Here is a 57671-nt window from a genome sequence, read left to right as displayed (position 1 = left end):
CATTGGAAAGCCCCTCGTCCATGGTGAAGCGCTCGCGCTCCCAGTCCACGGAGTTACCGAGGCGGCGCATCTGACGGGTAATGGTGCCGCCGGATTCCGCTTTCCACTGCCAGATTTTGTCGATGAAGGCATCGCGGCCGTAGTCGTGACGGGTTTTCCCTTCTTCCGCGGCAATCTTACGCTCAACCACCATCTGGGTGGCGATACCCGCGTGGTCGGTACCGGCCTGCCACAGGGTGTTTTTGCCCTGCATGCGCTGGTAGCGAATCATGGTATCCATGATGGTTTGCTGGAAGGCATGACCCATATGCAAACTGCCGGTGACGTTCGGCGGCGGGATCATGATGCAGAAGCTCTCCTGGCTTTCATCACCATTCGGTTTGAAATAGCCCTGCTTTTCCCAGTGCTCGTAAAGCGGCTGTTCGATATCTTGTGGGTTGTATGTCTTTTCCATTATTTCCAGGTTGCCGTGTTCAGGTTGAAACCAGCCATGCGGTACGCCTTATAGCGTTCGCGCGCCAGTTGTTTCAGATTTTCTTCGTAAGGGACAAAGTCTATCACTTCTGTGAAAGCGGTGGCAAAATCTGCAAAGTTAAGCCGCAGACTGATCAGAATGTCCCGCGGGCTGCTGTTGCGTTTCTGCGGCCAGGCAATCTCCACCGGTGCGCCGCCTCTCGGGCCTTCGCCCGCCAGATTATGCGGCACAAAGCTCTCCGGCGGCCGCGACCACAGCGCCTCGTCGAGGCGAATAGCCTGCTGCTCATCTTCACAGGCGATCAGGACGCGCTTGCCGTTGCGCCAACGTTCTGCGGCAATGTCACACACCAGCTGCTCGACGGCGCTCAGGCCTTCGACGGTGTTTTCGTTGTCCAGAAGGTAGAACGTTGCATTCTTCATATATGGGGCTTCTTGTCGTGGATTTAAATGCAAAGCCGGGTGGCGCTACGCTTACCCGGCCTACAAACGGCATCTTTCCGTAGGCCCGGTAAGCGTAGCGCCACCGGGCATCAGACGGCAATCACTCTTCGCCGTTAAAACCCGCACGATTGAGCAGGAACTGCGACAGCAGGGCGACCGGACGACCCGTGGCGCCTTTGGCCTTGCCGGAACGCCAGGCGGTACCGGCGATGTCGAGGTGCGCCCAGTTGTACTTACGGGTAAAGCGCGACAGGAAGCAGCCAGCGGTAATGGCGCCGCCAGGACGGCCGCCGATGTTCGCCATATCGGCAAAGTTGGATTCCAGCTGATCCTGGAACTCGTCGGCCAGCGGCAGACGCCAGGCGCGGTCGCCCGCCAGTTCGGAGGCGCCGATCAGTTCATGAGCCAGCGGGTTATGGTTCGACATCAGGCCGGTGATGTGATGGCCGAGGGCAATCACGCAGGCGCCAGTCAGCGTTGCGACGTCGATAACCGCTTCCGGCTCGAAGCGCTCGACGTAGGTCAGCACGTCGCACAGCACCAGGCGGCCTTCGGCGTCGGTGTTCAGTACTTCCACCGTCTGGCCGGACATGGTGGTCAGAACGTCGCCCGGACGATAGGCGCGACCGCCAGGCATGTTTTCACAGCCCGCCAGCACGCCGATGACGTTCAGCGGCAGCTGCAGCTCGGCAACCATCCGCATCACGCCGTACACCGCCGCGGCGCCGCACATGTCGTACTTCATCTCGTCCATGCCTTCGGCAGGCTTGATGGAGATACCGCCGGAGTCGAAGGTCAGGCCTTTACCAACCAGCACGATAGGGCGCGCGTCCTCAGACGGGTTGCCTTTATACTCGATGACCGACATCAGTGACTCGTTCTGCGAACCATTGCCGACGGCGAGATAGGAGTTCATCCCCAGCTCGCGCATCTGCTGTTCGCCGATCACGCGGGTGATGACGTTCTTGCTGTAGGTGTCAGCCAGCTGACGCGCCTGGGAAGCCAGATAGGCGGCGTTACAGATGTTCGGCGGCATGTTGCCAAGATCTTTCGCCGCTTTGATGCCGGCGGCGATCGCCAGGCCATGCTGAATGGCGCGCTCGCCGCTGGTGAGCTCGCGACGGGTCGGCACGTTAAAGACCATTTTACGCAGCGGGCGACGCGGCTCGCTTTTGTTGGTCTTCAGCTGATCGAAGCTGTACAGCGTCTCTTTGGCAGTTTCAACGGCCTGGCGAACTTTCCAGTAGTTGTTGCGGCCCTTGACGTGCAGCTCGGTCAGGAAGCAGACCGCTTCCATTGAGCCGGTATCATTCAGGGTGTTGATGGTTTTCTGGATGACCTGCTTATACTGACGCTCATCCAGCTCGCGCTCTTTACCGCAGCCAATCAGCAGAATGCGCTCAGACAGAATGTTTGGCACATGGTGCAGCAATAACGTCTGGCCAGGTTTGCCTTCCAGCTCGCCGCGACGTAGCAGGGCGCTGATGTAGCCGTCGCTGATTTTATCGAGTTGTTCGGCGATGGGGGAGAGGCGACGTGGTTCAAAGACGCCGACCACGATACAGGCGCTCCGTTGCTTCTCCGGGCTACCGCTTTTTACACTGAACTCCATGCACTATGCTCCTGAATCTTAAAGACAACAGTGGTGGCTACGGCTATACTCGTCGCCTTTCAAGTTGCAGATGCGCCGGCTGCGCCTGCTTACCTGATGCGGGCATAACGCGCGCGCCAGGGGTCACAGCCCTGCTGCCTTCTTACAACTCGAAATCCATTGAGTATATAATTGCAAGCTTTCGTAACTCATGTCCGCTGTTGCGGTGACTTCGTGTTAATCTTAACGTTATTAAGGCCTGGGTTCGTCAGAAAAGATCCTGACATGCAGAACCGATGAGTCATTTAATCTTAGCGATGTTTTCAACGACCAAAGAGAATAAATGACGTTTAAGCCATGAAACAAGCAATTTTCCTGCAATAAAACGGGTTTTTACGGGCGTATTTATAGTGATAATCATAAGATATCTGGTTCGTGAGACGCTGAAAAGCCAGTTGGCGATCCTATTCATCCTGTTACTGATTTTCTTTTGCCAGAAATTAGTCAGGATCCTCGGCGCTGCGGTGGATGGCGATATCCCAACCAATCTGGTGCTCTCGCTGTTGGGGCTCGGCATCCCGGAGATGGCGCAGCTTATCCTGCCGTTAAGTTTGTTCCTTGGCCTGCTAATGACCTTGGGCAAACTCTATACCGAAAGTGAAATTACGGTGATGCACGCCTGCGGCCTGAGCAAAGCCGTGCTGATCAAGGCGGCGATGATCCTCGCGCTGTTCACCGGCGCGGTGGCGGCGGTCAACGTCATGTGGGCGGGGCCGTGGTCGTCGCGCCATCAGGACGAAGTGCTGGCGGAAGCCAAAGCCAACCCCGGCATGGCGGCGCTGGCCCAGGGCCAGTTCCAGCAGGCCAGCGATGGTAACGCGGTGATGTTTATCGAGAGCGTCAACGGCAGTCGCTTCCATGACGTCTTCCTTGCCCAGCTGCGTCCGAAAGGCAATGCGCGCCCCTCCGTGGTGGTCGCGGATTCTGGCGAACTGTCGCAGCAGAAAGACGGTTCGCAGGTGGTGACCCTCAACAAGGGCACCCGCTTTGAAGGCACGGCGATGCTGCGAGATTTCCGCATCACCGACTTCAATAACTATCAGGCTATCATCGGCCACCAGGCGGTGACCTCCGATCCGGACAATACCGAACAGATGGATATGCGCACCCTGTGGCAAACCCACACCGACCGCGCGCGCGCCGAGCTGCACTGGCGCTTCACGCTGGTGGCGACCGTCTTCATTATGGCGCTGATGGTCGTGCCGCTCAGCGTGGTGAACCCGCGTCAGGGCCGCGTGCTGTCGATGCTGCCGGCGATGCTGCTCTATCTGGTGTTTTTCCTGCTGCAAACGTCGATTAAGTCGAACGGCGGCAAAGGCAAAATGGACCCGGCTATCTGGATGTGGGCGATTAACCTGCTCTATTTTGCGCTGGCGGTGCTGTTAAACCTGTGGGATACGGTGCCGATGCGCCGCTTCCGTGCCCGTTTTAATAAAGGAGCGGCCTGATGCAGGCGTTTGGCGTACTTGACCGTTATATCGGTAAGACGATTTTCAACACCATCATGATGACCCTGTTCATGCTGGTGTCGCTCTCCGGCATTATCAAGTTTGTCGATCAGCTGAAAAAGTCCGGGCAGGGCAGTTACGATGCGCTGGGCGCTGGTCTCTACACCATCCTCAGCGTGCCGAAGGATATCCAGATCTTCTTCCCGATGGCGGCGCTGCTTGGCGCGTTGCTGGGGCTGGGGATGCTGGCCCAGCGCAGCGAGCTGGTGGTGATGCAGGCATCCGGTTTCACCCGGCTGCAGGTGGCGCTGGCGGTAATGAAGACCGCGATCCCGCTGGTGCTGCTGACCATGGCGATCGGTGAGTGGGTGGCGCCCCAGGGTGAACAGATGGCGCGCAACTACCGCGCCCAGCAGATGTACGGCGGTTCGCTGCTGTCGACTCAGCAAGGGCTGTGGGCGAAAGATGGCCACAACTTTGTCTATATCGAACGTGTGAAAGGCAACGATGAGCTGGGGGGCGTTAGTATTTATGCCTTCAACCCGGAGCGTCGTTTAGAGTCGGTACGCTATGCCGCCTCGGCAAAGTTCGATAGTGAAAATAAAGTGTGGCGCCTGTCGCAGGTGGATGAATCCAACCTGACCGATCCAAAGCAGGTGACCGGGTCGCAGATGGTGAGCGGCACCTGGAAAACGAACCTGACGCCGGATAAGCTCGGCGTGGTTGCCCTGGATCCGGATGCGCTGTCGATCAGCGGTCTGCACAACTATGTGAAATACCTGAAGTCCAGCGGCCAGGATCCGGGACGCTATCAGCTCAATATGTGGAGCAAAATCTTCCAGCCGCTGTCGGTGGCGGTGATGATGCTGATGGCGCTGTCGTTTATCTTTGGCCCGCTGCGTAGCGTGCCGATGGGCGTGCGGGTGGTGACGGGGATTAGCTTCGGCTTTATCTTCTACGTGCTGGACCAGATTTTCGGCCCGCTGACCCTGGTATATGGCATACCGCCGATCATCGGCGCGCTGTTGCCGAGCGCCAGCTTCTTCCTGATAAGCCTCTGGCTGATGATGCGCAAGGCCTAGCGGGTTAAGCCCGGAACGTATAAGCCCCCTCAACGATGAGGGGGCTTTTTTTTAGCGCTTGCGTCCGCCCAGCAGGCTGCCCAGCATGCCGCGGACGATCTGATTGGTGACCTGGCGAACCGCGCTTTTCGCTGCCGTCTGCACGATACCGTCGCGTTTACCGCCGCGCGGACCGGTGCTGCCGAACAGAATATCTTTCAGGCCGCCGAGCAGTCCATCGTCATCACCGCTTTGCTGACCCTTCGCCGGCGGGGCCGACTGCTGCCCGGTGGCGACCTGCACCCCTCGCTGCAGCATCTCAAAGGCCGACTCGCGGTCCACCTCCTCCTCATACTTGCCGTACAGCGGCGAGTGATTCAGCAGGCCATTGCGCTCGTCATCGCTGACCGGCCCCATCCGCGAGCAGGGGGCGATAACCATCGCCCGCTCGACCACCGGCGGGCTGCCTTTTTCATCGAGGAAGGAGATCAGCGCCTCGCCGGTACCCAGCTCCTGGATCGCCTGTTCGGTACTGAAGGCCGGATTGGCGCGCATGGTCTGGGCGGCGGTTTTCACCGCCTTCTGGTCCTTTGGCGTAAAGGCGCGCAGGGCATGCTGCACGCGGTTGCCCAGCTGGCCGAGCACGGCGTCGGGAATATCCGCCGGGTTCTGCGAGACGAAATAGACGCCGATACCCTTGGAGCGGATAAGGCGGATCACCTGTTCGATTTTATCCAGCAGTACCTGCGGCGCGTCGTTGAACAGCAGATGCGCTTCATCGAAGAAGAACACCAGTTTGGGTTTTTCGAGATCGCCCGCCTCCGGCAGACGCTCGTAGAGCTCGGAAAGCATCCACAGCAGGCTGGCGGCGTACAGCTTCGGCATCTGGTAGAGCTTTTCGGCGCTGAGGATATTGATCACCCCTTTACCGCTGGCATCGACGCGCATCCAGTCGGCAATATCCAGCATCGGTTCGCCGAAGAAGTGTTCGGCACCCTGCTGCTCCAGGGTCAACAGCCCGCGCTGGATGGCGCCGACCGAGGCGCTGCTGATATTGCCTTACTGGTTCTGGAACGATTTGGCGTTGTCGCCAATAAACTGGGTGATCGCGCGGAGGTCTTTGAAGTCGAGCAGCAGCAGGCCGCGGTCGTCCGCGATGCGGAAAATAATGTTCAGCACACCGCTCTGCACCTCGTTGAGATTGAGCAGGCGCGCCAGCAGCAGGGGGCCAAGATCGGAGACCGTCGCCCGAACCGGGTGGCCCTTCTCGCCAAAGATATCCCAGAGTACCACCGGGTTGGCATGCGGCTCCCAGTCGCTGACGCCGATCTTCTCCAGCCGCGCCTGCAGTTTCTCTGAGCTCTGCCCCGCGGCGGCAATGCCGGTCAGGTCGCCCTTGACGTCCGCCATAAATACCGGCACGCCAATCTCCGAGAACGACTCAGCCAGCTTTTGCAGGGTGACGGTTTTACCGGTGCCGGTCGCACCGGTGATAAGCCCATGGCGGTTGGCCATCGCGGGCAGCAAATACAGCGCGTTATCCAGCGTGCGCGCAATCAACAAGGGTGAGCTCATGATCGATTCCTCCATTTATCCTGCGACGATTATAGGCAACCTCGTCGTCCGGCGTTGGGGAAATTGTCACGTGCCGCGCACGCTGTGCAGAGCAGTCTTCAGGCGCAGTGGCGCTGGATAAGCGCGATGCTCTGCTCAATTTCGCGCTCGATATCCGTTTCGCTCCACTGCGCCAGTTCGGGCGCGAAGGGCTCAAAAGCGTATACCCCTTGATAGCCGCGGGCTTCCAGCGCTTTAACCTGCTCGCAGGTGCCGAGACGATCCTGCGGGGTTAGCATGATGCGCTCGGCATCGGTGAGCTGCTCGCGCGGACGGGTATCGTCCACCCCGGAAAGGTGCACCAGACCGATGTCCGCCACCTCCACCTGGCTGAACTCGTCCGCCGCCTGCGGGTAGAGATGGTGATGGAAGGTGTCGATCAGCAGCTTAAACGGCACGCGGGCGTCATGGATCAGCGTCTGCGCCTGGTGCGCAGAGCGCAGCGAGCTTTGCGGGAAGCCCAGCGGCTCCACCAGGCCATGGATGCCATAGAACGCAAATAGCGGCGACAGATCGCGCAGGGCGCTCAGGGTTTCGCTGGCCGGCACTTCGCTGCCGTCGTTAAGCGGACAGAGCACCAGCGATTTGGCGCCGATGGCCTGGGCCTCTTTCAGCAGCGATTCGGTCAGCTGCCGCACCTCTTCGCTACGACGGTTAAAGGGGTAGACCGCGTTAATCGTCAGGATCTCGATGTGGTAGCGCGCCGCCAGCTCGCGCACCTGCTGATGGCTCAGATCGTCGGTCACTTTTCCGCTGGGTAAATCGTTGCGTAGCTCAACCTTGTTCAGGCCCAGACGGTTCACCAGACGGAAAAACGCTTCAATGCTGAGCGCTGGCGCGATTTTGCGGTTGATACAAAAACGTTGCATTGCGATGGCCATAGGACACTCCTGACGGAAGAGGGGGAGGTTCGTTCAATTGGCTAACAGTCAAAACGTTTATTCCAAAATTAGCAAGAATGGAAATGATGAATGTTTGAGCTGTCTCGCAAAATATCACTGGCCCCGACTACGGGGGCGACAGCGGCGGGAAGCCTGGCGTCGAGAGGCAACGAGGCGTGATGCGGGAAGCGCACAGGCAATCCGTCGGCGCAAAATGCGACTGTTATCACCAAAATGAAATTTCATTTCACGACAATGTTGAAATATAAATTTCATTTTACTACGGTTATAGCACAGCAGAATCAGCGACGGGCCGGTGTGCGCTGGCCCTCTTCACTATGAGGCGAGAACATGACGATCACAGGAAACTTTATTGGCGGGAAAACCGTTATCAGCAGCAGCAACGAAACGATGCCGGTGTACGATCCGGCGACGGGCAAAGCGGTGCGCGAAGTCACGGTGTCGACCGCGCAGGAAGTCTCTGAGGCGATTCAGGTTGCTCGCGATGCGTTTGACAGCTGGTCCCGTACTACGCCGCTGCGCCGCGCCCGGGTGCTGTTCAACTTCAAAATGTTGCTGGAGCAGCACGTGGAAGAGCTGGCCGGGATCATCGTCAGTGAGCACGGCAAGGTGTGGTCGGATGCGCTGGGCGAGCTGACCCGCGGCATGGAAGTGGTCGAATTCGCCTGCGGGATCCCGCACCTGATTAAAGGCGAATACTCCTCTGACGTCGGCACCGGCGTCGACAGCTACTCGCTGATGCAGCCGCTGGGCGTGGTGGCCGGGATCACCCCGTTCAACTTCCCGGCGATGGTGCCGATGTGGATGTTCCCGCTGGCGCTGGCCTGCGGCAACAGCTTCATCCTCAAGCCGCCCGCGCTGGCGCCTACGGCCGCCGTGCGTCTGGCAGAGCTGCTGAAAGAAGCCGGTCTGCCGGACGGCGTGTTTAACGTCGTACACTGCAGCAATGAAGATGCCGAGCAGCTGTACACTGACCCGCGTATTGCGGCGGTGAGCTTCGTCGGCTCCTCCGGTGTGGCGGAGTATATCTATAAGACCGCCAGCGCCCACGGCAAGCGCGTGCAGGCGTTCGGCGCCGCCAAAAACCACGCGATTGTGATGCCGGATGCCGATCTCGACGCCACCGTTAACGCCATTATGGGCGGCGCTTTTGGCTCCGCAGGCGAGCGCTGCATGGCGCTGCCGGTGGTGGTGGCGGTGGGAGATGAAACCGCCGACAAACTGATCGCCCGCCTGAAGCCGCTGGTGGAAGCGCTGAAAGTGGGCCCGGGCTGCATGCGCGGCCAGGAAGAGAACGAGATGGGACCGGTGGTGTCTGATACCCACCAGAAAAAAGTGCTCGGCTATATTGATAAGGGCGAAAGCGAAGGGGCAAAACTGGTGGTCGATGGCCGCAAACTGCGCGTGCCGGGTTATGACGCAGGCTATTATGTCGGCGGCACCCTGTTCGATCACGTCACCCCGGAGATGACCATCTGGCGCGAAGAGATCTTTGGCCCGGTGCTGGGAATTGTACGCGCGGCGGACTATGACAGCGCCCTTGAGCTGGTCAACAGCCATGAGTTTGGCAACGGCAGCGCCGTCTTCACCAGCAACGGCCACACCGCGCGTGAATTCGTCCATGACGTGCAGGCGGGGATGGTTGGGGTGAACGTGCCGGTCCCGGTGCCGATGGCGTTCCACAGCTTCGGCGGATGGAAGCGCTCGGTGTTTGGCGCGTTGAACGTCCACGGGCCGGACGGCGTGCGCTTCTACACGCGCATGAAGACCGCCACCGTACGCTGGCCGGCAGGGCAGCAGACCGTATCTGAATTCAGCATGCCGACATTAGGTTAATCGGCGAAGGAGAGCGCCATGTCGTTACTGGCTAAATCGCGAAAAGAGGGACAGATCCAGCATATTACGCCGCAAAGCGCCGGTTGGCGCTATATCGGCTTTGATGTCTGGATGTTGAAAAAAGGGCAGACCGTGACGCTGGAGAGCGGCGATCGCGAGCTGTGCCTGGTGCTGGTCGCCGGGCTGGCGTCGGTGAAAACGCAGCATGCCGATTTCCCGAATCTCGGTAAACGGATGTCGCCGTTTGAACGCACCCCGCCGTGGTCGGTCTACGTGCCGCCGCAGGATAAAGTCGAGGTAACCGCTGATTCCGATCTGGAGCTGGCGGTATGCAGCGCGCCGGGCAAAGGCAGCTTCCCGGCACGCCTCATTCGGCCGGAAGACGTCGGTGTAGAGCATCGCGGGAAAGGGCGCAACCAGCGCCGGGTGCATAATATTCTACCGGACAGCGCCGAGGCGGACTGCCTGCTGGTGGTGGAGGTGTACACCGACGAGGGGGCCACCAGTTCGTGGCCGTCGCATAAGCATGATACCGCCCAGCCGGGCAAAGAGACGCAGCTGGAAGAGACCTACTACCACCGCTTCGATCCGCCGCAGGGCTTTGCCTTCCAGCGGGTCTACACCGACGACCGCAGCCTGGACGCCTGCATGGCACCCTACAACCACGATGTGGTGATGGTGCCGCGCGGTTACCATCCGGTGGCGGCGATTGCCGGTTATGACAGCTACTATCTGAACGTGATGGCCGGGCCGGATCGGAAATGGTTGTTCACCTGGGAAGATGACCACGCCTGGATCAACACGCCGGAGTACCCGCGCCACGACTGACGCGCTTTGCAGAAGCGGATAAAAAAGGCCGGTTAGCGATGCTAACCGGCCTTCTTGTTTGAAGGCGGCGGGTGTTTTTTAGCGAAACGCTCCGCGAAATCCCACTCCCCGACCCGGCAAGCGCATCGCCGCCGGGCAGGACACTTCGGGCGCCATACCCGCCTTTGTGCCGGATGGCGCTACGCTTATCCGGCCTACGGGATCCTCCCTAAGCCCCTATACCGTAGGCCCGGCAAGCGCAGCGCCGCCGGGCAGGAACCTCCGGCACCATACCCGCCTTTGTGCCGGATGGCGCTACGCTTATCCGGCCTACGGGATCCTCCCGTAAGCTCCTATACCGTAGGCCCGGCAAGCGCAGCGCCGCCGGGCGATGAGCGCAGGCACGGAGCTGCTTTTATGCCGGGCGGCGGCTCACGCCTTGCCCGGCCTACGGTTCGTGCGACCTGCCGTTGATTGACCCACTTGTGCGACTGAAACTGCCGGTGTTGCGGCCTCAAAATCGCTGAGACGTTCCCGGAAGGCCGGGGCAGCCCGCATGGATGCGGGCTGAGGGCCGTGTTTTGCAGGGACGCTGCCTCGGCCCGACCCGAAGCCTGCAGGGATAAGTCGAAGGCACCACGAAGTGGCGATTTTGCTGGCCGGAGCCCGGGGGTACAGGGGGCGGCGGCGAATGGCCGCCCCCTGTGCGCTCCCTGCGCCATGAGTGACATAACGCAGACGATTAACCGGGAGCGCAAATTTCGCTGAAGTTACACGTGATAAACGCTTTTGCCTGGCTGAGAAAGTTGCAAACCGATAACAGTCTCTACGGCATCCCGCAGGCGCATATATCCCAGGCCCGGCAAGCGCAGCGCCGCCGGGCGATGACCGCAGGCACGGAGCTGCTTTTATGCCGGGCGGCGGCTCACGCCTTGCCCGGCCTACGAGATCCTCCCGCAGGCTTATACAACTCCGCCGGGCAACTAACGCCAGGCGGCTTATCTCACGCCTTCTGCTTGGCCTCGGACTCCTGACTGCTGTTCAGCGCCAGCGAAACCGCCAGCGTCTGGGCCAGACACAGGGAAGCAACCTGCGAGCGGAAACCATCTACCTGCGCTTCACGCACCACAAAGCAGACATCGCTGAAGGCCGCCAGCGGGCTGACCTGACTGTCGGTAATCGCGATCTGCCGCGCTTTGCGCTGTGCGCCCAGCTCCACCAGCTCTACCACTTCCCGCGCGTACGGCGAGAAGCTCACCGCCACCACCACGTCTTTCGGGCCGACCAGACTCAGCTGCTCGGTGAACATGCCGCCGAGGCCGTCGATCAGAAAGGCTTTGCGATCGAGGTGGCGCAGCGCATAGGTCAGATAGGAGGCGACGCTGAACGACCGGCGCAGGCCAATGACGTAAATATTTTCCGCTTCGCCCAGCAGGGCCACCGCGCGCTCCAGATCATCGCTGGAGGTCTGCATCGCCAGCTGCTGCAGGGCCTGGTTGTTCACCATCGTGAACATATTGAGGATTTCCGTCGGCGTTTCCGGCGGGCTGGACTCATCGCTGGTGGTCTGGCGGAACAGACGGGCGCGCTCGGTATAGTTGGCGGTCTCTTCCATCAAATGTTGCTTGAACATCTGTTTCATTTCGTTAAAGCCGCTAAAGCCGAAGGCGTTGGCAAAACGAATCAACGTGGAAGGGGGAACATCCGCCTGTTGCGCAATGGAGGCCACGGTATCGAAAGCCACGCTATTGCTGTTATCAAGGATATAGCGGGCGACCTGTTTCAGGCGTTTGCTTAATGTATCGTAGCGACGCCTGATTTCATCCTGCAGGATGGTCAGCTGTGTTGGGTTATTGGCCATAGAGTGCGCTCTGAGAAAATGGAAGGAATATGGCTTCCAGTGTACCAAATGAAGCGAATTTTTCATTTATTGCGACGAAATACGCGATTCATTTCACGAAGAAACAGAAAAACGCCCGCTCCGCAAGGTGACGGAGACGGGCGTCGGGGGATCAGCGGCGGGCTTCGCGCCAGTAACCAATGAGCGTCAGGTAGTTGCGTTTCACTTCCTCTATCAGGGCCTCATCGCTGAGCTCACCCTGCATCCAGCGCCGCGACGGCAGGCCAAAGATGGTGCGCCCGACGGCGAAACCTTTGATCATCGGGTGTGCGGCCGCCTCGGCGAAACCGGCGCGCAGTTTGTCGGAAGGCGCGTCGAGGCCGAGGATCAGGATCCCGCGGCTCCACGGATCTTCGCGCTCGATAAGCGCGGTGATCTGCTGCCAGCTGGCGCTGGAGAGCGGCGGCAGCTTCCACCAGTCCGGCTTGATCCCCAGCTGATAGAAGTGTTCCAGCATGGTGTGGTAATGGCGCTCGTCTTTGTCCGGGCCATTTTCCGGCAGGATCACCTCCAGCAGCAGCTCATGGCCTGACTTGTTACAGGCCTGCCACACCTCGAGCAGCAGGGCGTCCTGCTCTTCACGCAGCGCCGCCGGGTCGGCAGGATGATAGAAGACCAGGCATTTGACGACATGCTCCAGCGGCCAGTCGATCAGCTGCGAGCCGATGTTGCCATGCTCCAGACGCAGCGGTCGCGAGCTGGGCAGCTCGATGGGGCGTCCGATCCACCAGCCCTTGCCGGTAATGGCGTTGAGCGCACGCTGGCCATAGGTGCCGTCGGCCAGAATGCCGCTGCGCTGATCGAGACCCGCCTCCTGCGCCGCCGCTTCGGCCGCGGCTAACAACAACAGCTTGAGCTGCGGAATGCAGGCTTCATCGCGCCCGGTCTCCCGTGCCAGGTCGGCCAGCTGTTTGCGATGGTCGAAGGCGAAAATGCACAGCTCCGGCCACTGCTGACGGCGGCTGGTGACCCGGTGCAGGTGGTTGAGGCGCTCGTCGACGTCCGGGCGCGGCACCGATTCGGCACGCAGCAGGTAGTCATCGAGTTCGACTTTGGTCGGCATCGCCGGCGCGCAGCCGTGGCGGGAGACCACCAGCGCCCCGCAGGCGTTGGCGTAACGGCAAGCCTGCTCCCAGCCTTCGTCGTTGAGCCAGCCGCGCAGCAGGCCAGACATAAAGGCATCCCCGGCGCCCAGCACGTTGAGAACCTCCACGCGCACGCCCTGCTGCAGCGGCACCTGGTCCCAGCTGTCCGGGATGTCGCCTTCCAGCACCACGCAGCCCATTGGCCCGCGCTTGCAGACGAGGGTGGCTTTGGTGGCATTGCGCACATTTTTCAGCGCGGTCAGGGTATCGGTGCTGCCCCCGGCAATATGAAACTCTTCTTCGGTTCCCACCACCAAATCGAACAGATGCAGCACTTCCTGCAGCTGGCTGGTGACCGGCCCGGACTCAATGAAACGGGTTTCGCCATCGCCGAGCGAGGTGAGCCCCCACAGCACCGGACGGTAATCGATATCCAGTGCGGTACGCAGGCCGTGACGGCGAGCGTATTCCAGCGCCTTCAGCACCGCGGCGCGGGTGTTGGCGTGGGACAGGTGGGTGCCGGTCACCGCCAGCGCCCGAGAGGAGGCAATATACTCCTCGCTAATGTCGTCAGGCGTTAAGGCCATATCGGCGCAGTTATCGCGGTAGAAAATCAGAGGGAAGGTCTCCTGATCCTTAATCCCCAGCATCACCAGCGCGGTCAGGCGGGATTTGTCGGTAATCAGATACTCGGTATCCACCCCGGCGCGGTTGAGCGTTTCACGCAGGAAACGGCCGTTGTGTTCATCGCCAACGCGCGCCAGCATGGCCGATTTCAGCCCCTGAATGGCGGTGCCATAGGCCACGTTGCCGGAGGAGCCGCCCAGATATTTCGCGAAACTGGCAACGTCTTCTAGCCGCGAACCGATCTGCTGGGCATAGAGGTCGACGGCCACCCGACCTATACAGATGACGTCGAGCCGCTTTACTGCTGCATTCATAGCTAGGATTTCCTTTTTGGTGTCTGCTGCCTGGAAGGGTCGGGATCCCGACGTCGACTCCGTGAACAGCCTGAGGGTTATTGGTTACCCTTAGTTTGAGAAATAAATATTTCATTTGCAAACTCGTTCGAAATTAAAAAACCAAAAGTGTGAGGGATCTACCACTCTGCCGCACTGAGCCTCGCGTGAGCGCGGATCGGCCCCTCTGTCGACCTGGGGGAAAATGAAACGCCGGAAGCGGTTTCTTTACCTATGATTTTTAAGGGGATATAGCCGTCTGGCGCGGCAAAACAGCGCCTGAAAACCTGTCAGGAATGTCAATGAAACGTATGAAATGGGTAGAGAGTTTGATCCCTCTCGCAAAATGAAATATTTCTTCTGTATTTGTATTTAATGAAAAAAATGTTTGCCTATAATCCACAGGTATTCCAGTGACGTGAACGACGGCCCCGGCGGCATCGGCGCGACGCCACACACAAATACTGAACAATAAGGATTGTGCATCATGGGCAAACTGAGACTGACGACGGCGCAGGCGCTGGTGAAGTTCCTCGATAACCAGTACCTGGAAGTGGATGGCGAAGAGCTGAAATTTGTGAAAGGCATTTTCGCGATTTTCGGCCATGGCAACGTCCTGGGGCTGGGGCAGGCGCTGGAGCAGGACAGCGGCGATATGCGCGTCTATCAGGGGCGTAACGAGCAGGGGATGGCCCACGCGGCCACCGGTTTTGCCCGCCAGGCACTGCGCCGGCAGATTATCGCCTGCACCTCCTCCATCGGTCCGGGGGCGGCCAACATGATCACCGCCGCCGGCACCGCCAGCGCCAACCGCATTCCGCTGCTGCTGCTGCCGGGCGATGTCTTCGCCACCCGCCAGCCGGACCCGGTGCTCCAGCAGATTGAACAGAGCTACGATCTCAGCATCAGCACCAATGACGCTTTCCGCGCAGTCAGCAAATACTGGGACCGCATTACCCGCCCGGAACAGCTGATGAGCGCCTGCATCAACGCCATGCGCGTCCTGACCGACCCGGCGGAAACCGGCGCGGTGACGCTGTGCCTGCCGCAGGATGTACAGGGCGAAGCCTGGGACTACCCGGAATCCTTCTTTGCGCGCCGCGTGCACCGACTCGACCGCCGCCCGGCCAGCGCCGCGCAGCTGGCGGACGCCGTGGCGGCCATCAAAGCCAGCCGTAAACCGCTGATCGTCTGCGGCGGCGGAGTGAAATACTCCGGCGCGGGCGAAGCGCTGTCCCGTTTCGCCGAGCGCTACGGGGTGCCCTTCGCCGAAACCCAGGCCGGGAAGGGGACGGTGGTCTCTTCTCACCCCCTGAACGTCGGCGGCGTCGGCGAGACGGGCTGTCTGGCGGCGAACCTGCTGGCGAAAGAGGCCGACCTGGTGATCGGCGTCGGCACCCGCTTCAGCGATTTTACCACCGCCTCGAAATGGATTTTCCAGCACCCGGAGGTGCGTTTCCTGAATATTAACGTCAGCAACTTCGACGCCTGGAAGCTGGACGGCATTGCCATGCTGGCGGACGCCCGGGAAGCGATGACCGCCCTCGACGCGGCGCTGGCGGACAGCGGCTGGCAGGCCGGCTGGGGCGCGCAGATCGAGAGCGTGCAGAGCCGTCAGTTAAAAGAGACCCAGCGCGTCTACCAGGCGGTGTGGCAGGAAAAATCCTTTGTGCCGGAGATCGACGATCATCTCGATCGCGAATCGGTGTATCGCGAGTTCCGCCAGATCACCGACTCCACCCTGACCCAGAGCAGCGTCCTTGGGGTACTGAATGAAACGCTGCCGGCCGAGGCGGTGATCGTCGCGGCGGCGGGCAGCCTGCCGGGCGATCTGCAGCGCGTCTGGCGCAACCGCGCGGAAAACACCTACCACGTGGAGTACGGCTACTCCTGCATGGGATACGAAGTCAACGCCGCGCTGGGCGTGAAGCTGGCGCAGCCGCAGAGCGAAGTCTACTCCCTGGTCGGCGATGGCTCGTTCATGATGCTGCACTCTGAGCTGGTCACCTCCCTGCAGGAGCGGGCGAAGATCAACGTCGTGCTGTTCGACAACATGGCCAACGGCTGCATCAACAACCTGCAGATGGAGCACGGGATGGACAGCTTCGGCACCGAGTTCCGCTACCGCCAGCCGGAAACCGGCCAGCTGCAGGGCGGCCTGGTGCCGGTGGACTTCGCCACCATCGCCGCCGGCTACGGCTGCAAAACCTGGCGCGTCACCACCCTGGACGAACTGCGCCACGCGCTGGACGCCGCCCGCCGCGAAACGGTCAGCACCCTGATTGATATTAAAGTGCTGCCGAAGACCATGGTGCACAAATACGGCAGCTGGTGGAACGTCGGGGTCGCCCAGACGGCGCTCTCTGAGCGGATCCGCAAGGTGGCGCAAATGATTAATGAAAAGCGCGCCCAGGCGCGTGATTACTAAAACGAACCTCTACCCTGAATCCTACAGACTTACGGAGAAAACCATTATGTCGCTCAAATTAGGTGTCATCGGCGCTGGCGCTATCGGTAAAGAACACATCCGTCGCTGCACCCAGGTTCTGCAGGGCGCCACCGTTGTGGCGGTGTCTGATATCAATGCCGACAACGCCCGTGCGGCGGTCGCGCTGCCGGGCGTGCAGGCGGAAGTCTACGCCGACGGCCACGACGTGATTAACGCCAGCGATGTCGATGCCATTCTGGTCACCTCCTGGGACCCGACCCACGAAGAGTACACCCTGGCCGCCATTGCCGCCGGTAAGCCGGTGTTCTGCGAAAAACCGCTGGCGATGTCTGCGGAAGGCTGCCGCCGCATCGTCGATGCTGAAATGAAGGCCGGCCGTCGTCTGGTGCAGGTTGGCTTTATGCGCCCCTACGACGAAGGCTATCTGGCGCTGAAAAAAGTGATCGACGATGGCGATATCGGCGCACCGCTGATGCTGCGCTGCGCCCACCGCAACCAGTCGGTCGGCGAGAACTACACCACCGATATGGCGATCACCAACACCCTGATCCACGAGCTGGACGTACTGCGCTGGCTGCTGAACGATGACTACCGTTCCGTACAGGTGCGCTTCCCGCGCTCCACCTCGCACACCCATGCGCGCCTGAAAGATCCGCAGATCGTCTCCTTTGAAACCAAAAAAGGCACCCTGATCGACGTCGAAGTGTTCGTGAACTGCCAGTACGGATATGACATCCAGTGCGAAGTGGTCGGCGAAACCGGGATTGCCCGTCTGCCGGAGCCGTCTGCCGTCCAGATGCGCAAGTCCGCCAGCCTGTCGACCGCCATTCTCACCGACTGGAAAGACCGCTTTATCAAAGCCTACGACGTTGAGCTGCAGGCCTTTATCAACGACGTCAAAGCCGGCCAGCTGCACGGCCCGTCGGCCTGGGACGGCTACGCGGCGTCGGTGGCGGCGGACGCCTGCATTAAAGCGCAGGGAACCAGCGAGCCGGTTGAGGTGACGCTGCCTGAGTGCCCGGCATTCTACAAACGTTAAGCGCGTTTTGCTGACGGAACTTCTTTGCACAGGTAACGACGATGAAAATTGCCTTTGATGTGGATGTCATTAAGGACCTCGGGATCACCCGCATGGTCCATCAGGTAGCGGAGTGGGGCTACAAGTACATTGAACAGTCGCCGCACCCGCAGATTAACCCGTTCTACAAGCACCCGCGCGCCAGCCGGGAGATCATGGCGGAGTACAAGCAGGCGCTGCGCGATACCGGCCTTGAGCTGTCGTCGTTTATCTGCGTCTACCGCTGGTCCGGCCCGGACGAACTGCGCCGTCAGGCGGCGGTGAAAAACTGGAAACGGCTGGTGGAAATTGCGGTGGAGATGGGCGTTCAGGTGATCAACACCGAGTTCTCCGGCGATCCGAATCAGCCTGAGATCTGCGATGAAATGTTCTATCGCTCAATGGAAGAGCTGTTGCCGATTTTTGAGCGGGAAGGCATCCGCGTGGAGATCCAGGCGCATCCCTGGGATTTCTGCGAAGAGAACAATGAAACCGTCGATATCGTGAAGTCGTTCCGCAGCGATAACGTGAAGTACGTCTACAGCGTGCCGCACACCTTTTTCTACGACAAAGGCGTCGGCGACGTGGCGAGCATGCTGCGCTACGCCGGGAGCGATCTCTCCCATGTCCTGATTGCGGACACCCGCAATCATACGAAACATTGCCGCTATATCGTTAACCCGCCGGGCGTGGATGCCGTGGTGCACCAGCACGTAGGCGTCGGGGAAGGGGATGTGGATTTCGACGCGCTGTTCCGCACCCTGCGCGAAATGAAATTCGCCGATCAGACCTTCAAGGTCGGCGGGGAGCCGATTGTCGCCACCTCGCTGTTTGGCTACCCGGAAAAAATGAAATACCAGGCAGTGGAAACCCGTGAACTCATTGAACGTGAATTGCTGCGCCGGTAAGGCGCAGCGGCAGGAGCCCTACTATGAACAAAGATAACGTCAAACTGGCTATCGCCCCGATCGGCTGGACTAACGATGATATGCCGGAGCTCGGCAGCGAAAACACCTTCCAGCAGATCGTCAGCGAAATGGCGCTGGCCGGCTTTACCGGCAGCGAAGTCGGCAGCAAATATCCGCGCGATCCGGCGGTTCTCAAGCCGATGCTGGACATCCGCGGCATTCAGATCTGCAACGCCTGGTTCAGCACCTTTTTCGCCAACGGCCAGCGGGAAAAAACCATTGATGAATTCGTCAATCACATGAACTTCCTTCATGCGATGGGGGCGAAAGTGATTGGCTGCTCCGAGCAGAGCGGCAGCATCCAGGGGCTGGATAAACCGATCCTCGGCGATGCGAAGCCGTGCTTCAGCGACGAAGAGTGGCAGCGGGTAGCGGAAGGCTATAACACCCTCGGTCGCCTGGCGGCGGAGAAGGGGATGCAGGTCTGTCTGCACCACCACATGGGCACCGGCATTCAGACCACCGCGGAAATCGACAAGTTTATGTCGCTGGTGGACGAGCGCGTCTTCCTGCTGTTCGATACCGGCCACGCCTGGTATTCCGAAGGCGGCGAAGCGCCGATGCTGGCGATCCTCAAAAAGTATCTGCCGCGCATCAACCACGTCCACCTGAAAGACGTCCGCCCGCCGGTGATCGACCAGGTGCGCCGCGACGGCCTGTCGTTCCTCGACGGCGTGAAAAAAGGCACCTTCACCGTCCCGGGCGACGGGGTGATCGATTTCCGTCCGGTGTTCAAGCTGCTGGACGACGCTGGCTATAAAGGCTGGATGGTAGTGGAAGCCGAGCAGGATCCTGCCCTGGCCAATCCTTTCGAATACGCCGTCAAAGCGCGCAAATATATCCGCGAAACGGCAGGGATCTAATCGTTGTGACATTTTCAGGTCATACCGGGTATGGCCTGCTTTTTTTCCTTTCACAACCGGACTCAGGGCTTAACCACGGCGCCGGACAGTTCCCTCTCCCGGGCCCAGGGCTCAACCACGGCGCCGGACAGTTCCCTCTCCCGGATTCAGGGCTTAACCACGGCGCCGTACCGTCCCCTCTCCCTCAGGGAGAGGGCCAGGGTGAGGGTGACGATGACGGGTAACGCGTCACTTCACTTCCGCCAGCGCGGTCTTATCCACATAAGGTTTCATCAGCGCATCGGCTTCCTTCTGCGCCGCCTGAACCGCCGCTTCCGGCGTCACTTTGGCATCATTGACCACCGCCGCCAGTTGGTTCTCCATCGCCTTACGCACCGCCACGGTCTCCCAGGTGGAGTACCACGGATGGGCGTACTTCAGCTGCTCAAGCGCGATCGCCGCCCGCGGATCCTGCTGCAGATAGGCCTTCATCTCCGGCGTATCATATGACGCCTTGCGCGGCGAGAAGTAGCCGGTGAAGCGGCTCCATGCGCCGTTCACGTCGGGGCTCACCAGATAGGTCAGGAACTGATACGCCGCTTTCTTCTGCGCCTCGTTGATGCCTTTAAAGCTCACCAGGCTGGCGCCGCCGATCGGCACCGCGCGCTGCTCTTTGGCCGGCAGCATTGCCACCCCAAGCTCAAAGTCTTTGCTGTTCTCGCGCATAAAGCCCAGCGCGCCAGTGCTGAGCATCGCCATCCCGAGCTTGCCGGAGAAGAACGCGGCGCTGATCTGCTTCGAGTTCAATACCCCGGACGGCATCACCTTGTCCTTGTAAATCAGATCCTGCCAGAAGCGCAGAGCGCCGATGGCGGTCGGCGAGTTGTAATAGACCTCGCCCGGATAGTCTTCGTTAAAGTATTTCCCGCCGTTGGCGCGTACCAGCGCCGAGAAGATCCAGCCGCCGTAGTCGTCGTTGGTCGACGGCAGCATGATCCCCCACTGGCCTTTGCTCTCGTCGGTCAGCTTTTTGGCATCAGCCAGCAGCTCGGCCCAGGTCTGGGGCGGCTGTTTGATCCCGGCCTGATCGAACATCGTCTTGTTGTAGTAAAGGATCGGCGTCGAGTTATGGAACGGGATCGCATAAGTGGTGCCCATCACCTGGGCGTTCTTATGCATCGCGGGCCAGAATTCCTTTTGCAGAAAATCGCCGGCCTTTTGATCGCCATATTTAAACAGCTCGTCCATCGGCAGGATCTCATCCTTCAGCGCCAGATCGGTGGTGAAGTTGGCGGACATGATCACCAGCGCCGGCGGCTGGCCGGCCTTCTGCGCCGATTCGGCTTTGATCTTGGTGGTGTCGTAGTTGCCGGTGAAGATGCCGCGCACTTCGACATCCTGCTGCGAGTCGTTGAATTGCTTAATGACGCGGGTCATCTCCATGGTCAGCTTGCCGTCCACCGGCGCCGGGAACATGAAGTCTATTTTTTCTTTCGCCAGCGCCGCGCCGCTCAGGGCAAGGCTGAGGCCAACCGCGACTAGCGTAAGAGGTTTAAACATGATCTGTCTCCATCAGTAAATTATGCTGGGTCTCAGCATGAAAAAGATGCACATCGGCAGGCGAAAAGCCGAGGATCAGCGACTCGCCTTTTTCCGGCACCGTGCCGCGGTGGCGGCGGCTAAAGCGCAGGGTGCCGATCGGGGTGCTGACGTGGAGCAGGTAGTCGGCCCCCATCAGTTCTCGTTGCAGAACGGTGGCCGGCAGGCGCAGATGGCCCTCCTCCACGCGGTCGGTAATATGTTCCGGGCGAATGCCCAGCCAGACGCGGGTCTGATCCCGGTGGCGCGGCGGCAGCGGATGGCGCTGTTCTCCCAACAGTACTTCACCGTTGGCGCAGGGCAGCGACAGGAGGTTCATCGCCGGCGAACCGATAAACCCGGCGACGAACAGGTTGGCCGGGTTGGCGTACAGATACTCCGGGCGCCCGACCTGCTGTACGTGGCCGCCGTTCATCACCACGATGCGGTCGGCCATCGACATCGCCTCGGTCTGATCGTGGGTCACATAGATCGTGCTGGTTTTCAGCTGCTGGTGGAGGGCCATAATGCTGTCGCGCACTTCGCTGCGCAGGCGGGCGTCGAGGTTGGAGAGCGGCTCGTCCATCAGGAACAGCCGCGGATTGCGCACGATCGCCCGGGCCATCGCCACCCGCTGGCGCTGGCCGCCGGAGAGCTTCGCCGGTTTGCGGTCGAGCAGCGCCTCCAGCTGCAGCATCTGCGCCACTTTGTCCACCCGCGGCTGCCAGCTGCTTTTCTCTTCCTTGCGCACCTTCATGCCGAAGGTGATGTTGTCGCGCACCGACAGATGGGGGAACAGGGCATAGTTCTGGAAGATCATCGCGAAGTTGCGCTCGCGCGGCGTGGTGGCGGTAATGTTCTCATCATGCAGCCAGATTTGGCCTTCGCTGACCGGCTCCAGCCCGGCGAGCAGGCGCAGCAGGGTGCTTTTCCCGCAGCCCGACGGGCCGACCAGCACCACGAATTCGCCTTCGTGAATATCCAGCGACAGGGCGCTGAGCGCCGGTTTGCCGTCGAAACGTTTACTGATGTTTTGCAGACTGAGCATGGCGGTTAGCGCTCTTCTGTTGGGCAACTGATGTTTTCGTCATACAGCCACGGCCCGGCGTAGTGGGCCAGCGAGTGCTGATAGCTCACCCACTGCTCGCCGACCTGACGGTGCATCAGGCACGAAGCCGGAGAGAGGTCGTAATAGGGCCGGGTGTCTTCGTGGCAGTACGGCACCTGATGGACGGTGCCGGGAAGGGTGGAGATCAGCGCCTGGCGATACTGGGTCATGGTCAGGCTGTGGTTGTGGCCGCAGAAGATGCGCGTCAGCGACGGGAAACGTTCCACCAGCGCCAGCAGACGGTGGCCGTTTTCGCAGGCGATCGGGTCCATCTGCGCATTGCCCAGCGGCAGCGGCGGGTGGTGCATAAACACCGTTGCCGGTTTGTCGCCGCCCTCGAACAGCTGCGCCTCCAGCCAGCTGATGGTCTCGTCGGTCAGCCAGCCTTTTGACGTGCCGGCGCGACTGGAATCGATAAACAGCAGGCGGGTGGCGAAGTCATCCACCGCATAGCGCATATTTTGCGGATCGTTGCCCAGCTGCGGGCACAGCGGGTGAAGATGCTCCAGAAAATGGGCTTTGTCGTCGTGGTTGCCAGGGATCAGATACAGCGGATAGTTCAGGCTGCCGAAGATCTGGCGGGCCACCTGATACTCCTCCGGGCGGCCGCAGTTGACGATATCCCCGCTCACCACCACCGCGTCCGGGCGTTCGCGCAGCGCGTTAAGCTGGGAGACCACGTCGGCGTTGGCGGCATTGACGTCGATAAAGCCGTACAGCTTCTCGCCGCGGCTGCGGAAATGGGTATCGGAAATGTGCGCTAACAGCATGAATCACTCCTTATTTGATCCCGGAGAAGCCGAAGCTCCGCAGGAACTGTTTCTGAAAAAGGATAAACGCCAGCATCAGCGGCAGGCAGACCATCAGCGTCCCGGCACCGATGGTGCCCCACTGGCCGCCGGATTCGGCGCCCATGGCGAAGGAGACCAGCCCGACGGTCAGCACCTGCTTATCGGGATCGTTGAGCATCATCAGCGGCCACAGGTACTCGTTCCAGTGGTAGGTAATGCTGACGGTGGCGAAGGCCAGCACCGACGGCCAGGACATCGGCAGCAGCACGCGGAACAGCACCTGCCACCAGCGGCAGCCCTCCATCAGCGCCGCCTCTTCCAGCTCTTTCGGGATGGCGAGGAACGCCTGACGCATCAGGAACACGCCGAACGCTGAGGTGAAGTAGGGCATCATCACCCCGGTGAGGGTGTTGAGCAGGCCGAAGGTTTTCAGGGTCAGCATGTTCGGCACCATCATCACTACCGGCATGATCATCAGCTGCACCAGGAACAGGAGAAACAGCGTCTGCTTGCCGCGAAACTCGTGGCAGGCGAAGACGTACCCGGCGGTGGTGATGGTCAACAGCTGCACGAAGAAGGTGCCGAAGGTGAAGATAAGGGTGTTGGCGTACAGGCTCAGCCAGTCGGCGCTGTTCCAGGCGTCGCGGAAGTTATCGAGGGTCAGCGGCAGGCGCGGCAGCAGCGAGGCCATATCTTCCCCGAAGGTGGTAGCGCTGAACGAGGTGGCCAGCATCCAGATAAACGGGCTGATCCACAGCAGCGCCAGGCAGCACATTAATACCGTCAGCGTAAAGGGCGACGAGCGGCGCAGGCGCAGCCACAGCGGACGGGCGGCGGCGGGCGTGCGGACCAGCAGCGGCGAGATTTCAGCGCTCATAGTGGGCTCCTTTCTCCAGCAGTTTCAGGTTAATCAGCGAGAAGGCGAACAGCCCGGCCAGGGTCAGGAAGGTGGCGGCGGAGGCTTTGCCGAGGTCGTGGGTATCCCAGGCGAGATTCTGGATGTAATAGAGCAGCACGGTGGTGGCGTTATCCGGCCCGCCGCGGGTCATCACCGCCACATGGTCGATCTGGGTGATGGAGTAGATCAGCGCGGTGGTGATCACAAAGCTCAGCGTCGGGCGCAGCAGCGGTAACGTGACCTTAAAAAAGACCTGCGTGCGGGTAGCCCCCTCCATCAGCGCCGCTTCCCGCGTCGAGGCCGGAATGCTCTGCAACCCGGCGAGGAAAAACAGCATGTAATAGCCGGCAAACTTCCACACGCCGATCAGCGCCAGGGCCAGCAGCGCGCTGTTGCTGCGCCCCAGCCAGTTGTTGTTCATCGGGCCGAACAGCTTCGCCAGATAGTGGTCGAGCAGGCCGAGGCCGGGCATAAAGATAAACAGCCACAGCGCGGCGGCGCTGACCATCGGGATAATCATCGGGAAGAAGAAGGCGGTGCGCAGCCAGCGGTTGACGCGATGGTTCTCGCTGAGGGCGACCGCCAGCAGCAGGGCGAGGGTCACCCCAGGCACCACCGTCAGCAGGATATAGAGCAGGTTATTGCCCAGCGACTGCCAGAAGACGTTATCGGCAAACAGGCGGGCGAAGTTATCCAGCCCGACGTACTGCGCGCCGTCGCTGGCCATGCGGGTATCAAACAGGCTGTCATACACCGAACGCCCCAGCGGGAACCAGGTAAACAGCAGTAAAAACAGCAGGGAAGGCGACAGGATAAGCCAGGGAAGCCAGGTCTTTCTCATGGTGACGCGCATCTCGTTCAGCCATTTATCGAAGCCCGGATTGTGGGAAGCAATGACTACAGAGGCATGGCGGGGAGATGACGGTTTGATGAAGCGACGGGGAAAACGCCGGGCGAGCGGGCCGCCCGGCGGGAGAGAACCATCAGAAGTCGGCTTTCAGCACCGCGCGGTAGCGGGCTTTGCCTTCGCGAACGTGCTTCAGCGCTTCGTTAATTTGCGACATCGGGAACAGCTCGGTGGTCGGGGCCACCTTGCTGCGCCCGGCAAACTTCATCAGCGTGCGCAGTTCGGACGGGTTACCGGTCGCCGAGCCGGAGATGCTGCGGTCGCCGCCGATAAGGGTAAAGGCCGGCACCGGGAACGGCTTCATCACCGCGCCGACGGTATGGAAGTTGCCGCCGTAAGCCAGGGCTTCGAAGTACGGCTGCCAGTCGAGGTCCACCGCCACGGTGTTGATGATCAGATCGAACTGACCGGCCAGCGCTTTTAAGGCTTCAGGATCGCGGCTGTTCACCACGCGATCGGCGCCCATCGCCAGCACTTCCTGCTCTTTGGCCGGGTTGGAGCTGAAGGCGGTCACTTCCGCGCCCATCGCCCGCAGCAGCTTAATAGCGATATGGCCGAGGCCGCCGATGCCGATCACCCCGACGCGGCTGGTGGCGGTGACGTGGTGGGTCAGCAGCGGTTTAAAGACGGTGATGCCGCCGCACAGCATCGGGCCGGCGGACGCCAGATCGATGCTCTCCGGCAGGGGGATCACCCACTGCCAGTCAGCGCGCAGCTTATTGGCGAAGCCGCCGCGGTTAAGAATGGTCGGCACCGAGCCTTCCAGACAGTTGATCTGGTTGCCACTGATGCAGGCGTCGCAATGGCCGCAGCTGCGCGCCGTCCAGCCGATGCCGACCTCCTGGCCAATCTTCAGCCCTTTATCCTGCGCCGCGCTGCCCAGCGCCGCCACCCGGCCAATCACCTCGTGACCGGCCACCAGCGGGTAGCTCGACATCCCCCATTCGTTGTCGATCATCGACAGGTCCGAATGGCAGATCCCGCAGTATTCCACCTCAACTTCGACATCTTCCGGCTGCAGCTCGCCGGCATCGTACTCCCACAGCGACAGATCGGCGCCCGCTTCTTTGGCGGCGTAGCTTTTAATGATGCTCATGTTCATTTCCTTGGGGTTGGCGTAATAACCCAGAAAGTGTAGAGCATGGCATTCCACGGCGCTTGGCAATCGGAGGGGTCGCGAAGCGGGCGGACCAGCCGCCCGTTAAGGTCAGCGGCTGGCGAGCGGCCACTGATTAAGGCGGATGCCGCGCTGCGGGGCGTTCTCGGCAAAATCATCCAGCACCGCCTGCACATCCGGGTCGAGATAGCCGACGCTGTCGTGCTCGACGATCACCACGCTCTTTTCCGGAATTTTCGCCAGCAGAGCCAGCAGATGCGGATTGTGCATAAAGGTCAGATTCTGCTGGATGCGCAGCACGTAGTGGTCATCGTAGCGCGCCAGCTGCAGCGAGTGGCGATGGCTGCGCCAGAGGCTGCACGCCATCTGGGTGGCAAGACCAATCCCGATCCCCGCCAGCATGCCGAAGGCGATAATCCCGCCGATGGTGGCGAGGAACGGGACGTACTGCGCCGCACCCTGGCGGAACTGCTCGATGAACAGCCGCGGCGTCGCCAGCTTATAGCCGGTATACAGCAGCACGGCGGCGAGGCTGGCGAGCGGGATTAAGGTCAGCAGGCCGCTGAACCACAGGCCGCAGATCAACAGCAGCACGCCGTGGATAAAGATCGACAGTTTGCTCTGCGCGCCATTGCTGACGTTGACCGAACTGCGGACGATGACCGCGGTGATCGGCATCGCCCCCAGCACGCCGGAGAGCAGATTGCCCACGCCCTGGGCGACCATTTCGCGGTTCGGCGAAGGCGGTGGATTTTGCGGACGCAGTTTTTTCAGCGCCTCCTGGCTGAGCAGGGTTTCCAGGCTGGCGACCAGCGCCAGGGTCACCGCCACCACCCACACCGACGGATTGCGCCACGCGCTCCATGCGGGAGACTCCAGCTCGCCCAGCAGATCGCCGAGGCTGCCGAACGCTGGCAGGGTAATACGCGGCAGAGTGGCCAGCTGCTGCGGCGCAAAATGGGTCAGCAGCAGGGTGGTCACGCAGCCGAGCAGGACGGCGATCAGTGGCCCGGGGATCCAACGCAGGCTCTTCACCCGGCGGATAAGCGGCGAGCCCCACAGCCAGAGCACCAGCAGGCCGCCCGCGGCGACGGCAATCGCATTGACGGAGAAAGCGGCATTGCCCTGAACCACATCGGCAAGGCCGGTCTCTTCCGCCGTGCCGAGCGCGACGGGGATCTGCTGCATAATCAGCAGGATGCCGATCGCCGCCAGCATGCCTTTGATGACGCTGGCGGGAACCAGCGAGATAAAGCGCCCGGCGCGCAGGATGCCGAACAGCAGCTGCAGCACGCCGGCCAGCACCAGCGCCATCAGGAAGACGGAGAAGGAACCCAGGGATTCAATGGCGGCGACGACGATGGTGACCAGTCCGGCGGCGGGGCCGCTGACGGCGAAGCGGGAAGGGCTGAGGGCGGTGACGACCAGGCCGCCGATGATGCCGGTCAGCAGGCCGACGAAGGGCGGTAAGCCGCTGGCCTGGGCGATGCCGAGGCACAGCGGCAGGGCGACAAGGAAGACGACGATGCCGGCGAGAGAGTCCTGACGAAGCGTGTTCATGGGGCGTGCTCCTGCGGTGAGAGGTGTTCGACGAGGGTGGTTAAATGGCCGGAAGCCAGATCGTAGACACAGCCGTGCAGGCTGAGCGGCCGCCCGCTGGCGAGCACCGTCTGCACCGGTTCACTCTCCAGCAGACGGGCGAACTGGGCGCGAACGTTGGCTTCCACCAGAGCGTCCAGCGCATGGCGAGAGGGCTCCGCGTCGGTGCTGGCGCCGGGGGAGGCCGCAACACAACAGTCATCGGCGATCTGCGCAATTTCGTGATGCAGGGTGTGGCGCAGCTGGCCGATGCGGCGAGCCAGCGCCGAGGACTCCTGCGCCAGCGGCAGGGTGGGCAGAGAGAGCGCCGCCTGCACGCCGCCGCAGCCGTAGTGGCCGCAGAGCACCACCCGCTCCACCTCAAGGTAGTGGAGGGCATATTGCAGGACGCTCATGACGTTGTCGTCGGCGGGATCGAGCATGTTGGCGATATTGCGGTGGACAAAGAGCTCGCCGGGCTGGCTGCCGGTGAGCACCTCGGCGGGCACGCGGCTGTCGGAGCAGCCGATCCACAGCGAGTGGGGCCGCTGCCCGTCGACCCATTTTTCGAAATAGTCCGGGTCATGCTGACACTTCTGCAGCGCCCAGCTGCGGTTGCGGGCCAGCAAAGGTTTTAACGTCGTCACAAGTATTCTCCTGAGTTAATTCATCGAGTGAATATGTCCATCAAGACTCGTACAGCGACTAGTAAAAATAGTGTTTACCGGAACCCTTCACGCCTGAGGAAAATCCTGGAATAAACGGCAAAAAGAAAACTTTTCATTAATGTAAAGTTATAAAAATATTTATGAAATTAATATTTGGCTGCGGAGCGAGTGAATAACAAAAAAGCATTGGCTAAAACTTTCTGGAATATATGGGAATAGTGGTGGGTGGGGTTAGGGGAGATAGTTGGGGATTGGATGTTGGGATGGATGGGGTTTGTTGGGTTGTGTTGAGGTATGCGGGTGAGAGTGATGTGAGAAAAACTTGAGATAAGTTTGAGTGGGACTTGGGTGTTATTGAGGGGGTAATGGCTGGCAGGGGGAGTTGTGGTCGCGGGAAGGGCGATGAGGTTTGTAGGTGGCATTGGTGCCCTGAAATAGCGGCAAAAGGTGACGCCGCGCAGGATAGCGCTGTTTTTTTCAACACTTAGCGCAATGACGACACGCTGTCGCTTGCATGGCCGCCGCCGACAGGTATAATCCAGAACGTTTCCGCATCCCCTTCAGTGCCGAAGTGGCGAAATCGGTAGACGCAGTTGATTCAAAATCAACCGTAGAAATACGTGCCGGTTCGAGTCCGGCCTTCGGCACCATCGGAACATCAATAGACGTCAACGGACGTCTTTTTTTGTGCCTGAAATCCAGTATCCGCAAGGCTTTCCTCGCTTTTTCACTCAACAGAAGTCAATCTGAGTCAACCCACATCAAGTCGCTTGTGAGTATAGAACCGAGTATATATGTTGGTTCGATAATGGTTGTATACTCACTTCGGCACATGGAAGGAGAACTTTTATGGCTCTGACAGATATCAAAGTGCGTTCTGCAAAACCACAGGAAAAGGAGTATACCCTTGTCGATGGGGATGGCATGTTTTTGCTCATTCACCCTAACGGCTCAAAATACTGGCGGTTCCGCTTTCGCTTTGGTGGTAAGCAGCACCTGATGGCATTTGGGGTTTATCCTGAAACGTCATTGGCTGATGCTCGTCAAAAAAGGGAAGAGGCCAGAAAGCTGGTTGCTGCAGGCATCGATCCCCGTGAACACAAACGTGCAGTGAAAGAAGAGCAGACGAAAGAGGCTATTACCTTTGAGTCAGTTGCCAGAGAGTGGCACGCAGCAAATAAAAAATGGACAGAAGAACATAGCCGACGGGTGCTGAAGAGCCTGGAAGATAATTTGTTCCCAGCAATTGGGAAGCGGAGTATTGATAGTTTTAGTACGCGCCATCTCCTTGTCCCTATCAAAGTAGTTGAGGCTACAGGGCGTCTTGAAGTGGCTTCGCGTCTTCAGCAGCGTACCAATGCGATTATGCGTTATGCAGTGCAAAGCGGTTTGATCGATTACAATCCTGCTCAGGAGATGGCTGGGGCAGTTGCTTCAAGTAATCGTGTCCATCGACCAGCACTTGAACTGAAACGCTTACCTGAACTACTCCAGCGAATTGATAGCTACTCCGGACGACCTTTAACCCGTCTGGCTGTTGAGCTCACGTTATTAATCTTTATTCGTTCCAGTGAGTTGCGCTTTGCCCGTTGGCCAGAGATCGATTTTGAAAGGGCAAAGTGGACAATCCCGGCAGAACGAGAAGCTATAGAAGGTGTTAAGCATTCACAGCGTGGCTCGAAAATGCGTACACCTCATTTAGTTCCCTGTCTCGTCAGGCATTAGTAATCCTTCAACAGGTCCACAAGATAAGTGGTGATCGTGACTTTGTTTTCGTTGGCGATCATAACCCTCATAAGCCCATGAGTGAAAACACGGTGAACAAGGCACTGCGCGTCATGGGATATGACACGAAGGTTGAAGTTTGTGGGCATGGTTTCAGAACAATGGCCTGTAGCTCGTTGATTGAATCAGGGTTGTGGTCGAGGGATGCGGTAGAGCGTCAGATGAGCCATATTGAGCGTAACTCTGTGCGTGCGGCTTATATCCATAAGGCGGAGCATTTGGATGAACGTAGGTTGATGTTGCAGTGGTAGGCGGATTATTTGGACACAGTACAATGTAAAGCAATGACACCTTTTGAGTATGCTAAACATCATCAATCTTTGTGAAAATGGTAGCGGGCAGCCTAAATCTGACTTTGTAGTTAAGATTGTCGAGGCAATGTAAGATACCAACTTAGTTCTATCTCTGATCAGCACCTAACTTATCAGTTAGTTTTGATGTGTCTTGTAGAAGCTAACCTATTGTTTAGTTTCTAAAAACTCATGAGTACTAAAGGCTTAACTTATTGTGTTTTAGCTATTTTTTTTGTTTTGTGATACTGGATATTCATAACACTTTCATTAATGTTCATTGTTGGGCAAAATTAAGCTCACAACGATTCTGTAGGCGGTATTGATTTCTGAAAAGAAGGGCCGGAATCCAAAACTTGTTGATAAGTTGGGTAACACATTGATTGTCATAGATTTTTTTTGTGGTTGTGGTGGGGCTAGCGAAGGGCTGCGTCAAGCTGGTTTTGACGTTGAGCTTGGTATTGACATCGACGCACAAGCCTCTGAGACCTATAAAGCCAATTTCCCCGATGCTACTTTCATTTTTGATGATATAAGAAATGTAAGTGTTGAAAAAGTGGCAAATTCTATTGCATTCAAAAGTGCAAATGGTTTACTTCTCAGCGCATGTGCTCCATGTCAGCCATTTTCGCAACAAAATAAATATAAAAATGAGGATGATGAAAGAATCTCTCTACTTGATGAAACTCATCGCTTTGTATCAACACTCTTACCAGAATATATTATGCTTGAAAATGTTCCGGGAATCCAAAAGATTGATGGAAGCAAAGAAAGTCCATTTACAAGATTTATTTCATTGCTAGATAGCTTGGATTATAAATATGTTTATTTTGTAGCTAATGCTGAAAAGTATGGAGTTCCGCAACGAAGAAAGCGCTTTGTATTGTTGGCCAGTTTACTAGGGCCGATTACAATACCTGAACAAACACATGATACTGATAATTCACCAGTAAGAACGGTAAGAGATTTTATTGAAGAATATCCTAGGCTTGAAGCCGGTGAAGTTGATAAAAATGATGAGTTACATCGTGCAGCTGAACTGACAGAACTTAACCTAAAAAGAATAAAAAATACACCTGAAGGTGGTGATCGTAGAAACTGGCCCTTGGAGTTAATTAATGAGTGTCATAAAAGTTATACAGGTCATACTGATACCTACGGTCGAATGTCATGGGATAAACCTGCACCAACATTAACTACTAAATGCAATAGTTATTCAAATGGTAGATTTGGTCATCCAGATGTTTCACAACATAGAGCTATAAGCATTAGAGAGGCATCAAGATTACAAACTTTTCCGGCTGATTACATTTTTAAAGGTGCATTCAATGCTATGGCTAAACAAATTGGCAATGCTGTACCTTGTGAGTTAGCTCGTCAATTTGGACTCCATTTTCTTAAACATTACGAGGTCTTTAAAAAGGGGAAGAAAAATGGCTAAATTTAGGACAAGAGCCAGAACCTTAGATTTATTGGGGCGCCAACAGATTGCAGGTATCCCCACGGCGATCAATGAACTGCTTAAAAATGCTCATGATGCTTATGCGGATTGTGTAGATATAGACTATTTTCGTAAAGAAAGTATTTTTGTGCTCAGAGATGATGGTTTGGGCATGTCTAAATTAGATTTTGAAAATAGATGGCTCACACTCGGAACAGAGTCAAAACTTAAGAATTCAAATACTTCACTTCCACCTGTAGATAAGGGCAAAAAACACAGAAATCAGATGGGCGAAAAAGGCATTGGCCGTTTAGCGATAGCCTCGATTGGAAAGCAAGTTTTAGTTATAACAAAGACAAGACAAAATAAGGAATTAACTGCAGCATTTATTAATTGGCAAATATTTGAACTACCAGGTTTGAATCTTGATGACCTGACTGTCCCGGTTAAAACGTTTAAAGAAATGCCTGACTTTTCTCAAATAGACTCAATGAAAGATGAGTTAATCCATTCACTGGATGATTTGCTACAAAAAGAGTTAATTAGTAAAAACAAATATGCTGAAATTATTGATACAATTTCTTCATTTAATATTTCCCCTAAGCTATTCAGTAAAAGACTTATCCGTTTCAAATCATTAGAGAATGACAGTTCTAGTGGAACAATATTTTTTGTATCTCCTGTTGATGATATTTTAAATTCTGATATCGATGGAGATGATAGCAGTAAAGAAGCTACAAAAATTGAAAAGATGTTAATGGGTTTTCATAACACCATGACCATCTCCCATCCTGAACCTTTATTGGATATCGTTTTCAGGGATTATCGTAGCCATGACGATACATATGTTGATATAATTGATAAAGAGCACTTTTTTACAAGTGAGGACTTTGAGCAGGCAGATCATCATTTTCATGGTTATTTCGATGAATATGGACAATTCAAAGGTAATATTAGAATATATCATGAGAAAACCTTTGAGCATATAGTTAATTGGTCTGGGAATGGTTACAATCTTACTAATTGCGGCCCATTTGAGATAAATCTAGCATATGTGCAAGGTGATAGAAGACACTCAATGATGGCTAATGAAGATTATGCGAGGGTAACATCAAAATCCGACAAGTTTGGCGGCCTTTATATATATAAGGATAATATTAGAATATTACCTTATGGTGACTCTGATTATGATTATCTAGAAATTGAAAAAAGACGCTCTAAACATGCTGGATTAGCATTTTTTTCCTACAGGAGAATGTTTGGTATTATAAGTCTATCTCAGAAAGATAATTTTAAATTAAAAGAAAAGGCTGGTCGTGAAGGATTCATTGAGGATCAAGCGTATAAACATTTACGAGATATTCTTAAAAATTTCTTCATTCAGCTAGCAGCGGATTTTTTCAGAGATGACTTGAAGGCCGGTCCTAAAGCTGAGTTATGGGCTGCCAAGAGAAATGAGCTTTTATCATCTCATAAAGCTCTGGAAAAAAGGGAGAAACAAGCTAGGACAAAAAAATTAAAATTTGAGACGGCGCTTAATTATTTTTTTGAGAATAACGCTAACGGATTAATTGAGCAAGAGGTTAACAGTATATTAGTTAATGGCGAACAATTATTTAATAATATTTACTCACTGAAAGATCCAGATATTGCCAGCCAAAGAATTATTGATATTGAGAGCCAGATAAGAGAAAACATTATTAGTTATAAGCGTACTATTCTTGTTCCAGCTCCTAGAGGATTTTTATTAAGGGGAGAGTTGAAACAGGACTATAATACATATCTAACTGCTATCAATGAGTTAGAGGTCGGTTGCTTTCAACCAGCGATATCTAGAATAGATAAATTAGTTGAAAAAGCCATTAATGAATATCAGATCAAAATTAGTAAACGTAAACGCCTCGAGCAAGCAGTCGATTTTATTTCAACAGAAGCTAAAAAAATAAACATCGAAAAAAGAAAGATTACACAGCAGGTTGCTCTTGATATAAATAAAAGAGTCAAAGATCTAACATCTGATCTCATGATTGATTTAGATAATCAAATAAGGGTAGTGAAAGATAAGTTTAAGCATATTACTATTGCGAATGAATCAGATATTGACTTAGTTGTAAAAAGAAATGAGTTAGCAGCAGAAATTACGGCAGTTAGTGAAAGGAATACTAGTGTCTTAGATGCCGTTATCAGGCAACTTGAGGGGATATATTGGGAAAAAGATGAGGATAACAATTATATCACTAATGAACAAATCACCGATGCTCTTGGTGAGGAAGTAGAAACGCTTAGGGAACGAATACATGCCGATGTTGAGCTTAGCCAATTGGGGTTAGCCGTTAGTATTATCCATCATGAGTTCAACAGCACGGTGCGTTCAATACGTACTAGTCTCCGTGATTTAAAAGCTTGGTCTGATGTAAATGAAGACCTTGACGGAGTATATAAAAATATAAAAGTTAATTTTGAACATCTAGATGGATATCTGAATCTTTTTACTCCTTTGAATAGAAGATTACAAAGAAAAAAAGAAGAGATTAAATTGCTGGAAATAAAATCATTTCTAATTGATCTATTTAAAAATAGAATGGATAGACACAGAATTTCATTTAAACATACTAAAGGATTTGCCAAAGGTATGCTCTTTGGATTCCGTTCATCCTTTTATCCAGTGTTTGTAAATGTAATTGATAATGCAATTTATTGGCTAAATGAAAGTAATGTTGACGATAAAACCATACGGTTACATGCAGATGAACATGGCGCTGTTTATATTTCCAACAACGGTTCGCAGATTGATGAACGCGATAGAGATAGAATATTTGGCCTAGGATTTTCCAGAAAAAATAATGGCCGTGGAATGGGATTGCACATCAGCAATGAAGTTCTTGAAACAATAGGATATCATTTGACTTTGGATGAGCCTAGAGATGGTTCAACAGTGACGTTCAAAATTTCCATGGTGGAAGAATAAAATGAATACATTTACTGAGCTCTCGGAAACCGTTACGAATAATTTTATTCAGAATATTATTTTTATTGATGACAAAGCTTATAATAATGGTCCTGCAGATCAGCACGAATTTGATGCCCAAGAAGTAACAAAAATTTTTTCCAAAAAAGGGAAGATTTGTGCCGTTTATAAACCTGAAGTTGTAAGTGATTTGGATTATTTAACTTTAATTGCAAAGAAATCTGATGTTACAATACTTGATTGGCAAATAGTATTACATGAAGAGCCATCAGAAAATGATGAACCTCAAGATGATGAGGCTGATGCAGAAGAAGATGATGTTCGAGGTGTTTATACCAAAAGAATAATTACATCTCTCCTTTCTGATGCGGATACACAAAACTGCGTCAAATTAATCATAATATATACCGGTGAAGTTGATCTTCTGAATATAGCATTAGAGATTCAAAGATCCTTGGTAGAAAACAACATTGATGGTTTTGCGATTAATGATAATGACCCATGTTCGGTTATATCTGATCACTGTAGGATAATGGTTTTATCTAAATCAACTGGTGGTGCGGGTCGACAACATCTTCCTATGCTTGTAGACAGGATTAAAAGATATGAGGAGCTTCCTGACTTTATTTCTTTACAATTTACTGAGATGACAAGTGGATTACTTTCTAATTTTGCAATGGAATCCCTGGCTGAAATTAGACGTAATTTTCATCATATACTGACATTATTTTCAAAAGAACTAGATGCTGCTTATCTTGCGCATCAAAGCTTATTGCCAAATGCATTAGATGCTAATGAGTTATTAGTTCAATTATTAAGTGATACATTTTCTTCAATAATCAGATATAAAAATCTAAACCATTTCTTAGATGAGAGAAAAATTAGGTTGTGGCTGGATGAAAATATTCAGGAAGGAGAGCGCGCACTATATTTAAAAGATGGGGCAGCTGACAATATTCGTTACTTAAGAAATTCAGATATGCTCATTAATTTATTAAAGTCACACCCTGATGTTAGGGAAAAGTATTGTGACACAATAGTTTCATGTGATGGTAATAAAATATCTAAAGCCAAAATAGATGTTTTAATGTCTAAATATGCAGCAACGTTATTTACTGAGTTTGATATGATTGATTCAGTTAATAAGCAATTTGCTAAACTTTGTTATCATAGAAGTGCTATTTTCTCTCCAGGTCATTTGCCTTTCCTGTCATTAGGCACAGTAGTGAAAAGTACATTTGGTAATGGATGCTATTATATCTGCATTCAGCAAAGATGTGATTCTGTAAGAATAAGTGATGGTGAGTGTCGTCGTTTCTTATTTATTTCTCTTGAACAAGTAGAAGATGGTGGTTTTAATTTCTTAACCCCTGATGGGGTTAAGTTGAAAATAAATAAATCTACATACTCATTAAGAACTGTAAAATTTAATGGTACTCAAGGTGTAGCTCTTGCTAAAGTAGCTGATAATAAAAAATACTTTGAGCCTACTTATTACAGTCAAGAACATCCAGAGAGATTTGAATTTATAGTAGAACTTAAGGAACTTTATGCGCAACAGATAGTTGAGGAATATAGTTCAAGTCTTTCAAGGGTTGGTCTCGATGAGCCGGAGTGGGTAAGGCGATTAAATTGATCGTAGTTGCGTCGTAATGGTCTATATAAACGACCATTACGACAGTGTTAATGATACATTGTTAATCTTTTGATTCTTTATTCATTTGGTTTTATATTTTTTCTGGGATGTTTCTTTTTTTCTCAGGATTTTCTCGCGATGCCATTTCAGATACTCAACTGATTTGATATGGAATGGTTTAATCTTTTCAGGTAGTTGAAGCTTTTTAATTAAGGCCCTATCAATATCATTACTTAATAAAACCAGACCATCGTTGGAGAAAGATATCCATCCTTGATCAAATAGCACATCAACATGTGCAGCTAATATAATTCCATTAAAAGGATCGAGCCGTTCAGTGCCGTTGTGGCATGCAGACCAAGGTTTTATGTGGCTTGCTCTCAGTAATGGTTCAAAGGTTATATCAGTTAGCGGACATGCAGGATAACGTTTAAGACATTCTTTCCTGAAAAAACCTTGGCCAAGTCTGGCTGAAATTAACTGTTCTCTGGTTGTATCATCAATGCTTTTATCTTGAAGTATCGGTGCTAAATCTTGCTGAACTTTTTCGAAAGGATTTATCGATAAATAAGATATAATCAATTTTTCAATAATCGAGTTCGGCAACATGTTCATTCGTTGCATAACTATTTTTGAAGCTACAGGCAAGTTTCGTGGAGTTCCATCTTTATTCCTCCATCCTGTTCGAGTAGAACTGAGCCATGAATCAAAACGATCCCGATGATTTTTAAGGCTATTATAAAACTCTTCTGAAGTCTTACCTTCACCAAATCGAGGATAAAAAAGAGCGGCAGCATCTTTCCATTTTTCAACCCTAAGTAAAGATGGAGGATTTTTTTTGCCAAACTTTGAAAAGTACCATGCTACCTCTAAGAGTCCATCTTCTGGAATGACCATACCAACCCTCATTGTTAATGATATTATTTAATTCAATTTACTAATTTATATCCCAATTTCTGAAATAGCGCTTTAATTTTTCAATAGTATGCCGCCATTTTGGAGTTGTAGGTTTGCAGACTGTATTTTGATTACCGAAGAATCCGACCTCGTTCACCGCCTCTTGCTCACTGCGGGTTTCCAGCCACTTCACGGGGACAAAATACTCGGACTTGTCGGGGTCATCTGCATTCCGGTGATAGAGATCGCTGTACTTAAGTACATCCATCGCCAGCTTTTCACCGTCGTCAGTGTTGATGGTGAAGCTACTAGCTGGTTCAACGGCGCTCTGTACAATACCGACGCCGACGTAACCTGTTGCCGGAATTTTCACCCAGACGCGGTTGCCAGGCTGAAGCTGTTTTAACGTCTGACTGTACCAGCTCCCACCCCCCGCGCTAATAAAGCCGTAGCGGCGCGCCTCTTCCCAGACGCGACTGTTTGAATCGCCAAACGAGACATAAAACTCACCGTTCCAGGGTTCCTTCGCATTAGCACTTGTTGCGGTGGCCTGTGCGGCATTGGTTTGCGTTTCGCTCGGATCGATAAGCCAGGCGCGACTTAAGAACTGTTCGTCACCGTGCTGGAATACTTTAAAGAACAGTACGTTAATCGAGATGCCGTTCTTACTCAGATAGTCGACGATGCGTTCGGTGGAGGGATCCAGCTCCGCTGCAACAATAATAATTTGATGTGACTTGTTGATGGAATCGTCTTCCAGCTCGGCGTTGAAGCGTTGTCTAAATGCGTCGCCCAAATTTCCACCACCAGAGAATCTATCGTAAATCTGCGACAGACGCTCGGCACTTAAATCATCCACCCATGAGGCGTAATCCAGTGCTTGGGCAACGACTTCACGCGGCGTGCGATCGCGTTTTAGCTCAATCAGGATCAACGAGGCATCCGGCGCGATAGCCAGCAGATCGATACGCCCTTTGTCGAGCGTATTTTCCTGATGGCCGATAATCATCCACTGATCGGAAAGGATAGTAGGGTCGTTTAAAATCATCTTTTCCAGCAGTTGCTCGCTGGCAAGTTTGCTGATGGTTAGCGGCTGAGGGTTCTCCCCTATCCGCCAGATTGCATGATGTACCGGCATCGTCTGATCCTTAGTTTAATGCTGCGTCGGTAAGGGCATCTGCCAGGCGGAGCTGGGTTTGCTGGGCAGATCGCAGACGGGATTGAAGGGATTCACAAAAACTCAAAAGAACATTGACCCTGGCCCAAATTCAGTGCAGTGCTAAATCAGAGATCTTCGTCTTTCCGGAGACTTCGGATGAATTCAGCCGGAGTCATGTCATTTAATGATGAATGTGTTCTCTCATGATTATATTCCCTGCGCCAGTTGTCGAGTTTGTCCTGCGCATCTTCCAGCGAGAGAAACCAGTGAATGTTCAGGCATTCATCCCGCAGACTGCCGTTAAATGATTCAATAAACGGGTTATCCGTTGGTTTTCCGGGGCGGGAGAAGTCCATTGTAACACCGTGCTCATACGCCCATTTATCCAGACTTTTCGCGATAAACTCGCTGCCGTTATCTGTCTGAATACGTACCGGCAGGCGCTTGCCCAGCACCCGCAACCTTTCCATCACACCGACCACATCCTCACCTTTCAGCGACTTTCCGGCATGGATCGCCACACACTCCCGACTAAAATTATCCACTACAGTCAGCGCCCGGAAACGTCGTCCGTTAAACAGGTTATCCGACACGAAATCCATACTCCAGCACTGATCGACACCGGTCAGGACCGGACGTTGCTGACGATGTGCTGCACTGACATGCCTGCGGGGGCGCTTTTTGCGCAGGTTGAGGCCTTCCAGACAGTAAATCCGGTGTGTTTTCTTGTGGTTAACAGGCCAGCCTTCCCGCCGCAGCTGAATATGAATACGCGGGCAACCGTAGCGGATCCGGGTTTCCGCTATTTCCCGGATACGCAGGGTTATCGCCCGATCATCCCGCCGGCTCTGCCAGTGGTAAACGGTTCTACTCTGCATCAGCAGTCCGCATCCCCGTCGGACACTGATACGGTAAGCCTCCCGCAGAAAATGCACCGCCTGACGCTTCTGAGCCGGCCTCAGAACTTTTTTTTGATAACTTCCTGCAGCATCTCCTTGTCCAGACTTAAATCAGCCACCAGACGTTTCAGACGCTGATTCTCTTCCTCAAGCTGGCGCAGGCGGCGCAGCTCTGTCACGCCCATGCCGCCAAACTTTTTCTTCCAGTTGTAAAATGTGGCTTCAGAAATGCCCATCTTTCTGCAGACTTCCTCCACCCGAGTGCCGGTTTCGGCCTGTTTCAGCGCAAATGCTATCTGTTCTTCGGTATAGCGGGTCTTTTTCATGGCGATGTGCCTCTCTGTGAGATGGAAGAAAGACCGGAGACTTCAGTTTAGCCTGGCACTGTTTTCAGGGAGGAGATCAGAGGAGATCACATCCGACATACTCAAGGTGTCGCTCTCTCTACTATTTCTTGCGTTATTGCATCATATCGATAGTTGACAATATCACCTGTAATAAGCATTTGTATTGCCTGCTTTATGCATTCTAGGGGAGCAATAAACCACTCTCTCGGGGTATGAATAATTCCTTTATGATCAGTCAATTGTACATCCAAACAGGAATGTCCAAAGAATGTGTGTAGCAACCCTTCAAACTTATGTGTTCTCATGTTGTAGCACTCAAACTCAGACACTAACTGAACTGATGCCATTAAATAAGTTGGTTCCTTCTCCGCATTAGCAATACGCTGCATTACGGGAGTGGTGGAATAACCAATCTTGTATAAATTATTCACGCTACTGATCTCTGGTTCATTACTTAGAGATTTGAGAATATAAATGTAGCCTGACTTTTTATCGTCACGAGTGATGTTCAGCAATTCATCCAACTCTTTATCACTTTTAGCTAAGATACGACGACCTGTTTCATCTTTATACAACTCAGTAGCTAGTGAGCGCAGCAGCATGTCTGATTCTGTACCGTTCTCAAAAACTAGATGCAATCGAGCGTTTATCTTACCATTCTTCCTCTGCCTCTCTTCCATATCAGAGACATAGCAAGTTACCCCGTGAAGAATGAAGAACATACCCTTTTTAATTTGCTGCTCACCTGTGAATTGAACAGCCTCCATTTCACCAGTCTTAAGGTCAGCATGACATTGCCGAAACAGAGGCTCATATTCATCGAAGTTGGCACACTTCTTACGCTTGGCAACATGATGAGGCATTCCCAAGGTCTTCTTAACGTGTTTTAAATTGAAGATGCTGTCATCTGGCAAATCCAATATCCCTAACATGTCATCGGCAAGTATCGCTTCAATAGAAGACAGCTTAGGTTCTTCAAATCGTGGCAAAAGTCCATGAATATCGTATTGTTCCAACGCACGACAATGTAGTTCGTTACTGCGGATAGATTCTAGGCTTTTGCTGCGCATCAGCTCAATCGGATTGCTACGATTAGCTTGCGGCTCTCTCGCATGCTTATCAAAAAATTCATTAATTTGCTTAAACTTAGCAATTAAGTGGTCATCGGCTGTTTGTGCCGATGATTTAGGCTTTTTTTTCAGTAGGCCTTGCGTATCAGAAGCTAGAATCTCGTTTAACCAATCTTCCATTTACATAGCCTCTTTTTGAGTATTCGCTGCCTGCTCTTGTGCAAGACGACGCAGATAAATAATACACTGAGCCAACTCACGTTCACGCCCATTACGAGAATTGAGGTCTGGATTTCGATTGTTATCTTTTACAAACTCTTGAACTTTCGGCCACAACGCAATGGCCTCCTCTTTAGACATTTGCATACGAGTCGATTCAATAGAATCTTGAATCAACCTAAGTGTGTCAGTGTTAATCGCTTTTGACAGTATCTCAAACGCTCTCTGGAACGGGTTTACTTGGTCGATAAGGTCAATATGTAGCTCATCAATATTGATGAACTTATCTGCCATACGAACAAACTTCTTGCACCCCTCTTCTTTAATTTCAGAAGTTGAGATCGCTGAGTCCACAACAACTCGCTGACGAATTTCCTCAATCTCACCTTTAGAAAGGTCTGGATACTTTTTCTCAATAAGCTTAGGGATCAATATTTTATTAATAACTTCAGGATCATGACCTGCTGCTGAGGCTTTCACGATATTGTCATCTTGCAGAATAGAAGCTTTTAAATCATCAAGGTCTGTTTCTAATATTTGTTTTGTACGTTTGGTACTTGGCTCTTTTAAACCACCAATACTTATCACTCCTGGCGGCGTTGGTTCCTTATCTGCTGGATCTTTTGCTTTAAACTTAAAGTTTGGTGCCAGCACTTGTTCCATAAGAAGAGAACAAGTAATTGCCTTGAGCATGTTATTCACGGCATAGTTAACTTGATCACTTGAAGCATCAGGCTCCGCAATTAAGTTAGTGAACTGAGCGTGAGTCTTATTGTAACTATCACGAGTACAACGACCGATAATCTGTACGATTTCCGTCAAAGAGTTGCGATACCCAACAGTCAATGCATACTCGCAAAAACTCCAGTCAAAACCCTCTTTCGCCATTCCTAGCGCAATAATGATATCAATATCATCTTCATGCTTTATGTCACGTAAAAACGCTTGGGTTTTTTCTCTGTCCTTTTCATCCCATACAAGGTCGGCAACTTTTATAATTTTTCCATCTTCTTTACGCTTGATATGAATGATACCAGTCTCAGGATCAGTGAATTCATGTTCACCAATGATGTCTAGGATAGCTGCAACCTGTTCATATTTGTCATCTTTTCCTGACTCTGCAGAGTTTACGTTGGGAATATGGACAATCGTTTTCTTATCAGTATCTAGCACCTCTTCAATTGCAGTGAGGTAATGACCTTTATAGAAGTGGTAACCGATACCCAAAGACTTAAGGTGCTGATAGCCGTTCAGTTGCTCGTAATAGTTAAAAGAGACCTTATCAAACTTCATCTCATCTTCTGGTGTCAGGATTGATACGCTATCGCCACGGAAGTAAGAACCTGTCATCGCAACGATGTGTGCGGTACTGTTTTCAATGAGCGCACGCAACACATCACCCAACACGTTGTCACCATTAGCAGAAACATGATGGAACTCATCGATTGCCAATAAGATATTGTCAAAAGCGGAGTCTTCTAACTCTTGATATGCAAAGCGCAAGGTAGCGTGAGTACAGATTAAAATGCGCTCATCACTATCTAAAAACTCTTTAAAGGTTTTAACTTTGCTTTGATTGCTGGCAGACGTACAAAGGTTGTAATGCGGATTGATGTTCCAATCAGCAAAGAAACCAAATTTAGTTAGCTCAGTGTATCCAAATGAGCCACCGATAGAGCGTTCGGGAACGGCAACAATCACCTTATCGATGCCTTGATTGTGAAGCTTATCCAAACCAATGAACATTAAGGCACGAGATTTACCAGAGGCAGGTGGAGCCTTAATCAATAGGTATTGGCTTGCGCGTTGCTCAAAAGCGCGAGCCTGCATGGCTCGCATTCCCTTATCATTGGTATTGGTACTTTCGCCTGTTTGGGCGTAAGTTACATGGACTAAATCAGGCATTTTTTACTTCCCTATCGATAGTGTTGATTCGTATAGACTAAAAAGATAGTTTAAAGCTTCATCCTCATTTATAAATGCTTGCTTTCTATAACATTGCTCAACATACAGATCTAAGACCTGGTGAGCATCAAGCAAAGACCTTGGCATCGTTTCTGGATCATACAATTCGGCAATGGTTCGCTCAGGAAATTCTTCACGAACTTCTAGTATGTTCAAGACCAGTTCTTCTATTCTTTCCTTTTGTCCTAAACTTAACTCAGGGATTGGGAATGTATTGTAAGATATTCCTGATGAGTAATTTATTCTCGTTTCTAATCTTCCAGACACAGCTTTTACCCAAGCGACATGTATTTTAGATGTTAATAGCCCAAAAAAATATATAGGTGCATCGTAAATTACAAATGCTCGGTTAGATATAACCACATTTTCATCGACAAAACCAAGAGGAACATAATCTCTCCGCTCTGATGATACGGCAGGAATAAGTAATGCAGAGCCTTTTTTATGCGCTCTCTGCGCAAATTTATGGGGTATATTAGCATAGCCATTGGTGGTTTTTGCTTCTGATGCCAATCTAAACTTATACGTATTATTAATCCTTAACTTAATAGGAGGTATCGATTCAGCTAAGTTTCTTAAATCATCCTCAATCCATAAACACCATCTTATTTTACCTTTAATAAACTCATCAGAACCTAAAAGTTTTTTAAAAAGCACTTCAGATTCAGGATGCAAAGAAACAATTTCATCTTTCTCTTCAGTTGACAATATAAGGTTGCCACCATCTCTTGCCTGGCTACCCATTACCATTTTAGGTCTAGGTGTAATTCCATCCGAACGTTTTGAAACGATTACATTGCTTGATGACGTCAAATAACCATTAATATTCTTTACTTCACGAGAACCTTTAGCTCCAAACAAATATTTTCTCTCATTAGAAATGTTCCTAATGCCAACAATAACACAAGTTACTCCTGCGTTAGATTTAGCATTATTTATCCATTTGAATGACTCATAAGCAAAAAATATTTCTTGGTTATCATTGAGAATCAAAGGCCATAATATAGACACATGATCCCCTTGGCATACAGAGTTAGTAGAGACAAAAGCAAACTTGCCATTTGATTTAGAAATATATTTTGATGCTTTTATAAACCAGCAACTAATATAATCTGCATCCTTATGTTCTTTGGCACCGTTATAACAGATATAAACATCTGATTTTTGTTGCTTGTCTTGATTTCGAGCACCATAATACGGAGGATTCCCTAGCACATATGTTTCATCATCAGTGATAGGGCATACCAAATCCCAATCAACTCTCGTTGCATTACCCGCGACAATTCGCCCACTTTGTTTTAATGGAAGTGTTGGAGCCGTGTAGCCAAACTCAGTTTCAAAGACCATATTCATTTGGTGCTCAACTAACCAAAGTGAAAGTATAGCCATCTCATGAGCAAAATCATCAAGCTCAATGCCATAGAATTGGTCTAGGCGAATAGCAGAATGAGACTCATCAAATAACCCAGTCATTCCTGAGTCAGACATCCCCTCTAGCTCACGAATGCGCTTTAGGATCTCAATCTCTAGTTCACGAATTTCTTTGTACGTAATAATTAAAAAGTTGCCTGAACCACACGCAGGATCAAAGAACTTAATGCGGCTTAGTCGAACCTGAAGCTTCTTAAGTTTGTTGATATTGTTATTGCACTTATCAAACTCTTCATAAAGATCATTCAAGAACAGTGGCTCAATCACTTTCATGATGTTTGATACTGAGGTGTAGTGCATCCCCATTTTGCTTCGTGTATCAGGGTCGGCCACACCTTGAATCATCGAACCAAAAATATCAGGGTTTATATCTGCCCAATTTAACTGGCCAGAATCAAGCAACATACGACGAGCTTTGGCATCGAATGATGGCACTCTAATCTGGTGCTTGAATAATCCACCATTAACATATGGAAAATCATTAAGATACTTTGGCAAATCATGGCGCTGATGTGCTGGTGTATTCAATACATTAAACAAACGTTCAAACACACCATGTAGATCGACTCCATCTTCTTGCGTATGCTGATTCAGAAGGTTTGTGAATTGGTTCTCAGAGAATATTTTTGTATCTTCTGCGAAGAAACAGAAAAGCAGGCGGTTGAGGAATACCACCAAATCATGCAACTGTTCTTTCGTGACATTTGCTGAATAGTTGGTTGCTTTGATATGGTCAAAGAAATCCGCCATTTTCTCAGCCGCTTTGACATCCGCCGGATTTTCACCGCGATAAACCATTTTCTCCATACCCGCCCATGGTAAGAAGAAATCAAAATATTTCGGAAGCTGACCAAGCTCAATATCAAGCGTGTCTTGAGTCTTGATATCAATGGCAACAAGCTGAGAAAAATCAGTTACAACAACAAAGCGAATCTTGTTGGTAGCAACCGTTTTACTGTTTTTGATAGTATCTATTTCAGCGAACAAGTTTGACGTACATGTTTTAAAGTAAAGGTGGCGTTTTAAGATCACCTCACCAGCGTCCTTAGCCAGGTTACGCTCACCAGACTTAACACGGTTGACTACCGACTTACGATGCCCGTATGCCAGCAACAGTTCATAGACAAAATCATCTTTCGAAATTTTTTGGCTTGATACTTGTTTCACCAAACTCTTGACATTTTCTTCGATTTGTACGCTATTCATGTGTTTTACGACCTAAATTGCATTGGTTGAATTTTAATATGCACAGTTCATTCAAGCTATTCTTTAACTTGAATTTTAATTATTGTAGTGGTCAACTAACACTGTACCTCCTTATGCAGGGCAATGCACCTTCTTCATCGCACTGGCCTGCCCCCCGGGATTAGATACAATCTTCAGTTAGTAATGTCGGTTGGTTTTCTTCATATTTCCCGTTTCGCCAGCCCGCAGACCTGCTCCCAAGTGATTAACAAATATTCACACTAGTAAATAACCAAGCTGCCAATCACGAAGGTCCACCCATTGCTTATAGCTGACAACAAGCGCTTAGGTTCTGCCCACCTTGTGCCAGAAGCTGTTAATGCTAGTATTGCGATGTATCGATCAACGAGTGAAGCTCAGGGTATATGATGGTAACCAGAGAAAGCATGAAACAATGGATCATCGAGTGTCTTCGTGAACGTGGTGGTAGTGCTTGGCCACGCGAAGTTTCAAAATACGTATGGGACAGCTACGAGGCTGAGCTCAGAGATTCGGGTAATATGTTGTATACGTGGCAATATGACATCCGTTGGGCCGCTCAACAATTGAGAAACGAGGGTACTCTAAAACCAGTAAATAGACGCAGAGATTTGCCTTGGAAACTAGCATAGCCAAGTAAGGATTAACGTTCATTTCACGGCCATGTCTGACTTTGTTCTGAGTGGATGGCAATTGATACCTCTGAAGACAACTTTCCTATCTGCCTGAATCTTGCTTTGACTGCCATATCGGTGTTCTACTGGTATGGCTTTATACCCACTCAAAATGTCTATTTTTTTATACGGATTTTAACCTGTGGGTACAAGTGCGGGTGTAACTATATATTCCTGTTTATAAAATACATTGATATCAGTCTATTAGGTGTGAAATTTGAGTCCGGCCTTCGCACCAAAAGATATAATCAAGTCGCTTAAGGGCAGCTTTTTTTGTGCCTGAAATCTAGTGCTTACTTGTCATTCCCGCGCCCGCGATTCTGGCTCTCTCAAGGTCAACCCACTTCAATGCACATCTACCAACAGATATTGGTATAAATGATGGTATTCCAAGTTCGTCAACGCTGTTACCAGCAGGGAGGGGATAAGCATGGCGTTAAAAGATATCGAAGTCGGAACAGCTATGCCAGCGGACAAACAATATAAGCTGACCGATGGCAACGGTATGCATCTTTTCGTTCACCCTAATGGCTCTAAATATGGACTGACCCCACGCCCGTAGCCACTTGTAGAGGCTGTGTGCGGGAACGCCCCGACGATTAGATACTTCGGCAACAGAATCACCGCGTTCCATTATCTGACGGACGGCTTCTTCTTTAAATTCAGGTGTAAATCGTGGTGTGCCCATACGCTCCTCCTATACTCAAACTTTAGGGAAGAATCGTCTACCGGGGTGGTGGGGGGCAGTCCAGGGTGGCCAAATTCAGTGTGCCACTACATATTGTCTAAAATGAGGGAGGAGGGAAAAGGCTGGATCTCTCCAGCCTTTGACGGTCATTTCACTTTCTTGAAGATTAGCAGGATCAGAGGGACGCAGACAGCGAAACCAATGATGGAGGCTAAAGCCGAATCAGAGTGATTTTGCGCTAGCTCCTTAACAAACCAAGTGCATTGAGAAGGGGTAAATTCTCCGCCTTGACTCATTGTCTCTGTAAAGTTAAGAGCGAAGACCAGATCGAAATAAAGCACGATAGCGTAATACGCTGCACAAATCAGCGCGATACTCACCCATCTGATCCAGAACTTCTTATTCATCATCGTAAGTGCTTCCCAATGAACCGCCTACTGTACCGCCTGAGTAGGGGGATGTTGAGCCAGCAACAGCAGCGGAATCGGCAGCAGATTGTTGAATTTTTGCACTCCCTCCCATTGGTTGAGGGCTTTTGTTCTCGGTGTTAGGGTACTGCTGTTTGAATGTATTAGTCATTTCGACAACGAGGATTGATGAGAAGTCTGCACTCTTTGATTCAAGATATCTTTGCAGTGATACCGGAATAGTAAAATCTTCTTCTATGTCGATTGGTAGCTGTGTTGTCGTGGATGTGTAACCGTGTTCGAATACCTCTGAGCCAGCAACCTTGAGCCCCTCGACTGAGTGAGTGGTACAGTTGCTACCAGTGACATCATACTTATCAATGGTTCGGCCTCTTCGCTTTGTACCATCTTGCATGTTTGGCGTTTGAATTGGTGTTACACCGCCATTCCAAAGGTTTTCGAAGAAGTTACGGGTTATTTTAGGATCTGCATCATCAATGCGGAAAGCGCGAGCCCCCATTTCATAAAGTTCGTATCGGTAATACTTACGCGCATCTTCATCCTGGAAAAAGTCTAAAATCCCATCCCCAGTGAAGGTACTTTTATCAGTGCGTCCATAGCGTCCATAGGTGTAGAGGAAGATATTGTTATTCTCATGCACCGAAACGAAAACATGACCTGCACTTGCCGTTTCAGTCCAGATATAAACGCCGTTCAGCAGCGGGTTATCTTCTGGCTTGCAGGTGTCAGTCACATTATCAGATTGGGGATCATAAATCGGGCCGGGGAGAACGGGAAATTCGACGACTTGAGATTGGGCTGTGTCGGCTTTCGCTGCCCCTGTAGAAAATTCATAAGTGTCATCGATGGAAGGTATAAAACGTGATTTGCAGGGACAGGAACTACGGCTGTGCAGTGTTCCGGCTACTCTTTTACCATGTATTTCGTCACTATCAAGGCCGCCGCAGATACGATAATGCCCTGGATGTTTGCCGCAGGTTACTTTATGGCCTTCACATGCCATATCTTTATCGAAAAATTGATGGTCGGGGCATCCTTCAAGAATCCTGCCACCGCAAGCGGTCTTATCACCCCTAAATAAAAAATGACCAATAGCCATTCGTCCTTATCCTTATTTTTGCTTGTAAGTCCATGTGGGAAGTTTAGGTTTTTGGTGTTGGCGAGTAAATGAGCAAATGTAATAAAATCAAAGTGTGTTAATCAATGGGATCAGGTCGCCAGCTATGGATAGTGTTTATCCGCACGGTCAGTTGCAGACGAGATTTCCACAATTGCCCGCATTCCAACAGAGCAAGAGCCTGTCTTTTGTGAAGCTGGATCAGGGCGGCGGTATCGCGGACCGGTAAATTACTAGTGGTTACCTGTTAGCCGGTGTTGCTGGTAAAACTGGTGACGCTGGAACTTATCTAGCGAGTATGTTCTTTCACCTTTGGTAGTTGCTTAGAATATGGCACCGCTTGGCCTACAGTCTGGAGAACACTGGACGGAACAGAAGGTCGTAAGTTGTTCCAGCAACGGCTGTTGCGGGCTAAGTGCCGACTAACAGATAGCTGTCATAATGGACGACTTCCGGGGTGAGAACGGAGGCTACAGCCAATTCTTTGAAAATAAATAAAAGCAGGCTAATACCAATCGTTTCATTACATCCTTCCGCGAACTACGGCAGGGGAATGGCTGGTGACCATCACTAATTGTTATTGTCTGAAAATGCTTGTTTACCAGGGGGAAAAGCTTCTCTCTGTCGTGTGTATTAATCAGACTATAGTCATTACCCATTATGGAGAGATGGTATGAAAAATGAAGCCAGGAAAGGGCTGTTGGCTTTGGCGATACTGAGTGCCCCGCTGATGGCGCAGGAAAGCGGCGTGTCCTTCAGCTATAAGGACTGGGAAGTGGTGTGTGATAACACGCTGACCTGCCGGGCGGCGGGATATAGTCCGGAAGAAGGAAAAGGGGGATCGGTACTGCTGACCCGTCAGGCTGGCGCGGGGACATCGGTGTCGGGAGAGGTGATGCTGGCGGAGCTTCAATCAGATGGCGCCCCCCAGCCTTCAAAGCTGACACTCTTGATTAATGACCAGCTGGCAGGTGGTGTAAAGCTTGACAAAGAAGGTAACTGGCGGCTGTCGGTCAAACAGACCCGGGACATTATTGCGGCAGTCAAAGGCAGCGGAAAAGTTGAGTTTAAAGGCGGGCCCGATCCGTTTGTTCTCTCTGGTGAAGGCGCTTATGCGGTGCTGCTGAAAATGGATGATGTTCAGGAGCGCATCGGAACGTCCGGCGCATTGACCAAAAAAGGCGACAAGCCGGAAAGTAGCGTCCGGGCTGCCGTTCCTGCCCCGGTTATTTACCAGGTGAAGCCAGAGAAAACTCAGGAAAGGCCCCTCACAGTGCCTGAGCTCGCGGTGCTGAAACCAAAGCTTCTCGCGACCCTGAGCGAAGATGACTGGTGCGATCGCATCCAGCCATCAGAAGAACAGGAAGCCGAGACCATCAGCCTGACGCCGCTGGATAACGTGCATTCTCTGATTTCTGCACTGTGTGGGCGGGCGGCGTATAACGAAGGATATGGTTACTGGGTGGTGGACAGTAAACTTGCGGGGAAACCAGAGCTCATCACGGTTTCTGGTTCTGATTATGACGATGGCGTTATCTTCATGAGCCAGAAAGGCCGTGGCCTTGGGGATTGCTGGGGGTCGGCAAGCTGGGTTTGGGATGGCGAGACATTCCGCAAAAGCCGCGAAGCAACGACCGGGATGTGCCGTTATCTCCATCTCGGTGGCACGTGGGATCTCCCTACGTGGGTGACAGATGTTAAGCCAGCAAAGTAAGCAGAAATAAGCGCCCGTCATTCCGGGCGTGAAATGAGTTCCTTACCGCAACTGTAGAACATATAGAGTGCTCCCTAAGGAGAGGCCTGGTACCAGCAGGTCAAATCTTGCTTATTGACCGACCGGGAGCACTGCTCAATGCAAGGAGACGATATTGTGTCAGCATATTTTTCATTTTCTTAATAAGCTAACACTGCTTGCTGTGGTTATGGTGGTGGTTGCGAAAGTGACTCTGTATAATATTATCTTAAAATCATAGCCTAACGCTGGAACCTCTGTAAACCAACCGCTACCATATCTAAAATCATTAAGGAACGATGATATATCATGGCTCTACAGGGAAAGTTGATATTAAATGAAGCTGATTATGCGACTTTTAATTTGTACAGCGTCGGTGTTTTTATGGCGCATTCAGGGCGGGGCGTATATCGCAATAAAGCAGCATGCAGCGCAGTAGTGAAAGATGGTCCGCTGCCTCCGGGGAAATACTGGAATGTTGACCGCAATGAAGAAAACTGGTTTTCTCAAAAGGGACGAGAAATTAAGGATATGGTCAATAAGGTGTTGCCAGTGGCTCTAACAACGCTTACCCGCAAAATCAGTAAGATTATTTATTTTATATTGCTGTTTTTGGTTCTGGGACGTGCACTTCCAAGGCCGGAAATCTATCTCGATTATGATATCGCAAGGGATATTTGCCACTTCTTGTTCGGGAGTGTGAACGCCGATACGATGTATGATACTTTCTTTTATATATCACTGATAATAGTAATATTCCTTTCAGCTGTACTCTACATTATTACATTGCAGTTAATTTCAACGATAAGGAGCAAATGAGATGCCAATTCCTCCGTATATGTGTCTTAAAGACGATGGTGGCGCAGACACGAAAAGATCTGTTGATGTTCAGGAGCGAGAAGGTAGCATCGAAACCCGCTTATCACCATCCCCCCTCATCCCCTGAACACCTCCCGCCGGTGCCACGCCACAAACCCCTCCTGGGGATAACATTCTTTCCCCTGCGGCAAGGTAATCGGCTTACCATCAAAATCCCAGAACAGCCTGCCAACGATGCCCCCGCCGTTCACCGCCGGCGAAACCTGGATGCGCATATCCTCATCCAGACCAATGGATCCTTTATCAAAAGCCTTATGGTGAATCGCGCAGAGCGCCAGGCCGTTAGGGATTTCGCAGGGGCCGCCGTGCTGCTTCCATTTGATATGGGCCGCTTCCAGGGCGACGGAGGTATTATCATGGCGCATATTGAAGCCGCAGATCGCGCACTCATAGTTATAGGCGCGCAGCACCTGCTGGCGAAAATGCGGGTCGCGTTCTTTGCGGATCTGCTGCAGATCAAACCCCATCTCTTCAGCCAGTTCTTCCTGAATACTCTCCGGGAAATGCGCCTCGAGGATCTGATGGGCGAGGGTATTGATTAGCCTCTTATTTCTGTTGAGTAACGTAAAATGCGGTTCATCGAAGCCGCCGGCGACGTGACAGAGCTCCAGCTCTTTGCCAGGCGGCTGTCGGCTGCCCTGGGTCGAACACTGTTCGCTGTTGTGCAGCTCCCAGAAGCCGTCGCCTTTCAGGCGCCAGAAGGGCATGTCCGGCCGGTACTGGCGGCGCTGCGGGCCAAAGCGTTCCAGCAGGCTATGCAGCTCATCGCGTATCTCCGAGGCGTAATCGAACATCCGCGCATGGCCGCGCTGGTACTGAGAGAGGACATACAGCAGCAACAGTGGCTTATGCGGCGCACGCTGTTCGCCTTTGCGCCAGATGGTGATGTTCTCGATCGCGTGTTGCAGGGTCGTGCTGGAGGGCATAGTGTGACATTGGCAGCTAAATAAATGCGATGATGCTCGCAAAATCCTTGCCGATCAACCCACCAGATGCGGCGATTCCAGGTGGATCGCTTTTTAAATATCACAACGGATCTTGCTGTGGGAGTGGAGACCGTCTTCGCCTCCTGCGGCGCAAGCCTGAAAAAATCGGGAGTGTATAACCGTTGCGTTCCCGCATTCCACAAAACCCACGCTACCTCACCGGTAGCGTGGGCCCGCTCTCTCTTACTTATCCCGCGTCTCGCCAGCCTCCCAGCTGTAACTGCCATCGGCCGCTAACGCATCACCCAGCTCCTGATACTCGAACTGATAAAACTCAGCCCGGGTGCCGTACCCGGCGTAGTCTACCGCCGCCAGGCCGACGAACGCGCCAGTAAAGAACCCACCGTAGCTCTGCAACACATAGTCATCGGACAGCACCGCGGCATCCAGCTGGACCGGGATCTCGGTGAAGGTCACGCCATCGAAGCTGTATTCATAGCTGTAGGTCTGCTTGCGGACCTTGGTCCGGAACCAGACGTATTCGACGCCGTCCGGCACCTTGATGGCGTTATCCTTCAGGTACGACGTGTATTTCCCGCGGTTATTTTCGCCGACTTCGATGACCTTGCCGTTAATTTCATTCCAGGTCAGGAAGACAAAGCTCCAGTGGCGGTCGTTATAGTAATTCGTTAACCCGGCCATCTGCTGGTAGCTGAAGGGCTCGAATTTCACCTTCACCGCGGCGTCAAAATAGAAGGCCTGCCAGCGGCGGGCAATCAGCGACAGGTCATGCGTATTGGCTAACGAACCCTGGCCGATTAAGGTTAATTTGCCGTTGCCGGTGGTGCCCATTTTGGCCGTAAACGGCACCCGCAGGGTATTCCAGTTCGGGTCGAGCGCTGGCGAGGTAAAGTCATCCTGCTGGCTATTATCGCTGGCGCTTTCGGTGAAGATGGCGTCTTTCGGCCCTTCGACGAAGGTTTTCCCGCCGTGACCGCCTTCAATACGCGGCCAGCCTTCGTCGTCCCAGTACACTTTCTGGATCGAGGTTTCCCGGCCGAGGGTTGACCAGCCGCGCGGGTCGTAGATGGATTCCCCCGGGCGATTCCACGGCCGGGCGCAGAGCGAAGTGTAATACCATTCGCCTTCCGGGGTGGAGACCAGCGCGCCATGGCCCTGTTTCTGGATGTAGCTGTCCGGGGTATCGACGTTGGTTAAGAACACGTCGCCCGGTTCGGTTTCGAAGCTGTCGGCCTCGAGGGTTTTCGACCGCGCCACCACCTCCTGGTGGGTAAACACGGTGCCGCCCTGGGCGGCAAACAGATAGTAGTAGCCGTTCAGTTTATAGAGGTGCGGCCCCTCGACCAGCGCCACGGCGGTGCCGCGGTAAATGGTGCGCGCGGTTTCCGGCATTAACTTCAGCGTGTTGGTATCCAGCTCCGTTAAGGTAATGCCATCGAAGGGGTGATGGTACTCCCGGTGATCCCAGGTTTGCTGGACGATGTATTTCCGGCCATCGTCGTCATGGAACAGCGAGGCGTCAAACCCGACGCCGTTCAGCTTGATCGGGTCGCTCCACGGGCCCCGAATATCCCTCGCGGTAGTCAGGTAGTTGGTCATGTCTTTAAAGGCGCCTTCGGTGACCTTCACATCGGTATACACCAACCAGAATTGCCCATCGGCCCAGGAGAGTGCCGGCGCCCAAATGCCGCCGGAGGAGGGGTTGCCCTTCATGTCCAGCAGGGTAGTGGTAGAGAGCGGCGAAGGCAGCAGGTTCCAGTTTTTCAGGTCTTTCGACTCATGTAAACGCACGCCCGGGAACCACTCAAACGTCGAGTTGGCAATATAGTACGTATCCTCGACGCGAATAATACTGGGGTCGGCATTAAAGCCGCGTAATATCGGGTTTTGAATAAGTGACATTTCATTACACCTTTTAAAATGGAAAGTGACGGATCGTTCTGATTTATAATTTTTTTAACTACACGCGGATCTCATCCAGCTGACGGTTAATGTCGGTAACATGTTTATCGGAGATCGGATAAGCCTGGATAATCACCATCGAAATAGCGGCCAGCGCGATCGGGATCCACACCGCGGTCATAATGATCCCGTCGATGGCGCTGGCGCTCTGCATGGCGCCGCTTTCATTAAATCCATACACCGCCAGCAGCCACAGCGGGATAGCGCCGCCGATGGTGAAGCCGATCTTGAAGAAGAGTCCCATAATGGCATTGATAATGGCGGCATTGCGTTTGCCAGATTTTAATTCGCCGTACGCGATGACTTCCGGTACCAGCGCCCACATAAAGCCGGTGGCGGAAGTTAAGCCCCACTGTTTAATAAAGGTGGCGATGTAGGCCAGCCACAGGGCGTCGTGCATCCCTTCGCGGGACCAGACGTAGGTCAGCAGTTCGCCGACGATGAACATGGCGAGGAACAGATGGAAGAAGCCTTTTTTACCAAAGATTTTTTTCAGTTTCGGCCAGAACACCGGGAAGGCGATGCCTGGAATAGATGCAACGAGACCCACGGCGCCCATCCATTCGGAATGGCCGACGACGAACTGGTTGAAGAAGCCGTTAACGGTGTTCATGAAGAACATGAAGGTAAAGGCCAGCATAAAGAACATGCCGAGAATAACCAGCGGGCGGTTATGTCTGAGTTCGTGGAAAAGGTCGGTGGTTTTGACGTTGGCGGTCTGCTCGGCGGTCGCGACAACGCGTTCTTTGGTGAATTTATAACAGATAAACAGGGCCACCGCGCCGATGATCATATAGATGGCGTACACGCCAAACCAGGCGTAGTTCGCCGACGGATCGGTATAGTTGCCCAGATTCAGCTCAAGGCCAAAAAAGCCGGTGTCCTTCAGGCTGCGATCTTTCGGCGCCGCCATCTGCACAAACATCGGGAACAGGGTATAGACCAGCAGGTTGGCGCTGTTGGCCAGCATCATGCGGGTACTGGTCAGTTTATCGATCGATTCCGGGTCGCGGGTCAGCGACGCATTCAGCGAGCCATAGGGAATATTGACTAAGGAATAAACCAGGTCCAGCGCCAGATAAATAATAAAGGCGAAAGCCACCGAACCTTTCACCCCAGGGATTGGCGCGAACAATAATGCCGACAGGATCACCAGCGGAACGCCGGCTCGTAACAGCCAGGGGCGATATTTCCCTGCTTTCGAGGTTCGTTTATCCACATAGGTTCCGACCATTGGATCCCAAAACACATTAATGATGCGGACAAAAAGAAAAATAAAGCCTGCCGTTGCCGTGCTGATGGTATTTACCGTCAGCATATGCAAAGCCAGAAACCCCCCAATTGTGCCGAAAACCAGGTTTTGTGCAAAGTCGCCCATGCCATAACCAATTCGTTCTCCACGGGTTAATTTATGATATTCCTCATGCCGACTGTGCATTATGTTTTTACTCATTCTAAGCAGACTCCGGTTTGTTTTGTGTAGGTGAAACACTTTCTGACACAGTTGACCTGGAAGAATCTATTACGTTTTTAAATTACGTAATTATGTTTTTTTACTTCTGTGATCCTCGAGACAAAGGCCTGTATCGCCTGCGTTGAACCGCTATCCGCCGCTAATTTTTTGGCAGGCAGGCATTGTGACAAAACCGGCATTTTAATTTGGTATGGAGACCTGAATTCCCCAGGAAGTGTACTCTATACGCGCGCGAAGCGAGATATTTAAAATAGTTTTATTTGCGAGATGGCTCACATTTGAGCATTTTCTCAATCGCTGAGTGAAATAACGTAATTGAGCAACTGACGATGAGAATACACGATGTGTCACAGTTGTTAATTTTCCTGTTTCTCAATTTCGGAGTTCATCATGCAGACCTATTTCGACCAGGTAGATCGCGTTCGCTTTGCCGGACCAAAAACCGATAATCCGCTGGCGTTTCGCCACTATAATCCGGATGAAATCGTGCTGGGAAAACGCATGGCAGAGCATCTGCGTTTTGCTGCCTGTTATTGGCATAACTTCTGCTGGAATGGCGCGGATATGTTTGGCGCCGGTTCGTTTGAGCGTCCGTGGCAGGCCGCGGGCGATGCGCTGGAAATGGCCAAACGCAAAGCGGACGTGGCGTTTGAATTTTTCTACAAGCTCAACGTGCCGTATTACTGCTTCCACGATGTCGACGTCTCGCCAGAAGGCACGTCGCTGAAAGAATATCTGCACAATTTCGCCCTCATGACCGAGGTGCTGGCGGAGAAACAGCTGCAAACCGGCGTGAAACTACTGTGGGGCACCGCCAACTGCTTTACCCACCCGCGTTACGGCGCTGGGGCGGCGACCAACCCCGATCCGGAGGTGTTTGCCTGGGCGGCCACGCAGGTGGTGACCGCCATGAACGCCACCCACCAGCTCGGCGGCGAAAACTATGTGCTGTGGGGCGGCCGCGAAGGTTACGAGTCCTTGCTGAATACCGACCTGCGCCAGGAGCGTGAGCAGATTGGCCGCTTCCTGCAGATGGTGGTGGAGCACAAGCATAAGATTGGCTTTGGCGGCACGCTGCTTATCGAGCCGAAACCGCAGGAGCCCACCAAGCATCAGTACGATTACGATGTCGCGACGGTGTATGGTTTCCTGAAGCAGTTTGGTCTGGAAAATGAGATCAAGGTGAACATTGAAGCCAACCACGCTACTCTGGCGGGGCACTCTTTCCACCATGAAATCGCCAGCGCCATCGCGCTGGGGATCTTCGGCTCCGTTGATGCCAACCGCGGCGATGCGCAGCTCGGCTGGGATACGGACCAGTTCCCGAACAGCGTGGAAGAAAATACCCTGGTGATGTATGAGATCCTCAAAGCTGGGGGATTCACCACCGGCGGCCTGAACTTTGACGCCAAAGTTCGTCGGCAGAGCACCGACAAATACGACATGTTCTATGGCCATATTGGCGCCATGGACGTGATGGCGCTGTCCCTTAAGCTGGCCGCGCGCATGATTGAGGATGGCAAGCTCGATCAGGGTCTGGCAAAACGCTATGCCGGCTGGCAGGGCGAGCTGGGGCAGAAAATTATGACCGGGCAGATGTCGCTGGATAATATTGCCCGATACGCTGAGCAGCATAATCTGAATCCGCAGTATCAGAGCGGGCGTCAGGAATTACTCGAAAATCTCGTCAATACCTATATCTTTGGTTAAATTTTGCTGACATGCCCCTGCGGGGGCATGATTACGCCGTCTGCCCGCAGCCGAAAAATAGCGTTTATTTGTTCGTGCTGTGTTTTTTGTCAGTGGCGAAAGACCACCTGTTTAATATCAGCGAAGGAGGGAAAGTAGCGATAATTGTGTAATGCCTCTGTGACCGTACAAAATAAAAAATAACTTGTTCTGATGATAGCGACATATTCTGTCAGCTCAGAATAGGCTGGTTATTGTCTGAATAAAATTAACCTATATTGAGAAACTCATGACAATGATAAAAAATCTTCCATTAACCATGGCGGTTATCGCCGCGTTTTTTCCGCTTACCTCTGTAATGGCGCAAGAATTTACTCAGGAACAGATCGACGCCATCGTTGCCAAAGCCGTTGATAAAGCGCTGGCCGACCGCCAGGCGAAAATCGACGCCGCGGCCAACAAAAAGGTCGACGTGATCACTAACCCGCAGACCACCGCCGCCTCGCCGGATATGGCCATTCCGTTCGGCCTCAAGTTCAGCGGCTATGCCCGCTATGGCGCCCACTTCCAGACCGGCGACCAGAAATATGTCGGCGTCGACGGCTCCT

General features: G+C 52.6%; 39 protein-coding genes, 1 tRNA gene and 7 pseudogenes (1 of these 47 running past the window's edge). 20 read left to right on the top strand and 27 right to left on the bottom strand.

Translation table 11 applies throughout. The features are described 5' to 3' along the window. The 3 genes from CWM54_RS21070 to pepA all read right to left on the bottom strand — a co-directional run. A protein-coding gene (locus CWM54_RS21070) for a valine--tRNA ligase (protein ID WP_100698379.1) crosses the window boundary here: on the bottom strand, positions 1-454 show its beginning. Its footprint begins 2402 nt before the window's first position; 454 of the gene's 2856 nt are visible here — the first part of the coding sequence; it begins with the start codon at positions 452-454; the stop codon falls past the left edge of the window. After that, entirely contained in the window at positions 454-897 is a 444-nt protein-coding gene (holC, locus tag CWM54_RS21065) for a DNA polymerase III subunit chi (RefSeq protein ID WP_008807122.1), read from the bottom strand. The genes CWM54_RS21070 and holC overlap by 1 nt, the downstream gene beginning before the upstream one ends. 121 nt (positions 898-1018) lie before the next feature. Then, positions 1019-2530 (bottom strand): leucyl aminopeptidase, encoded by a 1512-nt coding sequence (gene pepA / locus CWM54_RS21060; protein WP_008807121.1) that lies wholly within the window; start codon positions 2528-2530, stop codon positions 1019-1021. A gap of 389 nt (positions 2531-2919) precedes the next feature. Here pepA and lptF point away from each other — a divergent pair, with 389 nt between their 5' ends. Together lptF and lptG are read left to right on the top strand one after the other, a co-directional pair. Next, positions 2920-4017 (top strand): LPS export ABC transporter permease LptF, encoded by a 1098-nt coding sequence (lptF, locus tag CWM54_RS21050; protein ID WP_061155955.1) that lies wholly within the window; start codon positions 2920-2922, stop codon positions 4015-4017. Further along, positions 4017-5099, top strand: a complete 1083-nt coding sequence (gene lptG / locus CWM54_RS21045) for an LPS export ABC transporter permease LptG (protein WP_008807120.1) — start codon at positions 4017-4019, stop codon at positions 5097-5099. Before lptF ends, lptG begins: the two co-directional genes overlap by 1 nt. A 51-nt stretch (positions 5100-5150) precedes the next feature. Here lptG and CWM54_RS21040 read toward each other — a convergent pair. Further along, a pseudogene (locus CWM54_RS21040) lies at positions 5151-6653 on the bottom strand (helicase HerA-like C-terminal domain-containing protein). 98 nt (positions 6654-6751) lie between these two features. Continuing rightward, a complete protein-coding gene (locus CWM54_RS21035) occupies positions 6752-7573 on the bottom strand; it encodes a TIM barrel protein (protein ID WP_032731813.1) in 822 nt (273 codons plus the stop codon). Between the two features lie 351 nt (positions 7574-7924). Here CWM54_RS21035 and CWM54_RS21030 point away from each other — a divergent pair, with 351 nt between their 5' ends. Beyond that, positions 7925-9430 carry a CoA-acylating methylmalonate-semialdehyde dehydrogenase gene (locus CWM54_RS21030; protein WP_061155952.1) on the top strand — a complete coding sequence of 502 codons (1506 nt, stop codon included), beginning with the start codon at positions 7925-7927 and terminating at the stop codon, positions 9428-9430. Between the two features lie 18 nt (positions 9431-9448). Next, positions 9449-10258, top strand: a complete 810-nt coding sequence (gene iolB, locus CWM54_RS21025) for a 5-deoxy-glucuronate isomerase (protein WP_004177654.1) — start codon at positions 9449-9451, stop codon at positions 10256-10258. Between the two features lie 982 nt (positions 10259-11240). On the opposite strand, the gene CWM54_RS21020 is transcribed toward iolB, so the two are convergent. Together CWM54_RS21020 and CWM54_RS21015 are read right to left on the bottom strand one after the other, a co-directional pair. Further along, the gene (locus tag CWM54_RS21020; protein WP_004152190.1) at positions 11241-12098 is read right to left on the bottom strand and encodes a MurR/RpiR family transcriptional regulator; all 858 of its coding nucleotides are present in this window, start codon (positions 12096-12098) and stop codon (positions 11241-11243) included. Positions 12099-12249: 151 nt separating this feature from the next. After that, positions 12250-14163 carry a bifunctional 5-dehydro-2-deoxygluconokinase/5-dehydro-2-deoxyphosphogluconate aldolase gene (locus tag CWM54_RS21015; protein WP_100681677.1) on the bottom strand — a complete coding sequence of 638 codons (1914 nt, stop codon included), beginning with the start codon at positions 14161-14163 and terminating at the stop codon, positions 12250-12252. A 505-nt stretch (positions 14164-14668) separates the two neighbouring features. Between CWM54_RS21015 and iolD the strand changes: the two genes are divergently transcribed. Genes iolD through iolE form a run of 4 tightly spaced genes read left to right on the top strand, consistent with a single transcriptional unit; the run spans position 14669 to position 19518 of the window. Continuing rightward, positions 14669-16609 (top strand): 3D-(3,5/4)-trihydroxycyclohexane-1,2-dione acylhydrolase (decyclizing), encoded by a 1941-nt coding sequence (iolD, locus tag CWM54_RS21010; RefSeq protein ID WP_023291779.1) that lies wholly within the window; start codon positions 14669-14671, stop codon positions 16607-16609. Positions 16610-16655: 46 nt separating this feature from the next. Next, positions 16656-17669, top strand: coding sequence for a Gfo/Idh/MocA family protein (locus tag CWM54_RS21005; RefSeq protein WP_004152192.1), 1014 nt, complete (start codon positions 16656-16658; stop codon positions 17667-17669). 41 nt (positions 17670-17710) lie between these two features. Next, positions 17711-18595, top strand: a complete 885-nt coding sequence (locus CWM54_RS21000) for a sugar phosphate isomerase/epimerase family protein (RefSeq protein ID WP_100698377.1) — start codon at positions 17711-17713, stop codon at positions 18593-18595. 23 nt (positions 18596-18618) lie between these two features. Next, on the top strand, positions 18619-19518 hold the full coding sequence (gene iolE / locus CWM54_RS20995; protein ID WP_080930503.1) for a myo-inosose-2 dehydratase: 900 nt from the start codon (positions 18619-18621) through the stop codon (positions 19516-19518). A gap of 228 nt (positions 19519-19746) precedes the next feature. Here iolE and CWM54_RS20990 read toward each other — a convergent pair whose 3' ends face one another. The 8 genes from CWM54_RS20990 to CWM54_RS20955 form a co-directional block, all read right to left on the bottom strand. Then, the gene (locus tag CWM54_RS20990; RefSeq protein ID WP_064166226.1) at positions 19747-21057 is read right to left on the bottom strand and encodes an ABC transporter substrate-binding protein; all 1311 of its coding nucleotides are present in this window, start codon (positions 21055-21057) and stop codon (positions 19747-19749) included. Next, on the bottom strand, positions 21050-22123 hold the full coding sequence (locus CWM54_RS20985) for an ABC transporter ATP-binding protein (protein WP_048271434.1): 1074 nt from the start codon (positions 22121-22123) through the stop codon (positions 21050-21052). Before CWM54_RS20985 ends, CWM54_RS20990 begins: the two co-directional genes overlap by 8 nt. 5 nt (positions 22124-22128) lie before the next feature. Further along, on the bottom strand, positions 22129-22953 hold the full coding sequence (locus CWM54_RS20980; protein ID WP_100698375.1) for a phosphodiesterase: 825 nt from the start codon (positions 22951-22953) through the stop codon (positions 22129-22131). Positions 22954-22963: 10 nt separating this feature from the next. Further along, a complete protein-coding gene (locus tag CWM54_RS20975) occupies positions 22964-23851 on the bottom strand; it encodes a carbohydrate ABC transporter permease (protein ID WP_040152710.1) in 888 nt (295 codons plus the stop codon). Continuing rightward, complete coding sequence (locus tag CWM54_RS20970) at positions 23841-24725, bottom strand: carbohydrate ABC transporter permease (protein ID WP_004146807.1); 885 nt, start codon at positions 24723-24725, stop codon at positions 23841-23843. Before CWM54_RS20970 ends, CWM54_RS20975 begins: the two co-directional genes overlap by 11 nt. A 130-nt stretch (positions 24726-24855) precedes the next feature. Then, a complete protein-coding gene (ahr, locus tag CWM54_RS20965) occupies positions 24856-25875 on the bottom strand; it encodes an NADPH-dependent aldehyde reductase Ahr (protein WP_100698373.1) in 1020 nt (339 codons plus the stop codon). A 111-nt stretch (positions 25876-25986) separates the two neighbouring features. After that, positions 25987-27456, bottom strand: coding sequence for a SulP family inorganic anion transporter (locus CWM54_RS20960; protein ID WP_100698371.1), 1470 nt, complete (start codon positions 27454-27456; stop codon positions 25987-25989). Further along, a complete protein-coding gene (locus CWM54_RS20955; RefSeq protein WP_100698369.1) occupies positions 27453-28121 on the bottom strand; it encodes a carbonic anhydrase in 669 nt (222 codons plus the stop codon). Before CWM54_RS20955 ends, CWM54_RS20960 begins: the two co-directional genes overlap by 4 nt. A gap of 586 nt (positions 28122-28707) precedes the next feature. Here CWM54_RS20955 and CWM54_RS20945 point away from each other — a divergent pair. From CWM54_RS20945 to CWM54_RS20925, 5 genes and pseudogenes are all read left to right on the top strand, one after another. Then, positions 28708-28792 (top strand) — tRNA-Leu (locus tag CWM54_RS20945). A 199-nt stretch (positions 28793-28991) separates the two neighbouring features. After that, positions 28992-30178 (top strand): annotated as a pseudogene (locus tag CWM54_RS20940) (tyrosine-type recombinase/integrase). Between the two features lie 418 nt (positions 30179-30596). Then, on the top strand, positions 30597-31658 hold the full coding sequence (locus CWM54_RS20935) for a DNA cytosine methyltransferase (protein ID WP_100698367.1): 1062 nt from the start codon (positions 30597-30599) through the stop codon (positions 31656-31658). Further along, on the top strand, positions 31651-34626 hold the full coding sequence (locus CWM54_RS20930) for an ATP-binding protein (RefSeq protein ID WP_100698365.1): 2976 nt from the start codon (positions 31651-31653) through the stop codon (positions 34624-34626). Before CWM54_RS20935 ends, CWM54_RS20930 begins: the two co-directional genes overlap by 8 nt. 1 nt (position 34627) lies before the next feature. Beyond that, positions 34628-36262, top strand: a complete 1635-nt coding sequence (locus tag CWM54_RS20925; RefSeq protein ID WP_100698363.1) for a response regulator receiver domain — start codon at positions 34628-34630, stop codon at positions 36260-36262. Positions 36263-36343: 81 nt separating this feature from the next. On the opposite strand, the gene CWM54_RS20920 is transcribed toward CWM54_RS20925, so the two are convergent. The 6 genes from CWM54_RS20920 to CWM54_RS20895 all read right to left on the bottom strand — a co-directional run bounded on the left by CWM54_RS20920 (position 36344) and on the right by CWM54_RS20895 (position 45455). Then, a complete protein-coding gene (locus CWM54_RS20920; protein WP_100698361.1) occupies positions 36344-37159 on the bottom strand; it encodes an HNH endonuclease in 816 nt (271 codons plus the stop codon). Positions 37160-37199: 40 nt separating this feature from the next. Next, on the bottom strand, positions 37200-38297 hold the full coding sequence (locus CWM54_RS20915; protein WP_100698359.1) for a nuclease: 1098 nt from the start codon (positions 38295-38297) through the stop codon (positions 37200-37202). Positions 38298-38443: 146 nt separating this feature from the next. Next, positions 38444-39543 (bottom strand): IS3 family transposase gene (locus CWM54_RS20910; protein WP_100698357.1). Its coding sequence is split into 2 segments (ribosomal slippage): positions 38444-39291 and positions 39291-39543, totalling 1101 coding nucleotides; the frame shifts between segments, so codons are not numbered across the junction. A 101-nt stretch (positions 39544-39644) separates the two neighbouring features. Then, on the bottom strand, positions 39645-40814 hold the full coding sequence (locus CWM54_RS20905; protein WP_100698355.1) for a GIY-YIG nuclease family protein: 1170 nt from the start codon (positions 40812-40814) through the stop codon (positions 39645-39647). After that, positions 40815-42758, bottom strand: coding sequence for a DEAD/DEAH box helicase (locus CWM54_RS20900; RefSeq protein WP_100698353.1), 1944 nt, complete (start codon positions 42756-42758; stop codon positions 40815-40817). Between the two features lie 3 nt (positions 42759-42761). Then, the gene (locus CWM54_RS20895) at positions 42762-45455 is read right to left on the bottom strand and encodes a DNA methyltransferase (protein ID WP_100698351.1); all 2694 of its coding nucleotides are present in this window, start codon (positions 45453-45455) and stop codon (positions 42762-42764) included. Between the two features lie 1122 nt (positions 45456-46577). Between CWM54_RS20895 and CWM54_RS20885 the strand changes: the two are divergent. Then, a pseudogene (locus CWM54_RS20885) lies at positions 46578-46688 on the top strand (DUF4102 domain-containing protein); the annotation flags it as partial. 12 nt (positions 46689-46700) lie between these two features. Here CWM54_RS20885 and CWM54_RS20880 read toward each other — a convergent pair. The 3 genes and pseudogenes from CWM54_RS20880 to CWM54_RS20870 form a co-directional block, all read right to left on the bottom strand. Next, positions 46701-46835: pseudogene (locus tag CWM54_RS20880) on the bottom strand (transposase); the annotation flags it as partial. Between the two features lie 146 nt (positions 46836-46981). Beyond that, positions 46982-47245 (bottom strand): hypothetical protein, encoded by a 264-nt coding sequence (locus tag CWM54_RS20875; RefSeq protein WP_004192273.1) that lies wholly within the window; start codon positions 47243-47245, stop codon positions 46982-46984. Then, a complete protein-coding gene (locus tag CWM54_RS20870) occupies positions 47235-48362 on the bottom strand; it encodes a PAAR domain-containing protein (protein WP_100698347.1) in 1128 nt (375 codons plus the stop codon). Before CWM54_RS20870 ends, CWM54_RS20875 begins: the two co-directional genes overlap by 11 nt. 691 nt (positions 48363-49053) lie before the next feature. Between CWM54_RS20870 and CWM54_RS20860 the strand changes: the two genes are divergently transcribed. From CWM54_RS20860 to CWM54_RS29080, 4 genes and pseudogenes are all read left to right on the top strand, one after another. Beyond that, positions 49054-50094, top strand: a complete 1041-nt coding sequence (locus CWM54_RS20860) for a DUF1176 domain-containing protein (protein ID WP_100698345.1) — start codon at positions 49054-49056, stop codon at positions 50092-50094. Positions 50095-50421: 327 nt separating this feature from the next. Next, positions 50422-50661, top strand: a pseudogene (locus CWM54_RS29535) (tlde1 domain-containing protein); the annotation flags it as partial. A gap of 3 nt (positions 50662-50664) precedes the next feature. Continuing rightward, entirely contained in the window at positions 50665-50931 is a 267-nt protein-coding gene (locus CWM54_RS29530; RefSeq protein WP_100698529.1) for a hypothetical protein, read from the top strand. Position 50932: 1 nt separating this feature from the next. Continuing rightward, positions 50933-51025, top strand: a pseudogene (locus tag CWM54_RS29080) (type VI secretion system tube protein Hcp); the annotation flags it as partial. A 22-nt stretch (positions 51026-51047) separates the two neighbouring features. On the opposite strand, the gene CWM54_RS20845 reads toward CWM54_RS29080, so the two are convergent. From CWM54_RS20845 to CWM54_RS20835, 3 genes are all read right to left on the bottom strand, one after another. Then, positions 51048-51917 carry a phosphorothioated DNA-binding restriction endonuclease gene (locus tag CWM54_RS20845; RefSeq protein WP_100698343.1) on the bottom strand — a complete coding sequence of 290 codons (870 nt, stop codon included), beginning with the start codon at positions 51915-51917 and terminating at the stop codon, positions 51048-51050. 243 nt (positions 51918-52160) lie between these two features. Continuing rightward, positions 52161-53840, bottom strand: a complete 1680-nt coding sequence (locus tag CWM54_RS20840; protein WP_100698341.1) for a glycoside hydrolase family 43 protein — start codon at positions 53838-53840, stop codon at positions 52161-52163. 58 nt (positions 53841-53898) lie between these two features. Beyond that, entirely contained in the window at positions 53899-55338 is a 1440-nt protein-coding gene (locus CWM54_RS20835; protein WP_165455226.1) for an MFS transporter, read from the bottom strand. Between the two features lie 426 nt (positions 55339-55764). Here CWM54_RS20835 and xylA point away from each other — a divergent pair, with 426 nt between their 5' ends. Together xylA and CWM54_RS20825 are read left to right on the top strand one after the other, a co-directional pair. Further along, entirely contained in the window at positions 55765-57084 is a 1320-nt protein-coding gene (gene xylA / locus CWM54_RS20830; protein WP_100698339.1) for a xylose isomerase, read from the top strand. 268 nt (positions 57085-57352) lie between these two features. Continuing rightward, positions 57353-57671, top strand: a pseudogene (locus CWM54_RS20825) (carbohydrate porin); the annotation flags it as partial.

The organism is Klebsiella sp. D-Nf1, assembly GCF_002810515.1.
GTDB classification, from domain to species: domain Bacteria; phylum Pseudomonadota; class Gammaproteobacteria; order Enterobacterales; family Enterobacteriaceae; genus Klebsiella; species Klebsiella variicola.
Note: the sequence above shows the minus strand (reverse complement) of the source record. Positions and strands in the feature narration are given on the sequence as shown.

Bases quoted from the DNA above. Each gene is read 5' to 3' on its own strand.
- holC (WP_008807122.1), bottom strand. From the start codon at position 897: ATGAAGAATGCAACGTTCTACCTTCTGGACAACGAAAACACCGTCGAA.
- pepA (WP_008807121.1), bottom strand. From the start codon at position 2,530: ATGGAGTTCAGTGTAAAAAGCGGTAGCCCGGAGAAGCAACGGAGCGCC.
- lptG (WP_008807120.1), top strand. From the start codon at position 4,017: ATGCAGGCGTTTGGCGTACTTGACCGTTATATCGGTAAGACGATTTTC.
- CWM54_RS21035 (WP_032731813.1), bottom strand. From the start codon at position 7,573: ATGGCCATCGCAATGCAACGTTTTTGTATCAACCGCAAAATCGCGCCA.
- CWM54_RS21030 (WP_061155952.1), top strand. From the start codon at position 7,925: ATGACGATCACAGGAAACTTTATTGGCGGGAAAACCGTTATCAGCAGC.
- iolB (WP_004177654.1), top strand. From the start codon at position 9,449: ATGTCGTTACTGGCTAAATCGCGAAAAGAGGGACAGATCCAGCATATT.
- CWM54_RS21020 (WP_004152190.1), bottom strand. From the start codon at position 12,098: ATGGCCAATAACCCAACACAGCTGACCATCCTGCAGGATGAAATCAGG.
- CWM54_RS21015 (WP_100681677.1), bottom strand. From the start codon at position 14,163: ATGAATGCAGCAGTAAAGCGGCTCGACGTCATCTGTATAGGTCGGGTG.
- iolD (WP_023291779.1), top strand. From the start codon at position 14,669: ATGGGCAAACTGAGACTGACGACGGCGCAGGCGCTGGTGAAGTTCCTC.
- CWM54_RS21005 (WP_004152192.1), top strand. From the start codon at position 16,656: ATGTCGCTCAAATTAGGTGTCATCGGCGCTGGCGCTATCGGTAAAGAA.
- CWM54_RS21000 (WP_100698377.1), top strand. From the start codon at position 17,711: ATGAAAATTGCCTTTGATGTGGATGTCATTAAGGACCTCGGGATCACC.
- iolE (WP_080930503.1), top strand. From the start codon at position 18,619: ATGAACAAAGATAACGTCAAACTGGCTATCGCCCCGATCGGCTGGACT.
- CWM54_RS20990 (WP_064166226.1), bottom strand. From the start codon at position 21,057: ATGTTTAAACCTCTTACGCTAGTCGCGGTTGGCCTCAGCCTTGCCCTG.
- CWM54_RS20985 (WP_048271434.1), bottom strand. From the start codon at position 22,123: ATGCTCAGTCTGCAAAACATCAGTAAACGTTTCGACGGCAAACCGGCG.
- CWM54_RS20980 (WP_100698375.1), bottom strand. From the start codon at position 22,953: ATGCTGTTAGCGCACATTTCCGATACCCATTTCCGCAGCCGCGGCGAG.
- CWM54_RS20975 (WP_040152710.1), bottom strand. From the start codon at position 23,851: ATGAGCGCTGAAATCTCGCCGCTGCTGGTCCGCACGCCCGCCGCCGCC.
- CWM54_RS20970 (WP_004146807.1), bottom strand. From the start codon at position 24,725: ATGCGCGTCACCATGAGAAAGACCTGGCTTCCCTGGCTTATCCTGTCG.
- ahr (WP_100698373.1), bottom strand. From the start codon at position 25,875: ATGAGCATCATTAAAAGCTACGCCGCCAAAGAAGCGGGCGCCGATCTG.
- CWM54_RS20960 (WP_100698371.1), bottom strand. From the start codon at position 27,456: ATGAACACGCTTCGTCAGGACTCTCTCGCCGGCATCGTCGTCTTCCTT.
- CWM54_RS20930 (WP_100698365.1), top strand. From the start codon at position 31,651: ATGGCTAAATTTAGGACAAGAGCCAGAACCTTAGATTTATTGGGGCGC.
- CWM54_RS20925 (WP_100698363.1), top strand. From the start codon at position 34,628: ATGAATACATTTACTGAGCTCTCGGAAACCGTTACGAATAATTTTATT.
- CWM54_RS20920 (WP_100698361.1), bottom strand. From the start codon at position 37,159: ATGGTCATTCCAGAAGATGGACTCTTAGAGGTAGCATGGTACTTTTCA.
- CWM54_RS20915 (WP_100698359.1), bottom strand. From the start codon at position 38,297: ATGCCGGTACATCATGCAATCTGGCGGATAGGGGAGAACCCTCAGCCG.
- CWM54_RS20905 (WP_100698355.1), bottom strand. From the start codon at position 40,814: ATGGAAGATTGGTTAAACGAGATTCTAGCTTCTGATACGCAAGGCCTA.
- CWM54_RS20900 (WP_100698353.1), bottom strand. From the start codon at position 42,758: ATGCCTGATTTAGTCCATGTAACTTACGCCCAAACAGGCGAAAGTACC.
- CWM54_RS20895 (WP_100698351.1), bottom strand. From the start codon at position 45,455: ATGAATAGCGTACAAATCGAAGAAAATGTCAAGAGTTTGGTGAAACAA.
- CWM54_RS20875 (WP_004192273.1), bottom strand. From the start codon at position 47,245: ATGATGAATAAGAAGTTCTGGATCAGATGGGTGAGTATCGCGCTGATT.
- CWM54_RS20870 (WP_100698347.1), bottom strand. From the start codon at position 48,362: ATGGCTATTGGTCATTTTTTATTTAGGGGTGATAAGACCGCTTGCGGT.
- CWM54_RS20860 (WP_100698345.1), top strand. From the start codon at position 49,054: ATGAAAAATGAAGCCAGGAAAGGGCTGTTGGCTTTGGCGATACTGAGT.
- CWM54_RS20845 (WP_100698343.1), bottom strand. From the start codon at position 51,917: ATGCCCTCCAGCACGACCCTGCAACACGCGATCGAGAACATCACCATC.
- CWM54_RS20840 (WP_100698341.1), bottom strand. From the start codon at position 53,840: ATGTCACTTATTCAAAACCCGATATTACGCGGCTTTAATGCCGACCCC.
- CWM54_RS20835 (WP_165455226.1), bottom strand. From the start codon at position 55,338: ATGCACAGTCGGCATGAGGAATATCATAAATTAACCCGTGGAGAACGA.
- xylA (WP_100698339.1), top strand. From the start codon at position 55,765: ATGCAGACCTATTTCGACCAGGTAGATCGCGTTCGCTTTGCCGGACCA.